This is a genomic window from Luteolibacter sp., assembly GCF_039920825.1.
GTDB lineage: Bacteria > Verrucomicrobiota > Verrucomicrobiia > Verrucomicrobiales > Akkermansiaceae > Luteolibacter.
In genome coordinates, this window is record NZ_JBDSCX010000046.1 from 1 (window position 1) to 57,671 (window position 57,671).

The 57,671-nt window shown below is 57.9% G+C and carries 48 protein-coding genes (1 of these 48 running past the window's edge); 19 read left to right on the forward strand and 29 right to left on the reverse strand.

The window, feature by feature from the left end:
• Positions 1–181 precede the first annotated feature (181 nt).
• The 3 genes from ABIQ96_RS14850 to ABIQ96_RS14860 form a co-directional block, all read right to left on the reverse strand.
• Positions 182–1,345, reverse strand: a complete 1,164-nt coding sequence (locus ABIQ96_RS14850) for an acetylxylan esterase (protein WP_348215393.1) — start codon at positions 1,343–1,345, stop codon at positions 182–184.
• A gap of 213 nt (positions 1,346–1,558) precedes the next feature.
• Positions 1,559–2,245, reverse strand: a complete 687-nt coding sequence (locus tag ABIQ96_RS14855) for a hypothetical protein (RefSeq protein ID WP_348215394.1) — start codon at positions 2,243–2,245, stop codon at positions 1,559–1,561.
• The gene (locus ABIQ96_RS14860) at positions 2,214–2,645 is read right to left on the reverse strand and encodes a hypothetical protein (protein WP_348215395.1); all 432 of its coding nucleotides are present in this window, start codon (positions 2,643–2,645) and stop codon (positions 2,214–2,216) included. Before ABIQ96_RS14860 ends, ABIQ96_RS14855 begins: the two co-directional genes overlap by 32 nt.
• A 219-nt stretch (positions 2,646–2,864) precedes the next feature.
• On the opposite strand from ABIQ96_RS14860, the gene ABIQ96_RS14865 reads away from it, so the two are divergent.
• From ABIQ96_RS14865 to ABIQ96_RS14885, 5 genes are all read left to right on the forward strand, one after another.
• A complete protein-coding gene (locus ABIQ96_RS14865) occupies positions 2,865–3,731 on the forward strand; it encodes a hypothetical protein (RefSeq protein ID WP_348215396.1) in 867 nt (288 codons plus the stop codon).
• Positions 3,728–6,496 (forward strand): hypothetical protein, encoded by a 2,769-nt coding sequence (locus tag ABIQ96_RS14870; protein ID WP_348215397.1) that lies wholly within the window; start codon positions 3,728–3,730, stop codon positions 6,494–6,496. The genes ABIQ96_RS14865 and ABIQ96_RS14870 overlap by 4 nt, the downstream gene beginning before the upstream one ends.
• The gene (locus tag ABIQ96_RS14875) at positions 6,486–7,187 is read left to right on the forward strand and encodes a hypothetical protein (protein ID WP_348215398.1); all 702 of its coding nucleotides are present in this window, start codon (positions 6,486–6,488) and stop codon (positions 7,185–7,187) included. The genes ABIQ96_RS14870 and ABIQ96_RS14875 overlap by 11 nt, the downstream gene beginning before the upstream one ends.
• Before the next feature lie 374 nt (positions 7,188–7,561).
• Positions 7,562–8,590, forward strand: coding sequence for a hypothetical protein (locus tag ABIQ96_RS14880; RefSeq protein WP_348215399.1), 1,029 nt, complete (start codon positions 7,562–7,564; stop codon positions 8,588–8,590).
• Positions 8,591–8,603: 13 nt separating this feature from the next.
• Positions 8,604–9,632, forward strand: a complete 1,029-nt coding sequence (locus ABIQ96_RS14885) for a hypothetical protein (RefSeq protein ID WP_348215400.1) — start codon at positions 8,604–8,606, stop codon at positions 9,630–9,632.
• A 62-nt stretch (positions 9,633–9,694) separates the two neighbouring features.
• Here the strand turns inward: ABIQ96_RS14885 and polX are convergent, their stop codons facing one another.
• From polX to ABIQ96_RS14900, 3 genes are read right to left on the reverse strand one after another with little or no spacing between them, the layout of a single operon-like run.
• Positions 9,695–11,422: a DNA polymerase/3'-5' exonuclease PolX gene (polX, locus tag ABIQ96_RS14890; protein ID WP_348215401.1), complete on the reverse strand. Its 1,728-nt coding sequence runs from the start codon at positions 11,420–11,422 to the stop codon at positions 9,695–9,697.
• 48 nt (positions 11,423–11,470) lie between these two features.
• Positions 11,471–12,538, reverse strand: a complete 1,068-nt coding sequence (locus ABIQ96_RS14895; RefSeq protein WP_348215402.1) for an efflux RND transporter periplasmic adaptor subunit — start codon at positions 12,536–12,538, stop codon at positions 11,471–11,473.
• Entirely contained in the window at positions 12,535–15,729 is a 3,195-nt protein-coding gene (locus tag ABIQ96_RS14900; RefSeq protein WP_348215403.1) for an efflux RND transporter permease subunit, read from the reverse strand. The genes ABIQ96_RS14895 and ABIQ96_RS14900 overlap by 4 nt, the downstream gene beginning before the upstream one ends.
• Before the next feature lie 149 nt (positions 15,730–15,878).
• On the opposite strand from ABIQ96_RS14900, the gene ABIQ96_RS14905 reads away from it, so the two are divergent.
• A complete protein-coding gene (locus tag ABIQ96_RS14905) occupies positions 15,879–16,985 on the forward strand; it encodes a hypothetical protein (protein ID WP_348215404.1) in 1,107 nt (368 codons plus the stop codon).
• 2 nt (positions 16,986–16,987) lie between these two features.
• Positions 16,988–17,830: a class I SAM-dependent methyltransferase gene (locus ABIQ96_RS14910; RefSeq protein ID WP_348215405.1), complete on the forward strand. Its 843-nt coding sequence runs from the start codon at positions 16,988–16,990 to the stop codon at positions 17,828–17,830.
• Here the strand turns inward: ABIQ96_RS14910 and ABIQ96_RS14915 are convergent.
• From ABIQ96_RS14915 to dnaX, 5 genes are read right to left on the reverse strand one after another with little or no spacing between them, the layout of a single operon-like run.
• On the reverse strand, positions 17,820–18,848 hold the full coding sequence (locus ABIQ96_RS14915; RefSeq protein ID WP_348215406.1) for an endonuclease/exonuclease/phosphatase family protein: 1,029 nt from the start codon (positions 18,846–18,848) through the stop codon (positions 17,820–17,822). The two genes, ABIQ96_RS14910 and ABIQ96_RS14915, sit on opposite strands and share 11 nt — an antisense overlap.
• A gap of 44 nt (positions 18,849–18,892) precedes the next feature.
• On the reverse strand, positions 18,893–19,198 hold the full coding sequence (locus ABIQ96_RS14920; protein ID WP_348215407.1) for a YbaB/EbfC family nucleoid-associated protein: 306 nt from the start codon (positions 19,196–19,198) through the stop codon (positions 18,893–18,895).
• Positions 19,199–19,224: 26 nt separating this feature from the next.
• Positions 19,225–19,881, reverse strand: a complete 657-nt coding sequence (locus tag ABIQ96_RS14925) for a phytanoyl-CoA dioxygenase family protein (RefSeq protein WP_348215408.1) — start codon at positions 19,879–19,881, stop codon at positions 19,225–19,227.
• Positions 19,878–20,156: a hypothetical protein gene (locus ABIQ96_RS14930; RefSeq protein WP_348215409.1), complete on the reverse strand. Its 279-nt coding sequence runs from the start codon at positions 20,154–20,156 to the stop codon at positions 19,878–19,880. The genes ABIQ96_RS14925 and ABIQ96_RS14930 overlap by 4 nt, the downstream gene beginning before the upstream one ends.
• A gap of 1 nt (position 20,157) precedes the next feature.
• Positions 20,158–21,741: a DNA polymerase III subunit gamma/tau gene (gene dnaX, locus ABIQ96_RS14935; RefSeq protein WP_348215410.1), complete on the reverse strand. Its 1,584-nt coding sequence runs from the start codon at positions 21,739–21,741 to the stop codon at positions 20,158–20,160.
• A 123-nt stretch (positions 21,742–21,864) separates the two neighbouring features.
• On the opposite strand from dnaX, the gene ABIQ96_RS14940 reads away from it, so the two are divergent.
• On the forward strand, positions 21,865–23,439 hold the full coding sequence (locus tag ABIQ96_RS14940) for a glycoside hydrolase family 75 protein (protein ID WP_348215411.1): 1,575 nt from the start codon (positions 21,865–21,867) through the stop codon (positions 23,437–23,439).
• Here the strand turns inward: ABIQ96_RS14940 and ABIQ96_RS14945 are convergent.
• A complete protein-coding gene (locus ABIQ96_RS14945) occupies positions 23,372–23,764 on the reverse strand; it encodes a hypothetical protein (protein ID WP_348215412.1) in 393 nt (130 codons plus the stop codon). The genes ABIQ96_RS14940 and ABIQ96_RS14945 overlap by 68 nt on opposite strands.
• A gap of 200 nt (positions 23,765–23,964) precedes the next feature.
• On the opposite strand from ABIQ96_RS14945, the gene ABIQ96_RS14950 reads away from it, so the two are divergent.
• From ABIQ96_RS14950 to ABIQ96_RS14960, 3 genes are all read left to right on the forward strand, one after another.
• Positions 23,965–24,789, forward strand: coding sequence for an aminotransferase class IV (locus ABIQ96_RS14950; RefSeq protein WP_348215413.1), 825 nt, complete (start codon positions 23,965–23,967; stop codon positions 24,787–24,789).
• Between the two features lie 137 nt (positions 24,790–24,926).
• A complete protein-coding gene (locus tag ABIQ96_RS14955) occupies positions 24,927–25,970 on the forward strand; it encodes a sugar phosphate isomerase/epimerase family protein (RefSeq protein WP_348215414.1) in 1,044 nt (347 codons plus the stop codon).
• Positions 25,971–26,043: 73 nt separating this feature from the next.
• Positions 26,044–26,658, forward strand: coding sequence for a transposase (locus ABIQ96_RS14960; RefSeq protein WP_348215415.1), 615 nt, complete (start codon positions 26,044–26,046; stop codon positions 26,656–26,658).
• 48 nt (positions 26,659–26,706) lie between these two features.
• Here the strand turns inward: ABIQ96_RS14960 and ABIQ96_RS14965 are convergent, their stop codons facing one another.
• The 3 genes from ABIQ96_RS14965 to ABIQ96_RS14975 form a co-directional block, all read right to left on the reverse strand.
• A complete protein-coding gene (locus tag ABIQ96_RS14965; protein WP_348215416.1) occupies positions 26,707–27,354 on the reverse strand; it encodes an HAD hydrolase-like protein in 648 nt (215 codons plus the stop codon).
• Positions 27,355–27,444: 90 nt separating this feature from the next.
• On the reverse strand, positions 27,445–29,541 hold the full coding sequence (gene ppk1, locus ABIQ96_RS14970; protein WP_348215417.1) for a polyphosphate kinase 1: 2,097 nt from the start codon (positions 29,539–29,541) through the stop codon (positions 27,445–27,447).
• A 34-nt stretch (positions 29,542–29,575) separates the two neighbouring features.
• Positions 29,576–31,135 carry an HD domain-containing protein gene (locus ABIQ96_RS14975; protein ID WP_348215418.1) on the reverse strand — a complete coding sequence of 520 codons (1,560 nt, stop codon included), beginning with the start codon at positions 31,133–31,135 and terminating at the stop codon, positions 29,576–29,578.
• Positions 31,136–31,245: 110 nt separating this feature from the next.
• Between ABIQ96_RS14975 and ABIQ96_RS14980 the strand changes: the two genes are divergently transcribed.
• Entirely contained in the window at positions 31,246–32,070 is an 825-nt protein-coding gene (locus tag ABIQ96_RS14980; RefSeq protein WP_348215419.1) for a PPK2 family polyphosphate kinase, read from the forward strand.
• Positions 32,071–32,080: 10 nt separating this feature from the next.
• Positions 32,081–32,494 carry a VanZ family protein gene (locus ABIQ96_RS14985; protein ID WP_348215420.1) on the forward strand — a complete coding sequence of 138 codons (414 nt, stop codon included), beginning with the start codon at positions 32,081–32,083 and terminating at the stop codon, positions 32,492–32,494.
• Here ABIQ96_RS14985 and ABIQ96_RS14990 read toward each other — a convergent pair.
• From ABIQ96_RS14990 to ABIQ96_RS15005, 4 genes are all read right to left on the reverse strand, one after another.
• A complete protein-coding gene (locus tag ABIQ96_RS14990; RefSeq protein WP_348215421.1) occupies positions 32,466–33,671 on the reverse strand; it encodes a class I SAM-dependent rRNA methyltransferase in 1,206 nt (401 codons plus the stop codon). The two genes, ABIQ96_RS14985 and ABIQ96_RS14990, sit on opposite strands and share 29 nt — an antisense overlap.
• 3 nt (positions 33,672–33,674) lie before the next feature.
• Entirely contained in the window at positions 33,675–34,601 is a 927-nt protein-coding gene (locus ABIQ96_RS14995; RefSeq protein ID WP_348215422.1) for a sugar phosphate isomerase/epimerase, read from the reverse strand.
• A 6-nt stretch (positions 34,602–34,607) separates the two neighbouring features.
• On the reverse strand, positions 34,608–35,327 hold the full coding sequence (locus ABIQ96_RS15000; RefSeq protein ID WP_348215423.1) for a DUF1080 domain-containing protein: 720 nt from the start codon (positions 35,325–35,327) through the stop codon (positions 34,608–34,610).
• 180 nt (positions 35,328–35,507) lie between these two features.
• Positions 35,508–35,891: a hypothetical protein gene (locus tag ABIQ96_RS15005; RefSeq protein ID WP_348215424.1), complete on the reverse strand. Its 384-nt coding sequence runs from the start codon at positions 35,889–35,891 to the stop codon at positions 35,508–35,510.
• Positions 35,892–36,321: 430 nt separating this feature from the next.
• On the opposite strand from ABIQ96_RS15005, the gene ABIQ96_RS15010 reads away from it, so the two are divergent.
• The gene (locus ABIQ96_RS15010; protein ID WP_348215425.1) at positions 36,322–38,049 is read left to right on the forward strand and encodes an SbmA/BacA-like family transporter; all 1,728 of its coding nucleotides are present in this window, start codon (positions 36,322–36,324) and stop codon (positions 38,047–38,049) included.
• A gap of 124 nt (positions 38,050–38,173) precedes the next feature.
• Positions 38,174–38,980 carry an alpha/beta hydrolase gene (locus ABIQ96_RS15015; RefSeq protein WP_348215426.1) on the forward strand — a complete coding sequence of 269 codons (807 nt, stop codon included), beginning with the start codon at positions 38,174–38,176 and terminating at the stop codon, positions 38,978–38,980.
• A gap of 88 nt (positions 38,981–39,068) precedes the next feature.
• Here the strand turns inward: ABIQ96_RS15015 and ABIQ96_RS15020 are convergent, their stop codons facing one another.
• The 9 genes from ABIQ96_RS15020 to ABIQ96_RS15060 form a co-directional block, all read right to left on the reverse strand.
• Positions 39,069–39,446: an Hsp20/alpha crystallin family protein gene (locus ABIQ96_RS15020; RefSeq protein WP_348215427.1), complete on the reverse strand. Its 378-nt coding sequence runs from the start codon at positions 39,444–39,446 to the stop codon at positions 39,069–39,071.
• 32 nt (positions 39,447–39,478) lie between these two features.
• A complete protein-coding gene (locus ABIQ96_RS15025; RefSeq protein WP_348215428.1) occupies positions 39,479–39,868 on the reverse strand; it encodes an Hsp20/alpha crystallin family protein in 390 nt (129 codons plus the stop codon).
• A 213-nt stretch (positions 39,869–40,081) separates the two neighbouring features.
• Complete coding sequence (locus ABIQ96_RS15030) at positions 40,082–41,620, reverse strand: PDZ domain-containing protein (protein ID WP_348215429.1); 1,539 nt, start codon at positions 41,618–41,620, stop codon at positions 40,082–40,084.
• 28 nt (positions 41,621–41,648) lie between these two features.
• Positions 41,649–42,383, reverse strand: a complete 735-nt coding sequence (gene dapB / locus ABIQ96_RS15035) for a 4-hydroxy-tetrahydrodipicolinate reductase (RefSeq protein ID WP_348215430.1) — start codon at positions 42,381–42,383, stop codon at positions 41,649–41,651.
• 31 nt (positions 42,384–42,414) lie between these two features.
• The gene (locus tag ABIQ96_RS15040) at positions 42,415–45,027 is read right to left on the reverse strand and encodes a tetratricopeptide repeat protein (protein WP_348215431.1); all 2,613 of its coding nucleotides are present in this window, start codon (positions 45,025–45,027) and stop codon (positions 42,415–42,417) included.
• Positions 45,028–45,591: 564 nt separating this feature from the next.
• Positions 45,592–46,815 (reverse strand): hypothetical protein, encoded by a 1,224-nt coding sequence (locus ABIQ96_RS15045; RefSeq protein WP_348215432.1) that lies wholly within the window; start codon positions 46,813–46,815, stop codon positions 45,592–45,594.
• Between the two features lie 328 nt (positions 46,816–47,143).
• Positions 47,144–47,767 (reverse strand): uracil phosphoribosyltransferase, encoded by a 624-nt coding sequence (gene upp / locus ABIQ96_RS15050; RefSeq protein ID WP_348215433.1) that lies wholly within the window; start codon positions 47,765–47,767, stop codon positions 47,144–47,146.
• 1 nt (position 47,768) lies between these two features.
• Positions 47,769–49,124 (reverse strand): sigma-54 dependent transcriptional regulator, encoded by a 1,356-nt coding sequence (locus ABIQ96_RS15055; RefSeq protein WP_348215434.1) that lies wholly within the window; start codon positions 49,122–49,124, stop codon positions 47,769–47,771.
• A 99-nt stretch (positions 49,125–49,223) separates the two neighbouring features.
• The gene (locus tag ABIQ96_RS15060; RefSeq protein WP_348215435.1) at positions 49,224–50,576 is read right to left on the reverse strand and encodes a hypothetical protein; all 1,353 of its coding nucleotides are present in this window, start codon (positions 50,574–50,576) and stop codon (positions 49,224–49,226) included.
• 113 nt (positions 50,577–50,689) lie between these two features.
• Here ABIQ96_RS15060 and ABIQ96_RS15065 point away from each other — a divergent pair, with 113 nt between their 5' ends.
• Entirely contained in the window at positions 50,690–51,133 is a 444-nt protein-coding gene (locus ABIQ96_RS15065) for a plastocyanin/azurin family copper-binding protein (protein WP_348215436.1), read from the forward strand.
• Between the two features lie 800 nt (positions 51,134–51,933).
• Positions 51,934–52,608 (forward strand): hypothetical protein, encoded by a 675-nt coding sequence (locus ABIQ96_RS15070; RefSeq protein WP_348215437.1) that lies wholly within the window; start codon positions 51,934–51,936, stop codon positions 52,606–52,608.
• Positions 52,609–52,713: 105 nt separating this feature from the next.
• Here ABIQ96_RS15070 and ABIQ96_RS15075 read toward each other — a convergent pair whose 3' ends face one another.
• Positions 52,714–52,977: a hypothetical protein gene (locus tag ABIQ96_RS15075; RefSeq protein WP_348215438.1), complete on the reverse strand. Its 264-nt coding sequence runs from the start codon at positions 52,975–52,977 to the stop codon at positions 52,714–52,716.
• Positions 52,978–53,119: 142 nt separating this feature from the next.
• Here ABIQ96_RS15075 and ABIQ96_RS15080 point away from each other — a divergent pair, with 142 nt between their 5' ends.
• Positions 53,120–57,352: a Calx-beta domain-containing protein gene (locus ABIQ96_RS15080; RefSeq protein WP_348215439.1), complete on the forward strand. Its 4,233-nt coding sequence runs from the start codon at positions 53,120–53,122 to the stop codon at positions 57,350–57,352.
• A 292-nt stretch (positions 57,353–57,644) separates the two neighbouring features.
• Positions 57,645–57,671, forward strand: partial view of a hypothetical protein gene (locus ABIQ96_RS15085; protein WP_348215440.1) — the start only. The gene runs 285 nt beyond the window's last position; the window shows 27 of its 312 coding nt (coding positions 1–27); it begins with the start codon at positions 57,645–57,647; its stop codon lies beyond the right edge, outside the window.

The window sequence follows — 57,671 nt, forward strand, 5'->3', positions numbered from 1 at the left end:
GCCACGAAGTTGCCCGCGAACGCTGAGACAACCAATCAAAGACTGGCCCAAGACAAAAATCGCCAGCTCAAGACCCCTCCTGAAAACCATCATCTTCACGAATCCTTAAAGGCATTGCCCTAAAGGGTGTCTTCATTGCGCTCCGAAGACACCCTAAAGGGTAAAACTACGTACAAGATTCCTATTTCCCCGGCTTGCCCCAGTTCTTATCCGCGAAGTCCATGTAGTGCTGCCAATCGCTCGGTGCCAGATCGTGTTTCCCGGTCCGCAGGTGATAGCCGATGGTTCCGCCCTGCATCGCCTGATCGGGTGGCGGCATGGTGTTCGATTCCAGCCCCTTCAGGTCGTAAAGCGCATACACCGGAGCAGCCAGCACGCAGGATTTGAACTCCGACTTCGGATCCGCCCATTGGTCCTCCGTCGCACTCGCCACGTATAACAGACGAGGTGCGATCAATCCTAACAATTGATGCTGGTCGATCGGCAGGTTGTCCTCGTTGTCGGCGTATTTCTTGTAGTTCTCACAAAACCAATAGGGAAATTTAGTCGTAATGTTCGCCACCCGTTCTCCTTCTTTTCCGCGTGCCAGCGCCGCACCGGAGCAACCCGAGTTGTTGGAGATGACCATGGCGAAGCGCTCGTCCTCCGCACCGCACCAGACGGCGGCCTTGCCCGCCCGCGAGTGGCCGAGCACCGCGACGCGCTTCGCATCGATCGCTTTATCCGTTTCCAGATAATCCAGCACCCGGCTCGCGCCCCAACCCCACGCCGAGAGCGCGCCCCAGGCATCCGCCGCCGGCGGTTGCTTGCCATAGATCGCGCGTACTCCGTCCTTGAAGCCATCGATGCGGTCGGGATCCACGTCGTTGAAATTGAAGGCCACCGTCGCATAACCACGCGCGATGATTTCCCGCACCGGCCACAGACCTTTCACGTTTCCAGGCAGCGCGGGATCGGCGGCGATGAAATTGAGTAACAGAAATGCAGGAACCGGCCCCTTGGCCGAGTTCGGCACGAACAACACTGCGGGAAATTTCCCTTTGCCGCCGGGACCCGAGTAACTGATCTCGATTTCCTTCATCGTCGCCACGCCATCCAGGGCTTTAGTATCCTCGCGCACGACCACTGCCTTGAAATCATCGGGTTTCGCCACCGGCCGCTCGCCGTAAACCTCCTGCCGGAAATTCAACAAGGTTCCGTGTCGGACATGCTCCGTCCATGAGTTAGGGCTCGATGCCAGAGTCCCGTCCGGAGCAGCCAGCGGATTCGGCGGATCGGAGGCAAACAGTGGATTCGCCATCAACAAGGTGGCGGCGGTGACAAGGAGACGTGGGTTTGGAAACATGGAGTAAGGATTAGCGATTTTGCCGGAGGCTTATCAACTCCATTCGGGAGAAATGTCCGGAGGAAAGGGACCGCATGAAACACCCAATCTATCGGCTCCCTGCTCCGAATGTCGTGATTCGGCTTTAGCCCCGTCCCGCGTGGGTGTGCTCTCCACGAAAAAACCGCCGGACTTTCATCCGGCGGTTTTTTATTTGGCAATGATCGTCTTATCTCACGCTTCCGCACTTGGCGGTGCGGCATCCCCATTCCCGCCGTTAGTCGGCCAGACGATGTGGTTGGCCGTTTCCCACTCCGCCAGCACGCCGACGTTGTTTTCAAACTTGTTCCGGACCAGCGTTAGAAGCTGCTTGCGGATTTTCATTCCCTCCACCGCTGCTGCTACCAGTTCCGCCGTGGCTCCCACCTGATCGGAGAGTCCGGCACGCTGATCGGTTCCCGCGTTTTCCAGCCGCTTGATGCTTTTATCGAGAGTATCGAGGAAATTCGCGGCGAGTTCGAATTCGACAAACAGGGCCGCGTGGGGAGTCGCCTCTTGCAGAACAGACCGGGCGCGGGTCAGTAGAACCTCGTAGGATGCCGAACGTGGCAGCACGAATTTGTCGTCGAACTCCGGCATGTCTTCTTCTTCCGCAATCGACACCGAGGTCTTGCGGATTTTCCGGAGATTTACCCGCAGCGCCTGTGCCGCCAGTTCCTTGCCGCCCGTTCCGCCGTGGAAGCCGCTCTTGCCGGTTAGTTTCTTCACCCCGTGCTCCACCATTTTGGCGACCACTGTGTCTATCTGGGTGAATTGCTTGCGCCCGCGTGATGTCGGGTCGAATTGTGCGCCATACTTCTCTCCGAAAGCGTTGATCCGTGTGTAGGCTTCATACTGATTGCGAATTTCCTCGTTTTCCATGATGATTGATAGGTGATTTTTCCGATACAGGCGCGAACCTAACCAGGTTTTCGTCCAAGGGAATCAAATTCCTCACAGAAACGGAAATAACTGTTACACACCACTCATCACCGGAGGCGCGCGGACCAAAACCAGAGCCGCACCAACGATAACCAGAGCGCACGGAGAGAAACCAGTGCCGCACGAACCATGACCAGAGCGCACGGAAGGAAATCAGGGCCGCATGGGCCAAAACCAGAATGTCACTTCTCAAAACCAGATCCCAACCTGCGGAAACCAGAGCGGCGAGAATCAAAATCAAGAGGTGGAGTCGGGCGCTTGGTCTCCGGTCCAAAGAGAACCCGGCAGTGATTTGAGACAAATTTGAAATTGGTCCTTGGCACCCCAGTGGGTCGTCCATCTACTGGAAACGTCCGCTCTCGCGGATGGGGCCTGATAAACCTCGCATAAGGCGGTCGGCATCGACCGCAACGATGCCGCCAAACCGACCCAAGGGCCGGGGAGGCGGCGGTGTATGTCCAGGCCGTCTCTTCGGGGATTGCTAAAGACCGCTGCGGTCGACCTTGTGCGGCTTTATCACTCCCCGTCCACCAGGAAGGACTCAACATTACCTTCCCTAATGAAACCAGTTACCTTTGTTCTCTTGGCCGCGGTGGCCAGCATTTGTCCTGTTTGGTCGCAGGGCGAAAAGCCTGCAAATCCTAGTGAACCCGCCGCCACTTCCGCCCGCACTTTCGTCCCTGATTCGCTGCAAGTCCCCTCATTCACCCCGCCCGCGCCCGTCGAGCGCAAGCGCCTGCCCGACATCCGGATCGACGCCGCCACTACTGTTCCCAGCTTATCCGGTAAAACCCTCACCATCCAGCGTGGTGCCGCCTCCACGCTGCCGGACCTTCCCCCGCCGCCGCAGCCGGAACCCGTATCGCCACCTCGAGAACTTACGCCGGAGGATCGTGCGCGGATCGCCTACCAGCACAGGCACTCCCTCGATCTCGGAGCGACCGTCTACGACCACAAGGTCAGCGAGGTTCATTGGACCGATCAGGAAACCGGCACGACCTATCAGGCCGTCTGCGGATTCGACATCGGTCTCCTCGCCGGAATCGGGGATTTCGTTCACAACGGAGAGGACTACTCGGTTTTCCTGATGCACTCCAATTTCGACACCACCGAAATCCGCCGCACCTTCCGCGAATACCTCCCTCGCATCCCGGAAATCGCCGCTGGCCAGTTCCTCATCACTCAAGGCAATCCCAAGGACCCCAACGCGATTGCCCGCCTGCAAATCATCAGGGACCTCATCACATCGGAAAACGAGCGCCTGGTGGCCTATCAATCCGCTAGAAAGCAGCAACAAAACGAAGCCGCCGCTTGGGCCGAGGCGCATCCGCCCGTCCCGCGCAATGAAACGTTCGTCCTCCGTCCCCATCGCGGCAGCCGTTACCTCGCCAACCCGCAGCCGGAGAAAAAGGAGGGCGCACGATGAAACGCCTCTTTTTCTTTCTGCTTCTCTGTCTCACCTCGCTGAACGGTCAGGACATCGGTATCGACCAACCCTTTAATTTCATTGCTCCATCCACTGGTGGTAAGTTTGTCGAGTGGTATGGCAAGACCGGACGCAGCTACTTTATCCAGGTGTCAGATCCCGCCGATCACCTCAAAAAATGGAATTGGGCTCCCGTTATCGAAGGCGGAAACGACGAGTCCATCAGCTACGAAGTCGATGGCACCGCGGACAAAGCCTTCTACCGCCTCCAATACACCGACCAGACCGCAGCCGATCTCGACACCGCCGACTTCGACGGGGATGGCCTCACCAACCTCGCGGAAATCACCCCCGATAGCACCAACGGCACACAGACCAACCCGCTGGATACCGACACCGATCACGACGGCCTTACCGACAAATTCGAACGCGACCACGGCCTCGACCCAACCGACAATGGCACCCTCGATCCCAACAACGGCCCCAACGGCGACGCAGATGGCGACGGCGTATCCAACCTCGATGAGCAGACCGACGGGAGCGACCCAACCAATCCTGACTCCGACGGGGACGGCCTTACCGATGGCCAGGAAAAGGAAATCGGCAGCAACCCCAACAGTTCTAGTTCGGACACCGACGGAGTACCAGATGGTGAAGACGCCGATCCCAGCGAACCGCTCGTCAACTGGCAGCGAGCACCTGAGTCATCGTATGTCTTGATCGATATCGAAGTCCCCTCCGACGCTGGTTTTCCCCGGGATCTCAATGACAAAGGTGAGGTTCTCTTCGACAACGGGATCTGGGCTGGTGGAGAGTGGATACCCAAGACGCCTCCAGCGGCCACCGGTATCATTCCGGAAACTGTTAGCGTGGCATTTCCCGACGGCATTCCCTATGAAGTGCTGTTTTCCGGATGGTCCTACTTCAATAATGATAGGAAATTGATGCAAGTTGCCGCCCTTCACCCCACGGACGGGCCGGGAGTGGACATCAACACCTTTTGTCCGATATTCTGGCCCGCCGGACAGTCCTCCGCCAACCTCATCCTCGAAACCGCAGACTGCTGGGATCCCCCCATGTCGCTTGCTTCCGCACTGGGTGTCAGCACCGCTGGTGACATGGCCGTCCGCGTCCTTCCTCAAGCTCCTTTTGGAAGCACACAAACTGAGCGCATCGAACGCTACGACACCGATGGAGCTTCAGCCGGTACCATGGATGGGACGGATGGGTATCACCCCAAGGGCGAATATGGTTATGGACAAATGACCTCATCCGGCTGGGTCGTATCCAATCTTACCCGGGAAGCCACCGAGACGCAGTCCGGAGGAGACAAACTCGGCCTGTGGAATGCATCCAATGCTTCCGTCCCGCTTCCTGCGGAAGCCGGAGGCTGGAGTTATCCGGTCACCGCCACCGATCTGCCCACAGGCAAAGTCGCCGTCATCGCCGGACAATCTTCTGTCGGCAGCGTATTCCTGCCCGACGCCGCCGATCACTATCAATACGTTTCAAGCCTATCCTCACAACACCTCCAACAATTCGCTGGCGATGGCACCGCCATGACCAACGACGGCAAGCTCTGGAGAAACGGCAAGCTCATCCCGATGCGGGAACTTTGCGAAAGCTTCGGAGATCTCCTCGACGGGGGCTGGACCTTAAATCCACTCAAAGCGAACAAACATGGGATGTATCTCATCCAAGCGACTAACGCCGATCAAACAGAAACCAAAACGGTGCTGTTACCTCGGTTGGAGATTGTAGATGCGAACATGAATGGAGCCAAGGAACTCAAAGTTGCGAAAATGTCGGAAAATGGAGTGCTATCTGGCACAGAGTCATCGACCAGCTTCGATATAGAAAAAGATTCTGATCGGTTTTATATACGTATTCCCGGGGGGGCTACATTTGGAAATGTTTCAGTAAAGGTTTCAACAACTGACAATCCCGATTCTTCTTACAACGATGATACAACGCAAGTCGATCTTCATGCCGACGGCGAAGATGCGATTTCAAAATCAATGCTTCTAGTTTCGGATAATGTTGACGATGACTATGCCGTCGACGGAATCACTGACGGATCAATCGGAGATCGGACATACAAAATTCAACTTGGAGGCAACTTCAAAATTGAATCCATCAAAATCGCCGATACTCCTTGGAAATTACTAGACATCAAAGCTCCAGTACCGGTCAAAAAGACCGTAACTCTCGGCGTAATTATTCTTCGTAACAAGGCCCAAAGTTTGGGCGGAACTCCATTAATTCTGGAAGATGCTGTTGAGAGCCAATTGAAGATCGCGCTGGAACGGTATGCTCAAACAGGGATTAAACTTGAATGGTCCATTTCAACCCAAGATCCTCCAGTTGGAGTTGACCTCTCGGATGGGCTATCAGAATTCATTGATATCGGGACCCCAACCTCCGAAGAAATCGCTTTGTGCAACGGGCCTTTCGTGACTGCCGCGCTAGACGATGTTCAGGTCATCTATTTGAACAAGCTCTCACCAGCAGGGTCGATAGGCGAGACGTTCATTAGTGCCGGTTTCGGTGCTCCTGTTTCCGACAATATCATCATAACCCAAGAAGCCGGCCCATTCACTCTGGCCCACGAGTTGACCCATCTCCTTGAAAATACTGGAGCACATACTGCGACAACCATTAATCTTCGCCGACTCGGGGTGAGTGTTGAAAACAAAATTGGCGCTTCCAAACGATTAACAATGGAGCAAGGAGAACAAATGAAAAAATCAAGTCATGCCAAATAAAACAATTCTACAAAAATCATGTATAGCTTTCCGAATTGTTGGTACATTCATTACGATGATCGGGCCTTTAATTCTTTGTGCCGAGGAGTCAAAATCCACCTTTGATACAGTAATTGGACTTGTTAATGCCGAAGAATTCAAATCGTCAGAGCGCGAGCAATTAAATGAACTCCCAATAGAATCAGTTCCAATATTAACTGAAATTCTCATGAATGTTCCACCCCAACGAAGCAACTCAAGGCAATTTTACTTGCTTGCAACCAAATTCACCCAATGCGAGTCAGACTTAAACAAGCCCGCCCTTGATAAGGCTGTCAACGTTCTCTTGAAACTCGTAAATCCGTCAAACTTAACCACGGATGCCCAAGCAACTGATTTACGGATAAAGTTGCAATCCCTGTCAGGAATTTCCGATCATCGTATTACTGAAGGTATTCGAATCGCTGTTGCCGCCTTAGATAAATATAAAAAAAAGACCAGTATTCATATCGAAGGCGTTCCGGGTTCTGCGCCCACGTCGGATGAAAAACAGAGGCCGACTAGTAAGGCAATAGTTCCAAACGAGGAATCAACAACGTTCGCAACAAAAGATGTGTCGGCAGAACATTCTTCAATAGTCCCTTGGATCCTGTTGACTATGACAATCGTTAGCTTGATAGGAGTCATGTGGTTTTTCAAAAGGCAGAAATGACTGCTTTTCGGATGGCGAAACATCTGAAAATCATCCAAGTCAAAAATCTCATTTCAAAAGAAGCGAATGCCAGGATACCATGGTAGGTGTTGCCGATTACGAAAATGATTGGGCAATTGCGGAGGCAAGTGTGTCTAGCATGGATCCATGTAATCACGAAACTGGGCATTCGTTTAATCTTGCATCAAAGCCCCCGGATATTCTTGGTGGGCAGAGGCCCGAGGCCGACTCTGTGAAAGCCCCGAATGGACGATTGCCCCTGATGCGTGCAGTCGGCCCATCTACGCGATGGATCGACAAGAAGATTGGAAGACTGCCAACACCGCAGCGAACAATAAGCGCTATGGTCATTGAATCGGTCTCCCTCAAAAGCCATGAAAACTATTCAAATTTGTTTCTTTATTTTTTCAACCGTAGTTTTGTCCGCCGGGGAAGAGCCAGAACCATTCATTTTTCCTCCTTTCGACAAGGCTGACATGACTGAATCAGTCGCGTCCTTTCCCGACCACGATCTTTCCTACGAGGAGTTGAATAGCGTTCCTGTGAAGGACTTGCGCGCCATCATGACTGCGGGTAATCCGACGGATCAGTTTGAAGCTATTAGATGGCTAATTCAAAAAAATGATCTCAAAACCATCCTGAGAATGGTCTATGCCCTGAAACAAGGGAATCCTTGGGCTGAAGAGGTGTTGAGGAATAACCAATCGATGTCCGTTGTTCCCTATCTCATTGAAGATGTGGCCCATGGCAGTCTTGAATCTTATGGTAGTAAATCTGCGAATCCTGTCGATGGATCAGTGCGTGTCGCCGCCACTGGATATGTAGCGGCCACTCTAGCCATTGCACCGGAATTCAGCGGCCCTACCAAAGATTTTTTAAAATCGTTAGACTCAGGACGAGGCATATTGACTCTCTCAGATGAGTCAAAATATTTGACCCTGTGGTGGCTGCTCAATCAGGACGCGATCAATGCCGGGAAGTGGAACGAAACAAAGCCACTGCCGGGAGAAATCCGTTTAAGGGAACCTGAGTTCCTCGACACAAAACCGTTGCCGGGCAACGTTCCTCCGGATCCCATTCTGCTTACTCCGAAATTCGGGCCGTCTTGGGAACTCTCAGAGTCATTCGAGGCATGGGCAAAACGGATCGTTGATCCCAAGCTGCGCAATCTCAACTTCGTGGAACTCACTTGGGACAGGGGTAGGTTAACTGAACATCCGGCGAAGTCACTCGATCCCAAGCTTCGCCAGGATCGCGAGTCCCGGAAAGACTCGGTTTCAAGAAGCAAAACCACCGATGGAATAGCAGAAAAAATCAAAGGAATTCCATGGCTGGCGTGGTGGGCAGCCTTGGTTGTTATAGTCGGGCTAATCAAATTACGAATGAGATCGAAAGCAAAATAGGATCTTTGATTGTATGAAAACCATTCTTGTTTGCCTGCTGTTGAGTTCATCCTCCGTAACATTCGCGGATGGAAAGGTTGGACGATTCACTTTCCCTCCCTTTGCTCAGGAGGATATAGCCCTTCCGGCCCAGCCCTTGCCAGACCACCCATCCTACGATGAACTAAAGGCGATACCTGTAGAGCAGTTGCGCGGAATCATGGCCTCGACCGATAGTCCAGACCAGTCTATTGCGGCGAAAGAGCTTGTGGCGCGAGGAGATCAAATTACGATTCTCCGGCTCGTTTACTCGCTAAAACAGGGAAATGTGCAGGCGGAAGATATATTAGACGTAGGTGCTCTGACTCCGATACCCTATCTGATGGAAGATGTAGCCCATGGCAGCCTCGATTACTACGGAAGCTATAGTTTTGGTGATGGTGTCCTTGTTGATGGAAGAATGAGGCAATTGATAGTGACGCACGTGGCCTCGATTCTTTTCCGGGCAACGGAATTCACCGGAGAAACAAGAGAATGTCTAAGAGCCATTGGCCGAGGAAATCCAGATCAGGTTCAGGGACTATCGGATGAGTCCCGGTATTTGGTCCAGTGGTGGTTGCTGAACAAAGATGTGTTTGAGGCGGGGAAATGGGACGAAACCCGTCCCTTGCCGCAGGAAATCACTTACCCAGATCCGAAGCGTGACAAGAGCCTTCCTCCAGATGAACAATGGGACCCTAAAAAGCAGCCCCCTTTCGGTAGCCCCTTGTGGGAGCTGCCCGAATCCTTCGAGGAATGGTCGAAGCGAATTGTTCATCCCGAGCTGCGCAACTTGAACTTCGTGGAACTCACATGGGATGGCAAAAAGGTGATCGAGCATCCGGCAAAGTCACTCGATCCGAAAGCCCGTCCGGATCGCGAGTCTCGAAAAGACTCGTTTTCAAGAAGCAAAGCCACTGAAGGAATAGCGGAAAAAATCAAAGGAATTCCATGGCTGGCGTGGTGCGCGGCGTTGGCAATTGTGGCAGGGCTAATTACGTTATTGGTGAAGCGGAAAACCTAATAGGAGAAAGAATCACCCCGAACGATCTTGATCGCGATCACACAGGTTTGAGGGGCGGCTTCTCACCGTTTCGCCTTCGAGGTCTTCAAAAACTTCTCCACTTCTCCGACGGGCCGGGTGTTGAAAACATCCTGTTTCCGCAGCCAGCCTTTTCTCGCAAGCCGGATACCGAGGCCGAGGTGATGGAGCTGGTCGGTGGAATGTGCGTCCGGGTTGATGGAGCAGAGGACGCCTTTGTCGCGGGCGCGTTTCCACCAGCGCCAGTCCATGTCGAGGCGTTGCGGGCTGCAGTTGAGCTCGATGATGGTGCGGGTCTCCGCGGCGCAATCGATGATCATCGCGTGATTGACGGCGTAGGGTTCGCGCTTGAGGAGCAGGCGGCCGGTGAGGTGGCCTAACATGGTGACGTGTTCGTTCTCCATGGCGCGGCAGATCCGGCGGGTCATTTCCTCTTCGGACAGGGTGAAAGAGGCGTGGACGGAGGCGACGCAGTAGTCGAGCTTGGCGAGCAGTTCGTCGTCGAAATCGAGGGTGCCGTCCTTGAGTATGTCTACCTCGGAACCGGCGAAGAGGCGGAAGTTTTCGTAGCCCGCGTTGAGTTTTGCGATGGCTTCGATCTGTTCCAGCAGACGTGTTTCATCAAGACCGTTGGCTTGGAAGGAGGATTTCGAATGGTCGGCGATGCCGAGGTATTGGAGTCCGAGATCCATGGCTTCATCGGCCATCGCTTCGAGCGTGTCGTGGCCGTCGGACGCGGTGGTGTGGTTGTGGAAGGTGCCGCGGAGCTGGGTGAGTTCGACGAGTTTCGGCAAGGTGTGATCGGCGGCGGCTTCGATCTCGCCGCGGTTCTCACGGATTTCCGGGGGGATGAGATCAAGACCGAGGGCGCGGTAGATGTCGGCTTCGTCATTGACCTCGAAGCCGGCGGCGGTTTCGCCAGTGAAGCCGTATTCGTTGAGGGAAAGACCTTGTTTGAGGGCAAGCGAGCGGATGGCGACGTTGTGTTCCTTGGAGCCGGTGAAGTATTGGAGGGCGAAGGGGAATTGTGCGTTAGAGACGGCGCGGAGGTCGCATTGGAGACCGTTTTTCAAACGAACGGACGCCTTGGTATCGCCGCAGACGATGATGGAGGCGACTTGGGGCAGAGTGGTGAAATCCTCGCAAACGAGCGCCGGTTCCTTGGTGGCGACGAGGAAATCGAGATCATGCACGGTTTCCTTCCCCCGACGGAACGACCCGGCGGCGGAGACCCGCGAGACTTCCGGGTGGAGCCGGAGCAGGCCGAGGATTTCCTCGACCAGCGGCGTGATGCCGCCTAGCAGAAACGTATCGGCGAAGGTTTCGCGCAGGGCGATGGCTTCGAGGATCTTGGTCTGAGTCTTCGCGCCGAAGCCGGGAAGTCCAGCGACTTTTCCTGCGTCGCAAGCAGCCTTAAGGTCGGCGACGGAGGTGATGGCGAGGGCTTCGTAGAGGGCCTTGACCTTTTTCGGACCGAGGCCTTGGAGGTCGAACAACTCGAACAGTCCGTTGGGGAACTCGGCACGGAGCTTTTCGTGGAATTCCAGTTTTCCGGTGCTGGCGAGTTCGTGGAGTTTGTCGCGGAGCGCCTCGCCGATGCCTTTGATCCCGTTGAGTTCGTTTTTCTCCGCGAGCTCCACGATGTCGCCGTCGAAATTTCTAACGGTCTCGGCGCCCTGGCGATAGGCGCGGATCTTGAAAGGATTCTCGGCCTTCAGCTCCAGCAGCAGGGCGATTTCTTCGAGGACTTCGGCCAGATTCTCACGCGTCATGGGGAAGCGTTGCTTGGCGGAAGGAGCTGGTCAAGTCGCTCCAGATCTCTATTTCGCGACGTCTACGGCATCGCCTTCGCGCAGGAGGGCGTTTGGATTGACGATGACGGGGGCTTCGGGTGTTAGCGCGGCGGAAATGATTTCGAGGGTGGGGCCGGAGTTCTTTCCCGCGAGGACTTCGACGTAGTGAACTTTGCCCTCTTTCAACGTGGCGACCATCGATTTCCCCTGACGGACGATGAGTGTGTTGGTGGGCAGCAGGAAGGTCCCGGCGACCGGAGGCAGGCTGAAAGTGGCCAAGCCGGTAAGTCCGGCGGGAAGAACGAAGTCCTTGTTTTCGATCAGGAATTCCGCGCGCATCGTGCCGGAGGCGGTGTCGAAGACGCGGCTGGTGCGCGACAATTTCGCGGTGAAGGCACGACCTGGCAACTCGGTGAAACGGACGGACGCTTCGGATTCATTGGAGAGCCGGAGCGCGAGATCGGGCGTGGCGCTGATGACAAAGCGCAGGGTTTCGAGCCGGGAAAGTCGATAGAGCCAGCCTTCCGCGGTCGATGAATCGCCACGCATGCGATCGCCGCGGTCGAAGTTTTTCGCGGAAATGGTGCCGTTGAAAGGGGCGGTGACGGTCGAGAACTTCTGCAGTTCCTCGACGCGGGCAAGGTCGGCCTTCGCCGAACGCAGCGCTGCTTCGGTTTCGGCGGCGGCCGAAACGCGTTGCTCGGATTCCTCCTGTGAGACGGCGTGGGTTTTCAGAAGGTTGCTGGCTCGATCTGCGGCAAGGCGGGCGTTTTCGGCGCGGGATGCCGCCTGCTCGACGGCGGCGCGGGCGGCATCGACTTCGCGGTCGATCTCGGGGGTGGCGATGACGGCGAGGACTTCTCCGGCTTTCACGCGGTCGCCAATGTCGTATTTACGTTCGCTGACGATGCCGGTGGCGCGGGTGAAAATGGTGGCCTGCTCGATCGGCTCGGTGCGGCCGGGAAGTTCGTAAGAACTTGTGGCGGTGCTGACAGTCGGAAGAACCGTGCGCACGGTCATTTTCTCCTGCGCAACGAGTGGCGAGGTGGCAGCTAACAGTGCGAGGAGGGTGCGGGAAATGACGGGAGAATTCATGGATTCGTGAGAGGGTTCAGTGCGGCCAACCGTTCCTCTTTTCGCAAGTCAAGCCGGTGGGTGAATCCCCGGACGGCGGCGAAGGCGACGGGGACAAGAAACAACGAGGCGAAAGTGCCGAACAATAATCCGCCGATCACGGCGCGGCCTAACGGAGCGTTCTGTTCGCCGCCTTCCGCGTGGCCGAGCGCCATCGGGATCACGCCGAGAATCATGGCGAGCGCTGTCATGATCACGGGGCGGAGGCGGGTCGTGGCGGCCTCGACAGCGGCGTCGTGCGCGGTTTCTCCCTGATCGAAGCGGTCACGGGCGAAGCTGCTGACGAGCACGCTGTTCGCCGTGGAAACGCCGACGACCATGATGATTCCCATCAGCGCGGGCACGCTGAGCGGTGTGCCTGTTAGCCACAACGCGAACAATGCGCCGGAAACGGAAACGGGCAAGCCGGCGATGGCGACGAATGGAAGGGTCCACGATTGGAAATTCACCACCATCACCAGAAACACCAGCATCGCGGCAAGTCCGAGGCCGCCGATGAGTTCGGAATAGGCGGTTTCCATCAGAGCCGCCTGACCGGCGAGTTCGATTTTGTTTCCGGGTTTCAGTTGGGAACGGAGGTCCTTGAGAATGACTTCGAGGTCTTTGGTGATGCTGCCGAGGTCGCGTCGCGAGGCATTTCCGACGACGGTGAAAGTCGGTTGCAGGGAAGTCCGGCTGACGCTGGCAGGCGAGCGTTTTTCCATCACGGTGGCGAACGATCTCAGGGGAACCGTCGCGCCGCTGATCGAGGAACGGATCGGCAGGTTCAGCAATTGTTCGATGGCCTTGAGGTTTCCGGGCGGGGCGATGACCTGGACGTCGTAAGCCGCGCCTGTCGCGGGATCGGACCAGTAGTTAGGAGAGACCGAACCACCGCTGCCGAGGGCTGCTAACAGGGTGTTCGCCGCATCCTGGGCAACGATACCGCAGGTGGCCGCTCGCGCCCGGTCGATGCGGATGGCGTAGCTTGGTTGGTCCAACACTTCGCGGAGTGTGACATCAACCGCTCCGGGGATTTTGGAAAAACGTTCGCGGAGATTTTTGGCGAGCGCGAGATTTCCCGGAACATCGCGGCCCATCAGGCGGACCTCGAAGGTCGTCGGCGCACCGGAAGCGAGTGTCTGGCTGGTGGCGTCGGCAGGGCGGAAGAACGATTGGATGTCGGGAAATTTCTCTGCGAGCATTGCGCGGATTTTTTCGACGTAGTTTTCGCTCGGGGCGTGTTTGGGATCGAGTTGGACGAGGATTTCGCCGTCGGACGAACTGATGGACGTGGTTTCCACCCACGCCTGGTTGACGGAGCTGGGAGTTCCGATGTTTTCAACAATGAATTGCAGCTCGTTTTTCGGGATGATGCCGCGGATTTCGCGTTGGATGTCGGCCATCTTCTGCGCGGTGTCATCGATTCTAACACCACTCGGGATGCGGACGAAAAGGCGGATGAGTCCGGCGTCGGTCTTCGGGAAAAACTCACGGCCTGATTTCACGGCAGCGAAGACTCCGAGCGCGGCGGCGAAGAGCACCGGGATGAGAATGATGATTTTACGACGCAGGATGAAACGGAGAATGCCACCCTGAATTTCCGCGATCTTGTCCACGCCGTGTTCGATGGCGTGATGGATGAGGAAGAGTCCGCCTTGTTTGCGGCCTTCGCGTTTTTTCTCAGCGCGTTGTTCGGACGGCAGGATGATGGAAGCGAGGGTGGGGACGAGCGTTCTCGCTAACAGATAGCTGGCGATCATCGCGAACACCACCGCCAGCGCAAGCGGGCGGAAAACGAAGGACGACGTGCCGCTGAGCAGGAAGATCGGCAGGAAAACGATGCAGATCGAGATGGTGGAAACAAACTCCGGGAAAGCGACTTCGCGCGCGCCATCGACGATGGCCTGGTGCACGTCCTTGCCGAGTGCGATCTGGCGTTTGATGTTCTCGATTTCCACCAGCGAATTGTCCACCAGGATGCCGATGGCGAGTGCCAGTCCGCCGAGAGTCATGAGGTTGAACGTCGCGCCGATGAGACTGAGACCGAGGATGGAGCACAACAGCGCGAGCGGGATGGATGTTAGGACGATGAGCGTCGAACGCCACGAGCCGAGGAAAAGCAGCACGACCGCAGCGACGAGACCACCGACGAGGAGGATCTCGTGTTGCACGCCGCTCACGGCGGCACGGACGAAGATGGATTGGTCGAAAATCGGCTCGATGCTCATGCCGGGAGGGGCTGAGGCGCGGATTTCCGCCAGACGAGCGCGGATGCCGTCGATGATGTCCACCGTGGACGCGCTGCCGAGCTTGAGGATGGAAATCATCACGGCATTCTGGCCGTTGAGGCGGGCGATGTTGGTGCTGACCGCCTCACCGTCGCGAACGTTTGCGACGTCGCGCAGCAGGATCATTTTTCCATCCACCGAGCGCAGCGGGATGTCGAGGAAGCCTTGGATGTTTTCCGGGCTGGCGTTGATTTCCACCGGCAGCTCGCGGGCTCCTTCGCGCAAGGTTCCGGATGGCAGCGTGAGGTTCTGACGGCTGATCGCGGCGCTGACTTCCGTGGCGGAAATGGAGAAGGCGTTCAGCGCCTCCGGATTCAAATCCACCATCACCTGCCGCGCCGCACCGCCGTAGGGCAGCGAAATCCGCATGCCGGGAATGCTCTGGAGTTGGGCGCGCAGGGCGAGCCGCGAATAGTCGAAAAGCTGGCCGCTGGTCATGGTGTCCGAGGCCATCACAAGCTGGATGATTGGCACGCTCGACGGACTGGTGCGGATGACCAGCGGCGGTGTTGTGCCAGTGGGCATCCGGCGGAGAATCGTCTGGGAAACACCGGTCACCTGCGACATCGCGGTATTGATGTCCACATAGGGCTGGAATTTCAGCTTCACCAAGGCGATCCCGTTTGATGTTTCCGAGCGGACTTCCTGTAAATCGTCCACGTTGTTGAGCGTGGCGATTTCGGAAAACGACGTGATTTTCGACGCCATTTCCGCCGCGTTCAGGCCGCCGTAGCTCCAGACCAACGTGATTTCAGGGCTTTCCACCCGCGGAAGGATGTCGGTGGACATCCGCCGTCCGGACATGATGCCGAAGAGCAGGATCAAAATCCCAAGCACCCCAATGGTGTATTTGTAACGAAGGGCGAAGAGGACGATCCACATGGCGACGAAAAATGGCAGCCATCCACGTGGCAACTCCCGGTTACTAGCATGGAAGATGCCCTGCGCAACGGTTAGATGTCGAGGCGGGCGGTGAAAATTGAAGGTTGCCCGGTGATTTCCGGAAATTTACAAGCACCGCCCGCCCAACGATGATTGACTGGATCCAACAAAAACTCCGCCGCCTGACAATATCCGGAGCCGCCGCGACCGAAGCGGCGGGCATCTCGCGGGTGGAGTGGAAAGTTGGCGGTTCGCCGCTGTGGTTCGAGTGCGCGGATGCCCGGTTGACCCATGCGCCGGATGCGATGGCATGTCTTTGCTTTGCCGCGTCCTCTCTGGCAGGTTGGCGCGTGAAATTCCCCGATCGGATTTGCCCTCAGCTCTTCATGGGATTGAAAAGAGTCGGTCGTATCTGGGACCGTTGGTGGGGAACTGGAGCTGTCAGATTCGAGACGAAACGCAGGGGACCCGCGCAGGTCTCAGCGGATGGGCGGGGGACCGCGATATTTCTATCACTCGGGGTGGATTCGTTTCACACCCTGCTGCGGACACCTGATGTAAGCACGATCGTTTATGTGGCGGGATATGATGTGCGGCTGGATGAAACGGAACGGTTGGCAAAAATTGAAAACAGCCTCCGCGACGTGGCGGCGCGGCATGGAGTTAGATTGATCCTGATGCGGACCAATCTAAGGGAGCATCCTGTGTCCGGAAAGTTGAGTTGGGATCGCTTTCACGGTGCCGCACTGGTGGCGGCCGGGCATTTGTTAGCGGGAGAAATCTCAAGAATCCTGATTTCGGCATCTTTCCCGAAAGAGTTTTTCAAACCGTGGGGAACCAGTTGGAAAACCGATTTCCTCTGGTCCTCCGCTAAACTGGAAGTGGTTCATTCCGGTGAGGAACTCTGGCGGCTGGAGAAGCTGGAACAAATCGCGGACGAGCCTCTTGTGCGGCAACACCTGCGGATTTGTTGGGAGCATCGCAACGGAAACCTCAACTGCGGCGAATGTGAGAAATGCCTGCGAACCATGCTGGGCCTGGCTTCCATCGGGAAGCTGGATGCCTATCCGACCTTTCCGGGCGAGCACGCGTTGAGTGCCGGATTGCGTGGTGCGAAGGCGTTGCCGGACTACTTGATGCCGACTTACACGTCGTTTCTGAAGCTTGATCTTCCGTCCGATGTGAATTTGGCTTTGCGCGGACTTCTCAGACGGAGCAAGGCGAGCATTGCGGCAGGCAAACAAAAGAACGATTAGGCATGGGCTGGACTTCGGAAATCTATCAATCCCGCATTGCGGATCCCGCGACCAGGTCCCGGCACCCCGCAGGCTCACCTTGTGCGGCGGAAATCGAATGCTACCTCTCTGCTTGCGATGGCGTGGATTTCAACGGCACCGCGTTGGTTCTGGGAATGACTCCGGAACTGAGGAACATGGCGCTCCGCAATTTCAAAAGGGTGATCTCGGTCGACAGTTCTCGGGTTGCGATCAATATGTTTTCCGATTGGGTGTCTGAGGAATTGCGCGGAAATGAAACCGTGGTTCACGGATCGTGGGCCGATCCGAAGGTATTTCAGGGGCGTGAGTGCTCCGTGGTTTTCGGCGATGGGATTTCGGCGAATCTAACTGACTATTCGTCAGCACTTGCGACGCTCGAAGTGATCGCGTCCGCCTTGGCCCCGGGTGGGCGTTTCGTCATGCGGAACGTGTTGGTTTGCTCAGGGATCGTTGTGGAAAGATTCCAGTTTGGGAGATTGCTGGAGGAATTCCGTGCAGGCGAAATCGATGAGGCGGAGTTCGGATTCAGTTCCCGAATGCTGGGATTCCATGATCGGGCCTACGACATCGAACGGGAAATCCTCGATTGTTCGTTGGTTTACGAGCACTTGGATCGGATGGCTGCAGAAGGGCTGCTGACAGAGGTCGAGGCAGCGGCCTTGTCGCGCTATCGCTTCATGGGAACGAACTATTTTCCGCGGGAAGAGAGCTGGATCAAGTTGCTTGCAGCCGCGGGATTCGGTGCGCCGGAAACACATCCGCCACGTGGAAAACTTTGGAATGAATACTATCCCATCCAGTCGTTTTCACCGATCAGGGACTGACGGCGGGAACAGTTAGGAAGTCGGCGACGACCATCCGGTGATCGCTGTTTTTCGACGCTACGACCCGGCAGCGGACGGGAACGAAATGGCGGGTCGCATAGATGAGATCGATGCGGAGAATGGGAAAACGCCGCTGGAACGTGTCTCCCCAACCGGTGCCGGCGGCGGCGAAAGCATCGACAAAATCGCGCCCGAGTTGGCGGTGAACGATGTCCGATGCGGGTGAGTTGAAATCCCCGCCGAAGATCGTGGGAGTTTCCGGGAAATTGGTGGTTTTTTTGAGAACCGCGCGGGTGACGGACAATTCCCTCATTCGGATCGCGCGGTTGGTGCGATGATCGGTCCACGCGGATTTGTGCCACAGCCGCAGATCGGTGGCGGCGGTGAGGAGGTGGACGTTGACCACTTCGATTTTTTCGCCGTTGGGACACAGGATGGTCACCTGTTCGTCACGCCGCGTCGGGTCGCGGACCTCCTGTTGGATTTTCCATCGGGTGACAATCCCGTTGGTTAGATGGGCGCGATAGTCGCCGCGGCCGCCGTAAAGCACGTCGGCGATCTGCCTAACTTGATTCGGGAGAATGTCCTGGAGCAACACGATGTCCGGCTGCCAGGCCGCGATATCGATGGAGGGGTCTCCGTAAGTAAACGAGTTTTTTTCGAAATTAGCGGCGCAGTTGAGAGTAAGAACCCGCAGAACCGGCTTGCCTTCGTAAAGCTCGGCCTGACCGGGCAGCGGAGGTGATTTTCCGAAATTCGCCAACACGCGCGCTTCATCCGCACCCACTAACAGAGTAATCGCCCACACTCCGGTCATGATCAGCGAGAGCGAGGCGCGGAGGAAATAGAACGCCACGCTGGACAGCAGCAAACCGAAGCCGCCCCACAGCCAGATCGGCATGACGGTGAACGCCGCGAATCGATCCGGTTGCCGCGAGTAGCAGTAAACCGTGAAAATGTGGAGCAGCAGGGAAATCACCACCAATGTCCATCCGAGTCGGCGGCTGAATGAGGACATTGGGGAGGCAAACGTTGAAATCCTGAAAGCGGAAATGCTGAAATTCACATTCCCGGGATGCCGAGGCCGCCGGTGAGTTTCTTCATCTCGGCGGCGGACTTTTCCTTGCCCTTGGAGATCGCTTCCTGGACGCCTTTGAGCACGAGGTCTTCGAGGAATTCCGCATCGGCAGGATCGATGACCGACGGGTCAATCTTGATGGAAAGCACGTCGCCGGCGCAGGTGGCGATGACATTGACCTTGCCGCCGCCGACGGATGCTTCGACGGTCTGGATGGAGAGCTCCTCCTGTTTCGCAGCGAGCCCGGCCTGCATCTGCTGGGCTTGTTTCATGAGTTTCTGGATGTTCATAGGGTGTGTTGGTTGGATGTGATGAGTCAAATGGCGCGATGCCAAGTTTCCGAAATGGTGTTGCCGGAATAGTAAACGAAATGGAGAACTCGTCGATGCTTAGGTTCGGTGGCTTGGGATGAAGTGTGGAGGGTGAGGGGACGCATCAGAAGAGCGTCGCCTTTTCTTGCGAGCGCGGTGATTTCGCCGTGATTTGTGACGATGTTTGAAATTTCAGCGGTTTTCAGAATTCCGGCGAGGTGTGTACCCGGCGAAATACGGAGCGGGCCATTGGTCGCGTCCCAGTCATCCAAATGAAGGCGGACGGCGAGGAGTTGTTCCAACACAGATTCGGGAGGCATGGCGTAGTGGATGCCTTGTTTGATTGAGGGCAGATCGAATCCTTGCGACGTCACTCGGTTTGCAAAAGGAAACATGAGATCCTGATGCCACGCGACTTTCCAGTTTTTCGACGCCGTTTTGTTGAAGGCAATTGCTTGGATGGCGATGGCTGCCGCATAGAGGTTACCGACGGCGGAAAGTTCCTGTTTGAGAATGAGTGCGGTTTCCCGAACCAGTGGCTCATCCAGCAGGCTTCGTTCGCCAGCGCAGTCTTCGTGAAACAGTGTGCGGCGGAGTTGGTTCAGGATGTCCTCGGAAACAGAGGTCTGCCGGATGGCGAAGCCATGGTTCGCAAGATTCATCGACCAACGGAGCGCTTCAGTTCTTCGAGTGTCAGGGATTCACCGGAATCGGTGTCGGAATCGGTATCTTCGTCGGCATCTTCGTCAAATTCCGGAGGGAGGGAATGAAGGAGATGGGTTGCAAGCACGGTGCGTTCGGAAACGGTGAGTTGCATCGCGAGTAATTCTATTTCTGCAAAACTGGCCATGGGTGGTGATTTTAGCGGGAATTCAAGCAGGTTCCAGCGTTCTCTCGCTTTGCGAATCGAACGGGCGAAATCAATTTCGCGCTCCAATTTAAGAGAGCACCTTGCCTTCGAATTTCACCAGCGCCGCTTGGATGAGCGGGTCGTTGTAGAAGGCGTCTTCGATGGCAGCGTTGATGACCGGTTGCTCGGGTGCTTTGACTTCGGCGACGGCGGGTTTGTCGCTTTTCCAAGGCGGTGGCTCGGGCGCTGGAGGGAGTTCGCTGACTTCCGGGGCGGCATCGATCATGGAATCGAAGGCAGAGAGTCCTCCGGCAGGACGGGGTTTGGCGGGAGCGGGTTCCGGTGTGGGTTCTGGGGGCGATTCCTTGGCGACAGGGAGTGGCTCGGGTTCCGGTTCGAGGATGGGCACCGGGGTGGGTGCCGGGGTGGGTGCCGGTTTTTGCTCGGTAACAGCCGGTGCCGGGACTGCGGCGGGTGTTGGAACTGATGCTGGAGAAGGAACCGCCGCAGGTGTTGAAATCGGTCCGGTAGGAATGAAATCCGCGCCTTTGGTGAGGATCTTGATGACGTCGGTGATGCGGACTTCGCCAAGTGACTGGATGGCCTTGATGACGCCGAGTTCGAAATGAAGACGTTTGTTCGTCGCCCATTTCATGCGGCCTTCCGTTTCGGCAAAGACGTCGATGGCTGCCAGAATCCGGTCGGGCGCGTAGTCGTTCGCCGCGGCTAACAGCTCTGTCCACAGGTGGGTCGGGATGCCTTCACCATCAGCGGAGGGATCGAGCTTGGCGACTAACAGCGCACGCAGGCAGCCGATGAGCTCGCCGAGGAGTTGGGAGAGTTCGCGGCCGCTTTCGGCTTCCTTTTGGATGAGCGAGAGGGCGGCCGGATTGTCGCGGGCGAGCAGGGTTTGCGTCAGCGATGCGACTTTTTCCCGGGAGGTGAAACCGAAGACGTCGAGGACGTTTGCTTCGTTGATGGAGTCGCCGCAAAAGGAGACGAGTTGATCGAGCATCGATTGGGCGTCGCGCATACCGCCGTCAGCACCTTTGGCAATGGCCCACGCGGCGGTTTCATCGAGGGCGATGCCTTCTTCTTTCGCGATGTGGAGGAGGTGTGCGGCGATGGTTTCCGTCGGAATCGGGCGGAGGTCGAAGCGCTGGCAGCGGGAGAGAATAGTGGGCAAAATCTTGTTCGCCTCGGTAGTGGCGAAAATGAATTTCACGTGTGGCGGCGGTTCTTCGAGCGTCTTGAGCAGCGCGTTGAACGCGGCGTTCGAGAGCATGTGGACCTCGTCGATGTAGAAGATCTTGAATTGCCCGCGGGCCGGGGCGAAGCGGACGGACTCGCGGAGGTCGCGGACCTGTTCGACGCCGTTGTTGGACGCACCGTCGATTTCGAGAACATCGAGCGAACGGCCTTCGGCGATTTCGATGCAGACATCCTCATCGGGATCGAAATCCGCCTTTGGCCCGCCGGTGCAGTTGAGCGCTTTCGCGAGGATCCGCGCGGTCGAAGTCTTGCCCGTGCCGCGCGGGCCGACAAAAAGATAGGCGTGGGCCAGGCGCTTTTGGGCGATGGCATTTCGAAGGGTCCTGACGACGTGATCCTGTCCGAGGACGTCGTCGAAGGTTTTGGGTCGGTATTTGCGGGCGAAGACCTGATAACTCACGGGCGCGAGTGTAGGGATGGCGGCGGGTTTGTCATCGCCGAGTTTTCGGGAAATCGAAAATGCTTGGGAAAACTTTGTCGGACGGGGATTGAAGGCCTCCTGGAAATCAGTAGTCTCCCGGTCATGGGTGATGATTATTCCTCTCGAAACAAGCGGAACGGCGGCGGTTTCTGGTTTGCGACCACGCTTTTTCTGCTCGTCGTCATCGCGGTCGGGCTGGGCGTGATGCTGAATTCGAAGCGGGTGAAAATCGCGTTGCAGGAGGTTTTTTCACCCAAACCGACGACCGTGAGCGTCGATGAAAAGGACATTTTCCGCCAAGCCGAGGCGAAGATTCGTGCCGAGAGCGAGGAACGGTATGACCGGGAAATCGCCGCGTTGAAAAAGAGCCTCGAAGACGCCGAAAAGAAAAACGCCGAACTGACTGAGGGCTCCGCATCGCCCCCCGATGTCGAGCTCGGCACCGTCACCGATGTCCGCAACCTTCGCTCCGGCATCCCGTTCAAATCCGAGGTGAAAATGGAGAAAGGCACCATCGCCTCCAAGGAGCGCGTCGATGAATCCAGCTACACCGCCACCTATCAGCTTTCGCTCCGTTTGCCCACCCCGGCGAAGTCGTTGGCCGAGTTGGAAACGTCCAATCCCGACCTTTCCAAAATGCTGCCGGGACTTCCCGCACTCGTCGAAAAAGGGCAGGTCTCTCCGTGGTTCAACAAGCTTTACGAAAATAAGGCCGGTCGTGTCCGCCGCGATGCCAACTCGCTCAACGAACTCCTCACCAAGCACAACGTTTACGATTGCGAGACGATCCTCAATTTCCAATCCGAAAGCGGTCGCAAGGTGTTTTTCCTCCAGTCCGAAATGGATGTCGTATCCGATGGCTCGGACGGTGACCGCCTGCCGACGATGCCGGACGACATCGTGAATTCCCCCAACTACCAACCCTTTACCAGCTACGGCTGGCCCAAGAAATCCCAGACGGTCAACCCGATGATCGCCGGTTGGGAAAGACGCGTCGCCGCCGCACAGAAGGAACTTGCCGCCACCACCACGACAGCCGCCCGCAAGACCTGGCTGAAGGATCGGATCCAGTATTTGAAACGCGGCATCGAGGATCTCAAGTCCCGCAGCTTCCTCATCGCCGACTACGATCCCTTCATCGTGATCCCCATCGACATTCTGGCAGCCAAGGATGGGTTCTCACCCGGCATCGGCGACTACGCGGTCGTCATTTTCGGAAAAAAACTCTATCCGGCCATCGTTGGTGACGGCGGCCCCACTTTCAAGGTCGGCGAGGCGTCTCTCAGATTTGCCCGCGAACTCAATCCCAAGGCCAACTCCTACAACCGTCCGGTATCCGATCTGAAAATCAGCTATCTGATATTTCCCGGCAGCCGCGAGTCCGAGCGTGCGGCTCCCGATTATGAAAAATGGCGTCAACGCTGCCACGATTTGTTAGGTGAGATCGGCGGTGTCGGCGACGGCTACGAACTCCATCAATGGCAGGACCTGCTGCCCAAGCCCGAGCCGCCGGTTCAGACTCCCGTTCCGGATCCTAACCAACCACTCCTTCCGCCCGCGAAACCACCGACGACGCTTCCCGGCACAGCACCGCCCGTGACTCCACCGGTCATTCCGACTCCTGCTCCTCCGACTCCAGCATCCGACGCAGCCGCTCCTGATAAAGCGCCCGAATAACCTTCATCAACAGCAGCAGGCACAGCAAAGTCGCCCCGGCTTCCAGCACCGGAGCTGTTCCATGCGATCGGTCGCCGGTCAGGAATTTCGCCAGACCGGGAACATTTCCCAGTCCACGCGCGGCACCCAGCAGCGCCAGAATTCCCGCACCAATGAGGCCGTGCCATTTCATTTGGATCGAAAAAAGCCCGCAAATCACGATGCCGCCGCCGAGTTTCAGCGCGCCTTCCAGAAATTCCACCGACTGCGGGCGCGGCAGCAGATACATCGCCGCTCCTCCCATCGCGATGATCGTCAGCCCGCTGCAAAAAATGTAAAACCGCATGCGCGGAAAGTGGCACGCCCAATGATCCGCGCAAAGTGCAACTTCATAAGGAGCGTGGGACTGTGGCCCACGAAGCCGATGCGAAGTGAAAGTGCCGCGCCAAGCTCTTCCGTTTCTCCAACCATCGTCACGCGGGCCGAAGTCCCGCCCTCCCTATTTCCAAGATTTACACCCTCGCCGCTCCCTCCAGAATCCCGCCCATGAATCAAATCTGGTGCAACGGCCAATGGCTGCCCGCCGACAATTACCCCGGAGCCGCCCAAGATCGCGGTGCCTTCCTCGGCCTCGGGCTCTTTGAAACAATGCTCGCCGTCGATGGCGCCGTTGTTTTCGCCGATCGCCACCTCGCACGTCTTCATAAGAGTTGCGAAAGACTCGGTTGGTCCGTCGATCTGGAGGATCTCAAGGAAATCGCCGCCGAGCTGCTTGCTAGAAATTCGCTCGCCACCGGTAGGGCGCGGCTCCGGCTGATCGTCACCGCCGGCAGTGGTTCCCACAACGATCTAACACCCGGTGCCGACCGCCTTGTCTGGCTTGCCTCATTTCCCGCTGTCGATTCGAGCGAATCCCTCGCCGTCTGCCTCTCGCGGTGGCCGCGCAACGAACACTCGCCCCTCGCCGGATTGAAAACCGCCTGCTATGCGGAAAATCTAATCGCCCTCGATCGCGCCCGTCGCCTCGGCTTTCAGGAAACCATTTTCCTCAACACCGCCGGGCAGCTTTGTGAATCCGCCACCGCCAATCTGTTCCTCGTTAAAAACGGCGTCCTCCTAACACCGTCGCTCGACTCCGGCTGCCTCCCCGGCATTGGTCGCGAGATTCTGTGCGAACTCGCAGCCGCCCACGGCATCCAGGTGGAAGACCGCCTGCTCCTTCCCGCCGACCTCCACGCCGCCGATGAAATTTTCCTGTCATCCTCCACCCGCGGGCCGATGGCGGTCTCACGTTTCGAGGACAAGCATCTGCCCGCCGGAACACTCACCGCCACCCTCTGCGATCTCTGGCACGCGGCGATCTCCCGCTAAGGGGCGGGGACGTCTCGTCCCCGCGCATGGACGGGACTTCCATGCCCCCTATCAGGGGTGAAACCGGCTTCACGTTTTTGCTTTATTCCCTCCGGAATTCTCCACCATCCTTCGAACACCAACCAACCCCGAAAACCATGTCACGCCCCGTCACTCTCTTCACCGGCCAATGGGCCGACCTTCCGCTCGAAAAACTCGCGCCGCTCGCCTATGAAATGGGCTACGACGGCCTCGAACTCGCTTGCTGGGGCGACCACTTCGATGTGGACGCCGCGCTTTCCAGCAAGTCCTACGTCAAAGACAAGTGGGAGCTGCTCTCCGACCACGGCCTCACCAGCTACGCCATTTCGAACCACCTTGTCGGCCAGGCGGTTTGCGATCTCATCGACGAGCGCCACAAATCGATTCTCTCGCCCGCCATCTGGGGCGATGGAAGTCCGGAAGGCGTCCGCAAGCGCGCCGCGAAACAGATGATCGCTACCGGCAAGGCCGCCCGCGCGTTTTTCAATGCCAAGCCCGGTCGTAAGGGCAAGGACGAGTTTCCCGCCGTGGTCAACGGCTTCACCGGTTCATCGATCTGGCACTCGATCTACGCGTTCCCGCCGACCTCGCAGGAGTATTATGAAAAGGGCTTCAAGGACTTTGCCAAACGCTGGCTGCCGATCCTCGACGCATTCGAAAAGGTGGACGTGAACTTCGCGCTCGAAGTCCACCCGACGGAAATCGCCTTCGACATCGCTTCCGCGCAACGGGCGCTGGCGGCGGTTGGAAACCACAAGCGTTTCGGCTTCAACTATGATCCGTCGCATCTCGGCTATCAGGGCGTGGACTACGTGAAGTTCATCCGCGATCTCGGCAAGCGGATCTATCACGTCCACATGAAGGACGTCTGGTGGAACCACGGCGATGGCACGGTTGGCGTTTTCGGCGGCCACACGAATTTTGGCGACGCGCGCCGTTTCTGGGATTTCCGCTCGCTGGGTCACGGCGACATCGATTTCGAAGACATCATTGTCGCGCTCAACGATGTGGGCTACAAAGGCCCGCTTTCCGTTGAGTGGGAAGACATCCGCATGGACCGCGTCCACGGTGGCGAGGAAGCCGCCGCTTTCGTCCGCAGCATGGATTTCCCGACCAGCAACATCGCCTTCGACGCGGCATTTGATAAGTCGAATCAATAGAGTTGATAGGGGGCATGGACGTCTCGTCCATGCGTGGGGACGAGACGTCCCCACCCCCTAACTTTTTCCAGTCATGTCCCGCGACTTCCTCAATCCGGATGCCCCGATTGAGAAACATCGCGATGGCGATTTGCCGCATTGGTCTCAGGATGAAGTGATGCAATTCGTCACCTTCCGGCTCGGCGATGCGTTGCCGAGCGAGAAGGTGATGCATTGGAAGGTTCAGAGTGAAACATTTCGAAATACTTGGCCACCTCCTTGGTCTCTCGAAGTGGCGGCCGAATATCACCGCGAATTCACCATGAAACTGGAGCGCTGGTTGGACCAGGGTTCCGGTGCGTGTTGGTTCAGGGATGATTCGTTCAGAAATATCCTGGAGGAAATCATCATGCGCTTCCAAGGGGAACGGGTGAAGCATCACGCTTGGGTGATCATGCCGAATCATGTGCATTTGTTGTTCAAACCGATCGCACCTATCGGAAAACTCATTCAGGCGTGGAAATCCGTGTCCGCGAAACGGATTGGCAAGGGGACAATCTGGCAGCCGAGCTATCGGGATACCTTGATCCGGGATGGAGGGCATTTTGCCAATGCGGTTCGCTATATTCGCAACAATCCGGTGAAGGCGAAACTTCGGAATGGAGAATTTACGCTTTGGCAAAGCGAGCGTGCGATGTTGGTGAAATAGGGGGCATGGACGTCTCGTCCATGCGTGGGGACGAGACGTCCCCACCCCTTAGCGGATGGCAGCCAGCGCATCGGCTAACAGCCTTGGTGTGCGGACGCAGGCGATCGCGCCGGACTCCATCAGTTCGGCACCGGTGCCGTAGCCCCAGAGGACACCGATGGCGGGGATGCCGTTCTTGCGTGCTCCGATGATGTCATGTTCGCGGTCGCCGATCATGACGACGTCCGTTTTTGCGATTTCCTCGCGCTCAAGGATGAAAGAGATGAGTTCCGCCTTGTTCGCGCGGGTGCCGTCCAGCTCGCTGCCGTTCACGGTGACGAGATATTTGTCCAACGCGAAGTGGTCGATGATCCGCTTCGCGTAAACCTCCGCCTTGGAGGTGGCGACGTGGAGAGTGTGACCGAGGTCGAGGAGTTCGATCAGGGCATTTTCGATTTCCGGATAGACCGCGTTTTCAAACAGCCCGACCGCGCCGTATCGTTCACGGTAGGTTCTGATGGTGGGTTCGAAAAGTTGCGGTGAGTCCGGGCCGACGAGCTTTTTGAAACTCTCCAGAATCGGCGGACCGATACACCACAGGAGATCATCGGAGGCAGGGACGGGGAGTCCGTTTTCAGCGAGCGCGTGTTGGATGGAAGTGATGATTCCCGGGCGTGAATCGGTGAGCGTGCCGTCGAGGTCTAGGAGAATGTGCATTTGGAAGAAGTTGATGGTTGGGGTTCGATGGTTGATAGAAAGAGGAAGAAAGCTTTTCCACTATCAACTATAAACTATCAACCTCTTCTCTCACTCCGCCGGGACGTGTGGCTCGAAGGTCATGGCTCGTTCGTGCTCGCGGGCCCTGGCTGTCTTACGGGCTTGCTGATGGAAGTGGTCCTGGACGCGGAACGCCTTTTGCCCTTTGGCGCGGACGATGCGTTGCGAAGTGCCGTCGGGCAGCAGGCGGGAGGCCTGGGTGTTGTCCTGGAAGAATGCTTCGAGGATTCTAACAAGTCGCCGTTTCAGGGCGGCTTGTTCGATAGGGATCATCAGTTCGATACGTTTTTCGAGGTTGCGCGTCATCCAGTCCGCCGAAGCGATGTAAACCTCTCCGTCGCCACCCTGGTGGAAATAGAAGAGGCGGGCGTGTTCGAGAAAGCGGTCGATCACGGAGATGACCTCGATATTTTTCGAATACTTCGGGTCGCCGGGCTTGAGGCAGCAGATGCCGCGGACGTTGAGTTTGATTTCAACTCCAGCCTGCGAGGCCTTGTAGAGCGCGCTGATGATTTCCGGATCCTGAAGCGAGTTGATCTTGCCGATGATGCGGGCGGGCAGTCCTTGCTTTGCCCGTTCCGCCTCGCTGGCGATCAGGTCCAGCAACGTCGGCTTCATCGCGGTGGGGGCGGGGATGAGACGTTGGAAACGGAGGAGTTTGGAACGGCCGGTGACGGCGTTGAAAAACAGCGACGCGTCGTTTCCATACTCCGCCTTGCAGGTGAGGTAGGAAAGGTCGGTGTAGAGTCTGGAGGTCGTTTCGTTGTAATTGCCGGTGCCGAGATGGACGTAGCGGCGGAGGTGGCCGGACTCGCGTCTAACGATCAGGCAGATTTTCGCGTGGGTCTTGAGTCCCTTGACTCCATAGACGATCTGGGCACCGGCGCGCTGGAGTTCGTCGGCGCGGTCAAGATTGCGGGCTTCGTCGAAGCGGGCCTTGAGTTCTACCAGGGCGGTGACGTGCTTGCCGTTTTCCGCGGCCTTGATCAGGGCGTCGATGATGCGGGATTTCCTGGCCGTCCGATAGAGAACCTGTTTGATGGCGATGACGTCCGGGTCTTCCGCGGCTTCCTCGATGAGGCGGAGAACCGGCTCGAAGGATTCGTAAGGGTGGTGGAGCAGCACGTCGTTCGCGGCGATGGTTTCAAACATCGAAACTCCCGGCGTGATGGACGGCGAGTTCTGTGCAGGCCAGTCGATATCGCGCAAGTGGTCGAAACCAGTTAGGAACGCGAGCTCCATGAACGACGCTAGCCCCGGCGGGCCATCGACCCGATAAACTTCCTGCGGAGTCGCAGCGGTGACTGCCTTGATGACTCGAACCAGGTCGCGCTGTGCATCCGAGCGGAGTTCCAGTCGGACGGTATCGGCGAAGCGGCGTGCTGTCAGGACGTCTTCCATTTCTCCCGCGAGATCGATGGCATCCTCCTCCTGCACCGCGATGTCGCCATTGCGGGTCACACGAAAGGCTGTGGTGGCGGTGACGGTTTCTCCCGGGAATAGTAACTCGGCGCGGTTGGCAACGAGATCTTCGATGAGGACGAACGCATGCCCTTCACCTTCAATCGTGACAGTCACGCGGCGACCCAGCGCTTCGGGGATTGGAATGAGGGCGTAGCGGGTGGTCTGCGATTCAGGATCGTACAACCGGCAGGCGACGGTGATTTGGAGCGCCGGCACAACGGGAGGCGCAACGTCCGGATCAACCGCAAGGGGTGTTAGGAGCGGGAAAATGGAGTCTTCGAACGTAGCGCCGACCTGTGCGGATTGTTCGACAGTAAGTTCCCGCGGGTGAAGCGGGTGGATGCCGGCTTTCTCCATTGCTGGAACGAGGATACCCGTGAGAAGACTGTATTGTTCCGCATGCATCTGGAGCATGCGCTGCCGCAGGACGGTGAGATTCCGTGAGGGTGTTAGTCCTGAGGCGTCCGGAGTTTTGCGTCCGCTGCGGCGCATGAGCATCAGCCCGCCGATGCGGACCTGGAAAAACTCGTCGAGGTTGGAAGCGGTGATGGCGAGGAATTTCACCCGCTCTAACAACGGCAGGTCATCGCGAAGAGCTTCGTTCAGGACTCGTTGATTGAATTCGACCCAGGAGAGCTCGCGGTTGAGATAGGGAATGGACATGGGGATCGGTAGGGGAGAAAATGGAGGAAGTCCGTCAGTTGTCTTCGTCAATGACGACGCTCAGGCCGAAAACTTGTTCGAAAAGATCGGCCTTTGAGGCCATGGCGAGACGTTCGACTGCGGAATCGGCGAGGCCGGGAAGACGGATGCGGAGGGCTCCGGACTCGACTCGGATTTCAAGATTCGCGACCCGCTGGGCGTGGGTGCGTTCGAGTGCATCAGCGACGCGGAGGAGCGCGGCGAGCTTGCAAACGCGGATGCGGTCGTCGGTGCTAAGCGCCGCATAACTCGGGTGATCGAGACGAGGACCGGAGTGCCGGTGATAGCGGGCGACGAGCGCGACGATGGTGACGTCCAGCCGGTCGAGTCCGAAGACCTCCGAGTTCAAAATCAAATATTCCGAATGCTTGTGGTGGGCCCGCGGGCTGACGTAGGTGCCGACTTCATGCAGGATTGCGGCGACCTGAAGCAGCAGCGCGTCATGTGCGGTGAGCTGATGGAGATGAGTCAGCGCGTCGAAAAACCGTTTGCAGAGATTTCCGACGTGCTCGCCGTGGCTCGGGTCCGACTGATAGCGTTCGCCGAGGATGCGTGCGGATCGGATGACTTCCTCCGCGAAAGCCCCGGTGAGTTCCTGCGAGACGAGGAGATCGTGCAGCAACCCCTGTTCGTATTCGCTGGTCGGAATGTGAACATCGTGGAGCTTCAGCGTTTCCGCGACGGCGAGGTTGATCTCCAGCGAGGGAATCAGCGCCTCGGCGGTCTGATAGTCGAGCTGGAAACGTTTCACCAATTCGACATCGCTGATGTTGGCTGCGTCCGCTGTGAACTGACGCATCGATTTAACCGTGCAAACCTGACTCGATCCGGTGAGAAACGACGCGACGGACTGCACCTCGTAGCCGATCAAAATAATTCCGTCCACGGTGACATCGGAGTAGTCGAAGCGGATCTGCGCGAGATTTCCATAAGCATGCTCGCGGATCACCCGCAGCATCGCGGACCCTTCCGCATGCGAGCCGTCCACCGCTTCACGGGTGCGGTGCGTGCCCATCCGATAGCTGGTGTAGCGGGTGATGCCGCCGTTTTGAAACAGCAGGGCCCGCGTGTTGCCAGGGCCTACATGGAGCACCAGCGTGTTGTCCTTCCGCATGGTTGGCATGTTCAAAAGCCGCCGCCGCGTTTTCAGATAGATCAGGCGGGTCATCTCGCCGTCGTCGATGGTGCCGATGCGCAGCCCGCACGCGATGCGGATGCGGTTCATGACGGTCTCGTGGTTGGTGGCCTCGCTCAGGATGTTGGTGGCGACGGCGCGGGTGACGCCGTGCGGGTCGAGTCCGAGTTCCGCGAGGGATTTCTGATAGCCCTTGATGATCGAAACCACGCGCTCGGTGGTGGACGAACTGACATTGCCGTTGCGGAAAATATCGCGCGCCACCGGTGCCGGTTGTTCGAGGAAATCGACTGGCGTAAGTGTTCCGTCATCCGCCTTTTCCGCGACCATCATGGAAACCGAACTCGCGCCGATGTGCAGGGCCGTGAAAAGGTTTTCGGCGACGATGGCTTTTTTCGCAGGCTTGGGGCGGCTCGACATCGCCCAAGAACAACGCGCAATCGGCTTTCGTTCAATCCTCAATTGGTGACAAGCCGCAGGTTGTCCGAGTCGGGGCTTGTCACGGGATGGGAATGCGCGGATAAAACGCCATGCCAGTCAGTGGAGCGTTGGAACGATATTGGGTGAAACCGGGGGCCAAGGTGGACTTCGGGAACTACGACAGTGGCGAGAAAGCGCTGTTTCTGGGTGACAAGGAAGAGTGCGATTCCCAGTTCGATGACTTGCAGGACCAGCTCCAGCAGCTCCAAAAAGTGCTCTACGCGCAGAACAAACACCGCATTCTGGTGGTGATGCAGGCGATGGACACCGGCGGCAAGGACGGCTGCATCAAACACGTTTTCTCACGCATCGATCCGCAGGGGATTCACGTCCGTTCATTCAAAAAACCGACCGAGGAGGAACTCGCGCACGACTTCCTCTGGCGCGTCCACGCCAAGGTGCCGAGCACCGGGCAGATGGTGATTTTCAACCGCAGCCACTATGAGGATATCATCGCCGTGCGGGTGAAGAAAATCTATCCGGATGAAGTTTGGAAACGCCGCCAGCGGCATGTGGTCGAGTTCGAACGGATGCTCGCGGAAGAGGGGACGACGATCGTGAAAATTTTCCTGCACATTTCCAAGGATGAGCAGAAGAAGCGCCTCGAGTCGCGGCTCCAGAATCCGGCGAAGCATTGGAAATTCAATCCGGACGATCTGGCGGATCGCGCCCGCTGGAGCGAGTTCATGGCCGCCTATGAAGACGTCATCGCGAAAACCTCCACCGAGCATTCTCCGTGGTATGTCGTGCCTGCCGACCGCAAGTGGTATCGCAACCTCTGCGTTGCGAGGATCATGCTCGATACGTTGAAGAAGCTCAATATGGAGATTCCCGCCATCGATTGGGACCCGAAGAAGGTCCGCATCGAAGACTGAGGTGAAGACGATGACTGAGTCTGTCAGATCCATCCGCCGCCCGCTGGCAGTCCTCGCTGCGACCGGTTTCATCGTCTTCTTTATCTGGATCGTCGCGATCGCTGACCGCGGAAACGGGACTCCGTGGTGGTCGGTGATCATTGACCGCCTTCCCTATGGCGACAAGGTCGGCCACCTTGGGCTGATAGGGACAATGTCGTTCCTGTGCAACCTGGCGTTTCCTTCGAGGAAACTCGCGGGATTCATCACGATTGCCACCCTTGTCCTTCTAATCGCCCTGTCTTTGGAAGAGCTTTCACAGGGATTCGTAAAAACCCGGCATCTGGATTTCTACGACTGGCTCGCCGATCTAGCAGGCCTGGCCATCGGGCAGTTCTGCGCAATGGGGTTTCTGCTCAAATCACCCGCGACCACAGCACCTTGAGGTAACGCGACTCCGGATAATTGGAGAGGGTGGGGTGGTCCGGACCGGCGCCGGTGCGATCGAAAATCTGCATCCGCTTGTCGCGGCGGTGAGCGGCACCGGTGACGATGCGCTCGAACTCACCGGCTCCTAACATGCCGGAGCACGAACAAGTCACATAGAGTCCTTCCGGAGCGACGAGTTGCAGCGCGAGCTTGTTGAGGTCGGCGTATTTCGCGGTGCCGATGTCGTCTTCGCGGCCGTGAATGAATTTCGGTGGATCGGCGATGACGAGGTCCCAGGTGCGGCCGTTTTCAATCATCGTCCGCGCCCAGGTGAATGCATCGGCGTGGGTGAATTTTACCTTCGCGTTGTTGAGATTGGAATTGCGCTTGGCCATCGCGACGGCGGTTTCGTCGAGGTCCACGCCGGTGACTTCGGTGGCTCCGGCGAGGGCTGCTGAAATTCCGAAGCCGCCGGTATAACAGCAAAGGTCGAGCACTGTCCGGCCATCGGCCAGCGCGCCGAATTTTTTCCGATTGTCCCGTTGGTCGCAGAAAAATCCTGTCTTGTGTCCATCGGAGAAATCGATTTCGTAGCGGATCCCGTGCTCGCGGATTTTCACCGAACGCACGTTGTCCGACTCCACACCGCCGAAACGCGGGATGCCTTCGATCCGCGCAAGATCGGCATCCACTCCGACGACAACACGCTTTGTGTCGAAGCATTCGTGCAGCAGCGGCAGCCATTTCGACAGACGCTGCCACGCGGCCAGATTGGTGATTTCCACCGACAGGACGTCCGCGAATTTGTCCGCGACGATGCCCGGCATGAAATCCGCATCGCCGTGGATTGCCCGATAGCTGTCGGTTTCGCCATCCAGTTTTAATATCTCGCGCCGCAGTTTCGCCGCGCGGCGGATGGAGTTTTCGAAAAACGACTCGTCCTCAAGTTCCTCCAGCGAGTGGCTCACGATCCGTAGTGGCATCCGCGACTTCGGGTTCCACAAGCCCCAGCCGAACGGCGTGCCTTCCTTGCCCAGAACGAGGACAAATGCGCCCGGCGTTGCATCGCGGGAAACCTCGCCAACCATCTTCGGCCAGATCGAGGGGTGGAACGTTTGATACTTGAGTTGGACAGTCGGCACGGCGGGAATACGAAGCAGCGGCGCGGAAATGTCGATTGATTTCCTTGCCACGAATCACGTCCGCTCGGGAAATTCACTCTTCCAGCGAACCAGCGCCGCCTTGATTTCCGCCGTCTCGCGGGTCGGACTCAGCTCCCAGATCAGCGGGCAGTCCGCCGGGAAAAATTTCAACAACGCGCCATAATCCAACGTCCCGCTGAACGGCGTGCGATGGTCTCGCGCCGGCCATTGGACGTCGTGGACATGCCCGCCGATCAGGTGCGGGGAAATTTTTTCCAACCACTCGACGTGGTCCAGCAGCCCGAGATTGTGCTTCAACTGGACGTGGCCGAAATCATGCCAGTAGCCGACCCACGGGTTGTCCGCAAAATGCGTTTGCAGGGTGACCATCTCGCGCTCGGTCGGCATGTCTTCGAAGCGCGAACGTGATTCCACCGCCAGTTTCACCCCGACCTCTGCCGCCCGTTCGGCAATCGTGGTCAGCGCCTCGATGGCCCGATTGAAATACAAAGGCGAGATTTTTTCCCGCTTCTTCACGAATGCCAACTTCTGCTTGATATAATCCGGCCTGCGCTGGCCGCCTTCCGAAACCGTGGTCGTCAGCGCCTTCGTCCAGACTTTCGGATTCATCGGCACTGAGCCCATGTGAAGAACAAGGTATTGCGCCTTGAATTCGGCCGCGATGTCCAAAGTCCGGAACGTCATGTCCATCGCCCGCTGCCGGTCGAACGGCCGGTGCGATGTGAACTCGTAGGCGTCCGGCGCGTCGATCATCACCTCGACCGGCGAGGGGAAATAGTTGTGAACCCCCGAGCAGGTGAAAAGCCCGCGCTGATAGGCCTTCTTGATCCCCGGCAGCTTCGCGATGGTCATCCCGTGCGACAGCTCGATGTTGGAAAATCCGAGATCGACGATTTCCTCAATCATCGGTTCGCCGTCCGTGTGGCGGCTGTTGTTCCAGCAGGATGAGAAGGCGAGCATGGTGACTCAGAGTGGGCGCACCTTGATATTGCGGAAGGAAATGGAACCGTGGTCGCCTTGCAGGGCGAGATATCCTTTGCCCGACTTGGCGAACAACGGCATAGAGCCGAATTTGCTAGCAGCCACGCGCTTTTTGAAATCCTCGCTGCCCATCACATATTCGAAGTATTTCACTCCGTTGATCTCATGCAGGCACTTCTCAGGACTCACCACGAGACGAACGTGGTTCCACTCGCCGGCGGATTTGGTGGCATCCAGAATCTTGCCGGTTTTGGCATCGACCTCTGGCTGATAGAGCGCGTAGAGCCAGCCGCAGCGTTGTGGATCGGCAGCCTTGGCATTGTCCTCCAACTGGAATTCGGGACCGGTCGCCCACACCGCGCCGCCCTCGTCGGTCACGTGGAAAATGATGCCGCTGTTTCCGCCTTCGGAAATATTATAGTCGAGATCCAGCTCGAAAGCCCCGAACTGCTCGGTAGTCACGATGTCGCCCGCGTCGTGCGGATCGGCGCAGACGAGCGTGCCGTCTTTTACGACCCAGCCGGGTCTAACATCGGTCTTCTTGAAATTGTGCCAGCCATCGAGACTCTTGCCGTCGAACAGCAATTTCCAACCGGCGGATTTTTCCTTGTCGGTGAGGGTGTTCGGCTTGGCCTCTTCCGGAGCTGCGAGACAGAAGCTTGGAACGAAGGCGCAGGTCAGCAAAAGCAGTAGGGTTGTTTTCATCGCCGGAGAAATTACGGGGCGCGCCTTCCGGTGGCCAGCACAACCACCGGCGGACGAAAAAAGGCCCCCTCGCAAGAGGGGGCCTTTGATTTAAGTCGGTCGCTTTCGGCAAGTCCGGCTGAAGGTCTTGAGACGCCCGCTCCTCCTGCCTGAGGAAGAGCGGGTGTCACAAGATGCCGTTCAGATTCGGAACTGCCAGAGAGCGTCCACGTCGCGGTCGCGCCAGGCGGGGCGGCGGGCCATCGGATCCTGCAACGTCCGGATCGCCTTGCGGCCGCCGGTGCTGAGGAAGGTCTCGCAATCGATGGTGACGACGTCGAGGCCCATGTAGTAGGTGCCGTGAAGGGTCACGACAGATTCTTCTCCGAATGTCTCCGCCAAATGTTCTTTCAGCAGGTCCGCTTCCTTCCTTCCCAAAAATAGGAAGGCGGGAGTTTCCCCGTGATCGCACTTGGAGCGAATCAGGTCCGACACTGCTTCGCCGTCCCAGACGTCCTCGAAGGACAACTCGGACGGCACGCTACTGATGTCGGGGTATGGTGTGTGGTGTTCGGTAATGTTCATATGCATTGTATGGGTGTCGTTTATCAGGGTAGCAGCCCCCGTGCCAGCACCCGGGATGAGCGGCGTTTCGGCTTGTCATCATAAGGCTTCGCGGGGATTGTTGTTAGTTTTCAGGAGTCCTTCCCCGTCTTCATAAACCAAGCATTTCCAACGGGTCGAACTACTTAAGGACGATGAATCATCAAGGGGTTTCGGGCAAATGGCCGATGGTGACTTTTTTGCGACAAACCGGGTGAAATATGAAGAATCCGCCGGATTTGGTCCCGCGGACGGTCGGGAATCCCGGATTACGGGAGCCGGGGAACCTGGTTTTTCCCGTAAAAAGGTCGATTGGCTTTGCTATTACCGGGGGATTTTGCCATCTCACCCGCAAGAGATTGTTAAGCTTTCCGTATTATCGGATTGCCCCGGACATAGCCTTTCCTCCCGAATGCCCAACGAGAAACTCCAAATCATCCGCCTGACCTGGAAGCGATTCCGGGGCGTATTGCGGATGCTCGCGAGGTCGAAGCAAGGCCCCAAAGCGCTGATGTTTGCGGTGACGCTGGTGCTTCTGATGTTCGCGATCAACGGCTTGAACGTGCTCAACAGTTACGTTGGCCGGGATTTCATGTCGGCGATCGAGAACAAGAGACTGGATATCTTCAAGCACCAGGCGCTGCTCTATGTCGGGGTTTTCCTCGCCTCCACGGTAGTGGTTGTATTCTACCGTTTCACCGAGGAGCGCCTCGGTATCCTGTGGCGCGAGCAACTGACGCGACGCCTGACGGATGCTTATCTGAAGGATCGAACCTACTACCGCCTGGATTCCTCCCATCTCGTGGCGAACCCGGACCAACGGATCGCGGACGACGTGCGGGCCTTCACGACGACGACACTTTCGTTCACCTTGTTGATCGTGAACGGTCTGATGACGGCGATTTCCTTCTCCGGAGTCTTGTGGAGCATCAGCCCGTTTCTGTTCGGTGTGGCGGTGACTTACGCGATTTGCGGATCGGTTCTAACAATCATTCTGGGGAAACCATTGATCCGCTTAAACTACAACCAGCTCGACATGGAGGCCAACTTCCGCGCGGATCTGATCCATGTGCGGGAAAATGCCGAGTCGATCGCGCTGGCCCACCGTGAAGGACGGTTCAAGGTGCGTTTGAACAAACGACTCGATGCTCTAACTGGAAATTTCCGGCGCTTGATCCGCATCAACCGCAACCTCGGTTTTTTCACCAACGGCTACAACTATTTCATCCAGATCATCCCGGCGCTGATCATCGCGCCGATGTTCATCTGGGGAGAAAAAGAGTTCGGGGTCATCACCCAGTCCACGATGGCGTTCGCCACTTTGTTAGGCGCGTTCTCGCTGATCGTGACGCAGTTCCAGTCGATCTCCGCATTCACCGCCGTGACCGCCCGGCTGCATACGCTGCAGGATGCGATTGAGAAAGCAAACCAGATCACCCCATGCACGATCAACGTGGAAGAGTCGCCCGATCGTGTGGCCTATCAGAATGTCACCCTTCACTCGGCGGACAAATCGCGTGAACTTGTCCTCAACCTGAATGTCGAGATTCCCCGCGGCACCCGCTGGCTGGTGAGCGGGACCGACGAGGCTGCGAAAGTGGCGCTTTTCCGGGCCACCGCCGGAATCTGGGAATGCGGCGGAGGACAAATCATCCGTCCGAGCCTCGACGAAATTCTTTTCCTGCCAGAGCGTCCTTATCTTCCGCCCGGAACGTTGCGAGAACTTCTCGTTAGGACCGGCATGGAAAAAGTGGTCCCCGATGCGGTGATCATGGGCATTCTGGTCAGCTTGGGTGTCAACGACGTGGTCGCCCGTGCGAATGGATTTGATGCCGATCAGAACTGGGACGACATGTTGTCGATCGGTGAGCAACATTTGCTCTCGATGGCCCGGATATTCATCGCGAAACCCGCTTTCGTTTTCATGGATCGTCCCGGCAGTTCCCTCGCGAAAAACCAGATCGCGGGCATCATGGACATGCTTTCCCAACAGGGAATCGGGGTGGTGATTCTGTCAAAAAACGGCGAATCGCGGCTCAAATACGATTCCGTGCTGGAAATCAAAAAAGACGCGACATGGGAAGTCCGCGACGAAGCGCCGGTCGATGCCAAGGGCGACCTGAACGACTTGAACTGCTAGTTGAAGCAGCTTGCGCGAGGGATTCGCGGATTGCGGAATCGGATCCGGTGTTTGCGTTTCACGATTCCGGGCTAGAGTGGTCGGAATGCGGCAATTTATCATTTCAACCTTTGTTGTTGTTCCCGTGCTTCTTGTCGTAGGTTGTGCGAATCCCATCGGCACCCTGAACCTCGGTCAAACCACTTCGGTGGAGAGAGGTTACACGGTTACCCGAAACATCATTTACACTCCTCGAAACTGGCCGGAGAAAATCCCGGGTGATCTCTATCGACCGCATGCCATGGGATTGTCCCCGGCGGTGCTACTCATTCATGGCGGCGGATGGACGGGAAAGGACGGACGCTGGCAGATGGAACCGATCGCGAAGCAATTGGCGAGGCGTGGCTATTTCGTTCTCAATGTCACCTATCGACTGGCTCCAAAATATATCTATCCCGCTCCGGTGGACGACATGCGGGAGGCGGTGAAATGGCTGCATGTCCACGCCGCGGAGCAGGGGATCGACCCGACCCGGATTTCGTCGTTCGGTTATTCCGCCGGAGGATATCTGGCGGCGATGACCGCATACACGGAGAACGACATCCGGGCGGTCGTGGCAGGTGGAACGCCGGGGAACCTCGCACTCTATCCGGGCGGCGATCTGGTACCGCAGTTTCTCGGTGGAACCAAACAGGAGGTTCCGCAACGGTTCGCCGAGGCGTCACCCGTGAACTACATCTCCAGCCAAAGTCCGCCGACATTCATCTATCATGCCGTCGAGGACAAATTGGTCCCTCGCGAGCAGGCGTGGGCGATGATCGAGGCATTGGAAAATCACGACGTGCCTCATGAAATCTACTGGATCTACGGCCGGGATCACGTCGCTACGTTTTTGTTCCCTGCCGATGCGGTGAACCAGGCAATCGATTTTCTGGATCGATATTCCCGTTGATCGTAAACGCAACAAAACCGGCCTGTGGGGCAATGCCATCGCACTGTTCCGCAAGCCGGTTGTGTTTCAATCAATCAACCAGGAAAATTCAGTTCACCTCGATCTGTCGTGGTTTGGCTTCCTCCCGGACCGGCACGCGCAGGGTGAGGACGCCCGAGTCGAGCGTGGCGGTGGCCTTGGTTCCGTCGAAACGCCGGGTTAGGCGAAGCTCCAAGCCGTAGCGGCGGGCGACACCATTGTCGCGATGGGTTTTCCAAGTTTCAGGAATCGCATCGGCGCGGCGGGCTTCGATTCTCAGGCCGGACTCGTGAAGTGTTAGCTTCAGATCCTCCTTCGAAACCGCTGGCAGGGCGATATGCAGGGTTACTCCGTTCTCGTCTTCCGTAGTGTTGAAACGAGGCCGGGTGACGATTTCATCAAGCTCTTTGGCGGGAGTGGCTTCGGTGGGGCAATCGCAAGTATTCATAAGTGGATGGTAGGTGTTGGTTTTTCGGAAGGTTATTTGATTTCGATGTTGATCGGTTTCACTTCGACTTTGGGACGTTTCGGAATGGTGAGTTCGAGCACGCCGTTTTCCAGTTTTGCCGAAATTGCGGACTCGTTCACATCGTCTCCGAGCTTCCATTGATGTTCGGTTTTTCCGCCGAACGGGCGGTCAGCGGGCGTCTCCGCTTTGAGCTGCAAGGTGCGGTCGGTGACTGTCAGGGTGACATCCGGCTTGGCATATCCGGGCAGATCGAGGCGCAATATCCAGGCGTCTTCGGACTCATGGAATGACTCGCGGGGAGCGGCGGACAGCGGGCCGGCGTTGAACACGTTGCGATCGAAGAATCGGTCGAGTTCTTTGGCCCAGGAGAGTGCGGGTTGGTATCGTTGGATGAAGTTCATTGTTGGTGGATGTATGGTTCATCCACCCTTTCGCAGGATGCGTGCAAAGATCCCGCATTGCCGCCCGGATGCTTGAAAATCAAAGGATTCCCGGGAAAAACGGCCCGCGATTCCTGTCCTCAGTTCTCCGGACAGCGCGAGAAATTGTCGCACCTGGGACGAGTTGGCCGGGTCACTCTGGCGCGGTGTCCCGGCACCAGGGTGAGGTCGATATCACTCCGCCCGCGAAAGCCGGTCGATGCCGCGCTTGAGCAGTTGTGAATCCACTTCGGTGGCCACCGCGTCGTCCAGATAGACCTTGAAATCCTCTTCGTCGAACTCGATGGAATGGAGTTCTCCCAGATTCCCGTTGAAGGCGTCGATGAGGCTCTTCATGTCCCGGATGTCCTTGCCGTTCACCTTGCGGACGATGAGATTGCGCAGGCTTTCATAGCCAACCGTCGCCGGTGTGGGGATGGAGCCGCTGAGGAAAATCACGCGTTCCATCCTGTCCTCGTATTTCTCGGGATTCTCCATGGCGTCCAGGAAATCAAGTGGAGCGCGGCTCTGCCAGTCCTTGCCATACGCCTCTAACAATGGTCGGGTGAGTTCCTGGAAAACCAAGCCGCCTTTGATCAGGAAGTTGGGGGCCTTGCCGAAGGTGTAACCGGGCACGAGCTTGGAGCTCTCTTCCTCGCGGGTCAGCGTTGCCTTGATTTCCAACGGCTGGCCGTCGCGCTGCACGGAAAGCGAGATGATGTCGCCTGCGGATTTTTCCCCGCGGACGAGGTGCCCCCAGAAAACGCTGCCGTAGTTCGAGTGCTGATAGTAACCGCGGCGGTCGATGGAATGGCCGTCGATTGTGAGGATGACATCGCCCTTTTTCACCCCGGCGAGTTCGGCGGCGCCACCCTTGCGAACGGCTTGAACGTAGAGGCCGCCCTGGTCATCCTTGAGCTTGAGCCACTGGCGGAACGACGTGTCCTCGGTGCGGGCGATGGAGATGCCGAGGCTCGGAAATCCCTTGTAATCTCCGGCGATGGCGGCTTTGAGAAATCGGGAGAGAATGTCGGTGGACGCTACGTCGCAGATCTGGTCCTTCGAGTCATAGCTGATGAGTACGCCGGTGAGCTTTCCATCCTTGAGCACCGGCAGCGAGTAGCTGCTCGCCGCGCTTTGCATCGAGGCCTTGACCCGGTAAGTTAGAAAACCGTGGCCGGGGAGGAAATTCGAGGTGATGTCGATGCTCCGGAGATTGCCCGGTGTCAGGAGCGCGAGTCCGTTGTCCTCGATCTGCAGGACGTCGAGTGTATCGCCGATCTTCGGCGGTTCCGTTAGCGCCAGCGGCACGGTTTTTTCAAACAATGTGTTTCCTTCCGCCTCGTCGGCCGGACCCAGCAAGGCGAGGTTCGCCTCGTAATCCACCGCGATGACCTTTGCTTGCGCGAAATGAGTGCCATCGGGGGATTCGAATTCCAAATAGGTCGCGTCCGCCACCATTTCAGAGGTCGTGATCACGCGCTTCGGACCTACAATCGCCGCCAGTGCCCGGCGCTGGCGGGGCTCGTCCTTTTCCCAAGGCTGCGCGGGATTCCAGGATTGCTGGGTCGAATTGATGCGCACCACCGAGTTCTTGATTTCCACCGGAGCGGGGACCTCGACTGTGGAGGGCGCCACCGGAGTTTCCACAGGAGGCGGAGTCACCGGTTTCGAGGACGACGGATCGCATGCTGTTAGGGCGAACAGCAGGGGCAGGGTGAAAATGATGCGCATGAATCAATTCTTTCTATCAATGATGATCTCACGTCAGACCGAGGACGTCCTGCATGTCGTAGAGCCCGACCGGCTGGCTTTCCAGCCAGCAGGCCGCGCGGACGGCACCGGCGGCGAAGGTCATGCGTGAGGATGCCTTGTGGGTGAGTTCGACGCGTTCGCCATCGGCTGCGAAAAGCACGGTGTGGTCGCCGACGACGTCGCCGCCGCGGAGTGTGTGCATGCCGATTTCCCGCGGCGTGCGCGGGCCGATATTGCCGAAGCGGCCATGGGCGACATCGTCCTTGTAGGAGGTCGCTGTTTCCTCGTTGAGGATTTCCAACAACCTTCTGGCGGTGCCGGAAGGAGCATCGATCTTGTGCTTGTGGTGCATCTCAGTGACCTCGATGTCGAAGCGGTCCTGCGTGAGGATGCGCGCTGCGTGGCGGGTCAGCCAGAACAGCGTGTTGACGCCGACGGAATAGTTGGCGGCGTAAACAATGCGGATGGATTTCGCCGCATCGTAGATGACGGCGCGCTCCTCGTCGGTGTGGCCGGTGGTGCCGATGACCAGGCTGGTGCCGTGTTTCAGAGCGGCTTCGACAAGCGTGGTGGTGAACGAATGGATCGTAAAATCAATCGCGCAGCTCGCCTTTGAAATGGCGGCGTCGAGATTTTCGCCGGCATCGTGCGTGGCAGTGACGGCAACGTCTGCCTGGCGGGCGGCTTCGATGACGGACTGGCCCATGCGGCCGGATTTTCCAGTAACGAGAAGGTTTGGCATTTCGGTATTCGGTGTTGGGAAAATATTTCTGCTAGTCCTCCCAGAGCATTTGCTTGAGCTGGATTTCTCGGGCGCGGGCGGCGGCATCTTCGGCGCCCGGTCCTTTGAAAGATGCGATTTGTTTGGCGACGTTGATAGCTGCCTGCCAGCGTTCCGCCTTGATGAGAAGTTCCAGAGCCCGAAATCCGCAGAGTTCGAAGTATTCCCATTCCGCCGGCGGAGTAGTGGTTTCCAGAACCGAGTGATAGGCTTGGAATGCCTGTTTTTCCCGCTTCTTGGTAGGATCCTTTTCGTCGGGCATCAGTTCCAGCGTTCTGCCACGCAGGTATTGCAGTCGGTTCAGCAACGCGGGATGGGATTCCGCCTGGGCGAGCAGCTTGTCGTAAACGGCAAGAGCCTCGGCAAGCGACGCGGGATCCGAGTTTCCCCGGTCCGAAAGCGCCTCGCCTAACAAAAGTCCGGCGGGAAGTCGCAACGGATCATCCGCTGCAAGTTTGACGGTCCATTCACCGAGGAACCGCGCCGCCTCGTCGGGCCGGGACATGTCGATGAGCAGGCGGGATTTTTCCAAGTTGGCAATGGACGTGAGGGGGCCGGCGGATTTGATCGCATTGTCAAAGAGGATCAATGCTTCTTTCTTCGAGGCTTCGGTACCACCGAGCGCGGCGGAACGGGCGGCCAGCAGCAATGCGGCCTGGGCGCGATTGGGGTCGGTGCCCTTCGCTGCCAGATCCTCAAGCAGCAGGCGCGCGGGATTGTAGTTACCGGCTTGGAACAGTTTCCTGCCGAGGGTGAACTTGGCCTCGGCCGCCTCCGGTTGGGTGGGATAGCTGTCGATGATCGATTGGGCGACGGCGGTGGTTGCAGCCGAGTCATTCGACAAATCCGCGATGCGCAGGCGGGCTAGGGCAATCCGGGCTGGGGGAAGTTTATCCGCCTTTTCCGGCGCGGCAGCCAGCGTGTCGAGTTGGGCTGTGGCAAACGAGAGATCAGGCGTCGTGCTGGCCAAGGCTGCTTCCGCCGCCGCAAGCCGGGCTTCCGCAGCACGCGGGTGATCGGGAAACCGGGTGAGAAATCCATCAAGCGCCGTTCGGGCTGCATCCGGCGGTGTGGTGGCGAGCGCGCGTTCCAGTTCCAAATCGGCTTCGAGTTCCTTGTCCGGAGGATTGCCCTGGAGCTGGATAAGGGTGGTTCCGTTCGCCACGCCACTCCGGATCCGGGAAATGGCCTCATGCAGTCTGGCGTTACGGGCATCCGAACCGGTTAGGGATTTCGCGGCCTCCTCGAAAAGCCGTGCGGCCTTCGCGGGATCGCCATTCTGATAGGAGACACGGGCTTCAAGAAATGCCGACTGTCCTTTCAACGCTGGTGATTTAGCGGTATCACGGAGGGTATCGAGAATCGGAAACGCGAGATCCACCTTGCCTTCGTCAAGATTCCAACGTGCGAGTTGATAGAGAGCCCGGTTGGTCAGGAAATGATCGGGAGCTTCCACCCGCAGGCGATTGAGCAAGCTCCGGGAATCCGCCTGTGCCTTGGGGGTGGCGATGCGGTGGAGTCCGACGGCACTGGTATAGAGCGAGTAGGCCAGCAGGTCCTTCTGTTCGACGGACTCGGTACTGAAAGGCCACGCGGACACGGCGGTGGTGTCTGAGGCTCCCGGAGTGAGCGAGACCGAGGTGGGACGCAGAATGGGTGGGAAGCGCAGATTCGGGTCAGTGATCCATTGGTCGATGCGTTCCAAAATTGGATCTGTAGCAGTGGGCTTCTCAGGCAGCCATTGCAAGATGCGGGAAAACATGGCGTCCAGCAAAGGTGAGTCCGGATTGTCTTGGATGAAATCCAGCAAGGATTTCGCCGCCACTTCCGGATCGCCCTGCGCCTGGATCGCATCCGCCAGTCCGATCGCGGCGGCGTGATAACGGAGGAGGGGAAGTCCCTGATGGCCGGTCAACGACTTGTTGATGAGCAATTGAAAACCGGCCTCGGCGACATCGGGGTGACCCTCCTTGAGCTGGAGCTGGGCTTCGAGAAATTCCGCGACAGGACGATCCGCTGCTGCGATTGACGCTTTGGCCGGCATCGCCTGGCGTGCGTCCTCCGTGCGGCCGAGATCGATGAAAATCTCCACCTGATAGAGGTGGATTTTCACCACCGTCGCCGCATCGGCCTCCGGGATCAGATTTGCCAGAGTCGCCAAGGCCGCATCCTGCTGCCCGAGTGCCAACTGCAAGCTGGCCTGCGTGAGTCCCGCCTCGATCAGGTGGGGTGAGTCCGATTTTGCGAGAATTTGTGAAAAAATCGCAATGGCTTCGTTGAAATTGAGTTGCCCGGCCAGTGCCTGCGCTTTCCAAAACGATGCTTCGGGATGGACCGCCGCGACCGATTGTCCGAGCAGATCCAGCGCTTCCGACAGATTTCCCTCGTGAATCAACGCTTCGGCCAGCCGGACCATGACCTGCGATTTCAATTCGGCTGTCAGCGTGTGATCCGCCAGAGAATCCCTGAAATGCAGCTCGGCGACCTCCCAAAGTCCGTCATTCAGTGCCGAATCGCCCTTTTTCAATGACTCGGCCGCTCCCTGACCAAGCACCACCGACTGCTGGGTAAGCAGGAGAATGGGGAAAATCGGCCACAACTTCATCGGACTGGCGAACTCTAAAAGGTGAAATGCCCCATTGCCAGCCCGGATGATCGGAAATCCGAGGGCAACTCATTGCTGGATTCGAGACCACGTCGTTTTTTCTTGGGAAAAGTGTGCCAATATTTCATCCCAGCACCTCCATCCTTCGATCAGAATACGAACTACAAGTGCTCGCCTCGGAGCGCTTAATTCAGGCCTGCAGCACCGGGTTTCACCCCGTCGGATCATGTCGCGTTCGCTTCTGTCCAAACTGCCCGCAAGCCTTCAGCGGTTCCGCTCAGCCAAGGTAAATCCACGCGTTTGCCACGGTGGGCTTCCGATAGAAACTCGGTAAGGAATGCGACTCGTCATGGATTTCCACTTATCCTCTCTCAAAAGGTAGTCTGTCTATCAGCAGTGGCCCCTCAGCTTTCTGCGACCCTCTGCCGGGGTCGAATCCTGATGGACATTTGAACCCGGGTAAATCGCCGAGATCCCGCCCGGGATCAAGAGTGAAGCGTCCCTATTCTATCCTTAAAGGCTATTGAACTAATGCCAGCGCTCCGTGCCTGGCCGGGCCTGCGGTCATTTGTTCTGTAACTGATCGAGCATGCGGTTTCGCATAGCTTGGTTAGGAAGGCTTTCCGCCCAGGTTTTAGCCGCCGCAGGGTCGTGGTGCTGCAGATAGCTCAACACCATATCGGCAGATTGGGCATAAACGGGATTCTGGGAATTTTCGCTCAACCACGCGCTGGCGGCTGGGAGATCTTGCTGGACCCAAGTCCCCATCGCCGTGGTGGCGGCGCTTTCAAGCCCGGCTTTTTCAGCCCATTTCATCGCACCTTCTGGATCACGTGATGCGAAAGCACGGGCTGTGCTCTGAACGATTCCGCTATCTTCCAACCAAGCTTCACCCGAATGTTGCTCCACCCACGCGGCGGCCTTTTCCGGCTCGTATTCCTGCTTCACATGAGCGATTTCCTGAGCGAAGCCGTTTTTATCCCGTGCCGAAATCTCATTCTGGTCGAGTGTTGAAAACCACGATTCGAGTGATTCCGTGCCGCCCTTCCGGCTGATCGCTTCCACCACCGCCTTGTAGTCCTCTGCCATTCCCAAACCGGATTTGGATAGCCATTTCGCTGCCTCGTAGGGATCGGTATCCGACCAACCGCGCATCAACCCGTAAACTGTCGGGCGCTCGGCATTGCCTCCCTCTACGAAGCGCCGGGCCTGTTCCAGATCGCCCTGTGACCAAGTGGTGAGCGCCCTGCTTTTTGCTTCCTCAAGGGCTATCGGGTCCCAGCCGCTCCAATCCTGATTCTTGATGAATTCGAACGCGGCGGCAGGATCGCGCCTTCCCCAGCTGGACCAAAGCTTGGACCACTCGTAGCCCGTGTCGCTCCCCCGCAGATCATTTTCCCGGACCAGCGCCACCACATCGGCGTATTGCTCCACGCTCAACTTATCCAACATTTTTTCGAACATCGCCAGCCGCCGCTCTTCGCTTGTCTCGCGGAAGATGGCGCGCACGGACTCTGCAAATCCCCTCGACTCGGCCTTGGAAATGGATCGCGATCCATTAGGTGATTTGTCTCCCTGCGAGTCTGAAATCCGGCGGCCTCGCGAGTTCTCCCCGGCATCGCTGGCGACCGCCCCTCTCGGGTGGGAAGTGCCTCCATCACGGTCTATGGCATGAGGTGCCAGATAGTAGCCGGATAGAAAACCGATCAGAATACCTGTGGCCAATAGCGTGAACGGGGCCAGACGTCGCGAAGTCAATCGTTCTGCTGTTTCATGGATTTGATTCATTGTATGAGCTGTTCTAACCCGCTTCTTCTGACTGACCTATTCCTCGCCTCATGGCCAGAGGAATCCATTCAACGGGTTAAAAATGAACGCGCGATGAGCGGCTATCGCACCCCGCCAGGCGGGAAAGGTGCTGATAATTCTGTCCCCTCCATTTGGGCCAAGCCTTGCGGACTAACATCCTGTTGGATAGGTTGGGCCACTTTGTTTATCCGGAGACATGGAAAGGTGGCCCCTCGGCCCGGGAGGAAGGTCAATCGGTTGCCAGGATGACCATGAGGATCATCAAATTAACCATCCAAACGGAGATGCATCGTCGGAAATCAACGTTTCAGCCGCAGGTGCCGAACAAACGGTCGCCCGCATCGCCCAAGCCCGGCAGGATGTAACCGCGGTCATTCAAACAGCGGTCAAGGCAGGCGGTGTAGATCGCGAGGTCGGGAAACGCGTTTTCCAACGCGTTCACTCCTTCCGGCGAGGCGACGAGGCAGGCAAACCGGACATGGCGCGCTCCGGCTTCCTTCAGGCTGCGCACGGCTTCGATCGCCGAGCCGCCCGTTGCGAGCATCGGGTCGAGAATGATGATTTCATGCTCTCCGAGAACCGGCGGGTGTTTGAGATAATAGGGCTCGGGAACCAAGGTCTTCTCATTCCTCGCCACGCCAATATGTGCGATGGATGCTTGCGGGATGAGATCGAGAAAGCCATCGAGAAACCCAAGCCCGGCCCGCAAAACGGGGACGAGAATAATTCCGCGGGTCACTTTGACACCGGACGTGATTTCCAACGGCGTCGTGCACGAAACAACCGTGGTTTCCAGATTGGCGGTGACGGCGGGAACCATCATCGAGGCGATCCGGCGAACCCGTTGGCGGAATTCCGGCGAAGGACATTCCGGATTGCGAAGCTTAGTCAACTCCTCGGCGATCAACGGATGTTCGACGGTGTGGAGCATGTCACTCGGACTTGGAGAGGAGTTTCCGGAGATCGGCCAGGGTCAGGTTCAGCGCGTTGGAGGCGATTTTAAGGTCGCCATCCGAGCGTTCGAGAATGCGTCCGGCGACCTCGCTGTTCAGCCAGCCGAGCAGGTCGGTACCGGATGGCGCGGCGTTGATCAGCTGGTCGATCGCCGCGGCGAAGGCTGCCGGTGATTTGTGAGGAGCCGAGGCCAGAGGAATGTCGGCGGGCAACAGGATGTGGGACGATGCGAGCGCACAGGCCCGGGCGATCGTGTTTTCCAGCTCGCGGACATTTCCCGGCCAGTGGTGCATTTGCAGGGTATTGATCGCTTCCGCGGAAATCCGGATGCGCGCCATACCGTTCTTGCGGGTGATGCGTTGCAGGAAATACTCGGCCAGCAGAGGGATGTCCTCCAACCGGTCGCGCAAGGCGGGAATCTTGATTTCCACCACGTTGAGACGGTAATAAAGGTCTTCGCGGAAACGTCCTGCCGCCACTTCGTCCGACAGCTTCTTGTGAGTCGCCGCCACGATCCGGACGTCCGTCGTCAGCGTTTCGTTGGCTCCAACCCGGGAAAACGATCCATCCTGTAGCACCCGCAGCAGTTTCACTTGGATCGACAGCGGCATGTCGCCGATTTCATCCAGGAAAAGCGTGCCGCCGTCCGCTTGTTCGAAGCGCCCGGCACGGCGGGCGATGGCACCGGTGAACGATCCCTTTTCGTGGCCGAAAAGTTCGCTCTCCAATAGATTTTCAGGAATGGCACCACAGTTGATGGTGATCATTTCCTTCTGCCGCCGCGGGCTGTATTCGTGAACCGCCTTGGCGACGAGCTCCTTGCCGGTGCCGCTTTCGCCGGCGATCAAAACCGGTGCGTCCGATCGCGCCACGCGGCCGACGAGTTTGAAAACTTCCTGCAGCGCGCGCGAAATACCGATCATTTTCACCCGGCTGTCGTGCTTCGGCATTTCCGAATCCTGCTGGCCGGCACTGCGACGATCGTCCTGCGTCTGCAACGCCGACTCCACCACCGGGCGCAATTCGAAGGCCAGCGACTCTTTCCTCAGCACATCATGTGCGCCGCGCTGGGTGGCCTCGATGATCTGACCGGTCGTCGGGAAACCCGCGGTGAGAACCACAAGCGTGTGCGGGCTTTGCTGCAAAATCCGCCCGAGCAGCTCCATGCCGTCGAACGGTTCCAGCTCCATCGCCGCCACCACCACGCTGACGGCGGTTTTTTCGATGACCTTCACCGCATTCGCCGCGTTGTCGCAGCGCAAGACCCGCAGGTTCTTCGCGGATAGGTGTTTGGTGGCCCAGTCCAGGAAATCCAGATCGGGGTCTACAAGCAAAAGGGTATCTTCAGGTAAATCTTCCGGCATCTCGCGAACGAGAAGGAGTGAAGCAGGGCGACGGAAGATGGCACACAAAAAAATCAATCAAAGCGCCGCCTACTCGAAAAAGCGCTTCAACGTCTGCTGCTCGGCGGGGTCCAGCGCGTCCCGCCAGACGCGGTCGCCGCCCTTGCCGGTGGCGTCCGTGCCGCCTCCTTGGGAAATACGCGATGCGGATTTATCCACATCGTGCTCGCCATCCTGAAGTTCCAGTAGATCTCCCGGAGTCGCTTTCGAAAGGTCCTTGGCTTCGATCCCGGTAAGCTTTCCGGTTTCAATCGCATCCTTTTCCTTGCCCAGAACGCCATTCGCATGACCGGGGCCGCGGTCCACTCCGCCATTGCCGTTGCCATCTCCATCACCCTTGTCCTCACCGTCGCCTTTTCCTTCGCCATCACCGTCTCCGGCCAGCAATTCGTCGGACCAATCCTCGCCTTCACCTTTCCCGGCGGCCTTCTTCATGGCTTCACCGTTTTTTTTCAAATTCTCCCGCATCTGTTCCATCTGTTCGGGAGTGAGATTCGCCATGTCTTTCAAACCGAGTTGCTTCATCTGCTCCAGCAGCCCGGGGTTTGGTTTCATCGCGCCGTTTTGAAGCCCTTTCAGCGCTTGGTCGAATTCCTCGATCTGGCGGTTCTTCTCGGCTTCGTTCATTGCCCCTGCATTTTTTTCAAGCGCGCCTAACGCCTTGTCGGCGCGTCCGAGTTCCTTGGACACCCGCTCGGTTTCGGCACGATGGGATTTCTTGAGCGAATCCGTGGCCTCTAACGAAGAATGGCTGAACCATTGCTCCTCCTCCTGGGCTTTGAGTTCGTCGATCCGCTTGCGAGTATCCTCCAGGTATTTTTCATCGACGACATCCTCCTTGGTCAGGCGGTCGAGTTCGGTGGTGAGTTGCTTCCACGCCTGTGGTTCTTCAGGAGTCGTCGGCCCACGCGTTCCGAGGGCGGAAACGGGAATGAACAATCCGGCGGCTAACAAAACCAACGCCCCCAGCGGCGGAACTAACAACCGCGGCCATTGCCACGACAAGCCCGCATCGATCTTCTCCACCGGTGCCGGCCAGGGAGCGACTCCCGCACTCGCCGCCGAAAGGGAATTCCTCATCCGCATCGCTGCTTCCATCCGCACCATCGATTCCGCGGGGCGTTCGAATTTCCGTTTCGCCCAAGCCCAGCAACCAAGGCCGAGCAGCAACACCCCGCCGCCAATGGAGCCGTACAGAATCCACGGATTCACGTGCGAAACCTCGCGTCTGACGACGATCAACGCCACCGCGCCGAGGATCGCCGCCGTCAGCAGCGGTGCCGAAAACGTTTCCAGCCACCAGGCAAAATTGACCGTGCGCGCCACTTGCTTCGCCTTCGCCTGCCAATGGTCGCGATTCCGATTCACCGGGCCTTCCGTCATGACGGCGAATCTAGCGGGGAACTCGCGGAATGCGATGGGAAAAATCCGGAGGTATCCGAGGGTTGCGTCCGGTCGATCGATTTTCCATCGTTCCAGAAACCTGACTCACGGAAATGAAAAAACTTCTCCTCCTCGCGTTCCTTCTCACCGCACCCGTCGTCCTTGCCCAGGCACCGGTGAAAGTCGAGATCACCTGCAACGACCAGATGACCTACAACACCAAGGCCTTCGAGGTGACCGTCGGTGATAAAGTCGCCCTGACCCTGAAAAATGTCGGGAAAATCCCGCTCAAGACGATGGGGCACAATCTGGTGATTTTGAAACCGGATACCCAGATTCCTATGTTCGCCGCGAAATGTGGCGACGCGAAAAACGACTATCTGCCGGCCGATGCGGAAATGAAAAAGCTCATCGTTAAAAATACCAAGCGCCTCGGCGGAGGGGAGAGTGACACGATTTATTTCATCCCGAAGGAACCCGGCAAATATCCCTTCATCTGCACCACACCCGGCCATTTCTCCGTCATGCAGGGCGTGATGACGGTGAAGGAGAAATAACCCTGCTAGATCCCGCGAGCCGTGGCTGGAGCGTCTCGCTCCAGACCGTCGTCGGGGTATCTTCCCCCGAGGCCCATTCTTCCAAAGCAGCCCTAGCCAGTTGCGCGGGGACGAACATTGCTTCCTCATCGGGCAATCTGGCACTTGGAGAAATAGCCCCAGCACGAATGGCACGTGGTTAAGATGGATTTCGTTGATGGTGCAGGAGTATGTCGCCTTTGTATTCCGGCAGGAATGGCAGCAGAAACAAGGAGCGGCGATCTCCGAATCGCCTGCCCATGAGAGGATCATGAAAAGCGATTCTCTCGATCCATTGACTCCGCATGGGCTCTGGCGGATCGGAGTCCGCCACTCCTTGGGGCGGGGATCGCAGCAAAGCGCGCTTAACGACGTGCCATTCGCCCCAGCACCCTATTCATTCAACTCCAGCATGCGGAGAAAGTCCCCAAGCGCGCGGAGAATCACTTCCCACCCGCGGAGGATCGCCTCCAGCCATTCAAGGATCGCCCCCCATCCTGCGGAGAATGGGTTCCCGGCCGCAGAGAATCACCCCCGGAGGCGAAACCACCCGCCGCCGCCAGCAGAGAAGGGGATACCACCCGCCGAGAATCACCCCCGGAGGGACAGAGATCGCATTCCGGGAAAATCAGATAGTGCAATGCACTGGCAATCCAAGTGTTATGGATTTTCGGTGAATCAGCATCCAATTGCAACTTGCAATCCGCACTCTTCTTGATAGGCACCGGATAGGTCGTGAAGAGCCACGTCCCTAACCTACTAACCCCTTATCCAGCACTCCCATGACCGATCCCGAAGTCAACGTCTATCAAGCCCTCCAGCGCGTCGAAACTTTTGTCATTCCCCACACCGCCGCCTTTCCCGCAGGCAGTGAGGGAGCCAAGGACGTCGCCCGCGTCACCCCGCTCATCCAGGAAATCGGCCCGCCGAAACAAATCTCGGGCCGCCCCGCCAGCCCCGCCACCGGAGCCAAGGCCAGCCTCTTCGACGAAGTCCGTGACGACCTCGAAGCCATCGCCGCCACCGCCCGCACCATCGCGAAAAAGGATCCCGGCTTCGACACTCCCTATCGCCTCGGCGATGACACCCAGCGCCAGATCCTCGCCGATGCCGAACGCATCCTCGGCGAACTCGCCACCCCGGCCACCGTCGCCCGCTTCATCGCCTACGCCATGGAACCCAACTTCGTCACCGACCTCCAGGCAGACCTCGCCCTCATCGACGGCAAAGGCGAGGAACAGGAGGAAGACCAGATCGACTCCGTCGGCGACACCGCCCGCGTCGCCGTCCTCATCAAGGAAGCCCGCGCCCTCATCACCTCCATCGGCACCTCCGTGAAAAACAAATTCCGCCGCGACCCCGAGATCCTCGCCGAGTGGGCCACCGCCTCCCACATCCAGCGCACCCCGCGCAAGAAGCCGGGTGACGCCACCCCCGAGCCACTACCCGCGGTCTAATCGCCATAAGGAGGGGGGACATTCCTGTCCCCCCAATTCTTCCTCACCACCTGCAGCCTCGGCTACCCCGCCGCATGCCCCTTCTTCCATTACCCTTGAACTCGTTTACGATACACTGCTACAGAACCCAATGCGTGTTAGTCGGGACTGGTACCATCGACTGACCCCATCGATGGCGCGTTGTTTGTCCGTGAGTTGTTCGCGGATGGCGATGCGCAGTGCGTGGAGGATGCGCGCCTGTGCTTCGTCCGCTTCAGCCACATTTTCGTTTTCGGTGGCGGGTTCGCCGAGTTGGCGGCCGTCGTGGATCAAGGCGTCGAGAGAGACATCCTGATAGCGCTTCCGATCTTCTTCCCTTTCTGAGCACAAACGCCACGGGATAAGGCTTGTCTTTCATCGGTCTCCAGCTCTCATACAGACTGTTTGTTTTTGTAAGCCTCGATCCGCGGGTGATCCCTCATCATCCCTATCTCCCGATCGATTGCGCGCCTCCCCGTAGAATCCAAATCGAATGCATCCCAACCACCGCCTCCGGCTCACCGCAGCCGTTATCACCGTTGCCGCAACAGCCGCAATCACCTGGTCCTATTTGACTCCATCAAGTCCGCCCGCCTCGCAGGCGAGCACCGGACCCAAACCGCTTCCGGCATCCCATACCCCGGGAGCGACGGCGGCGACACCGCCACTCTCGCTGCCTGTTCCGGAGAAAATTTCGGGAAATCCAGCCACCACGCCGGGGGCCGCCACGCCTGCCGCGAACATCATCGGTTCGCTGTGGAAGTCGCAGAGCCAGGCTGAGTGCCTCGCCTTTGCGAACTGGGCGAATCGCTATCTCGCGACACCCGCTGAAGGGCGTAAGGCGATGCTGGCAGATGGCATCGCCACCGCCACCAGCCGTCGCGAGGTATTGGCGAAAATGATCTGGGAAAATCCCGAACAGGCGCTCGCCGCCGCAGTGCCGGTGATGGTGCGCAAGGATCTGCCCGCGCAGGTCATCGCTCTGCTTGAAGACCGAGTTTCCGGAAAAGGATCGATCAACATGCTCTCAGGAACTCCGGTTCCGGGGTCGAATGCTGTCGTTCCGAAAACTCGTCATGCCCTCGTGGATCGCTCGGAATACGTCGCTTTCCCGTATGGGCGCCGCGCTGAACTCAATTATCTGCCGGACGTTTCCGTTATCGGCATCGCTTTGGACGGCGCACTCGCGGTCAGCGATTCTCCCATCCGCGTTTTGGAAGCTGGCGAGACTGCGGACGGAAAACAGGTATCCGAGGTTTGTCTGATCTCCGGTGAAACCACTCCCGTCAAAACCAACGGCTCGCTCAATACCCATGAAATCACGGCGGTGGAAACCGATGGGAAGATCCAGATGGTTTGCAAACCGGAGCACATCAGCAAGTTGGAAGCCCGCCTCATCGGCGGCGAAGGCTTGCAAGCCAATGGCGCTCCGGGCTCCAGCACGGTCACCGGCCGCCCCGCCTACGCATGGACACACGGCACGAAAAAAGTGCTCGTCATCCGTGTGGATTTCTCGGATGTCCCGGGAACCCCTATCAATGATGCGGGAGCAGGAAATACCGACACTGTCACTCCGGATTACGCGGTGAATGCTTACACCAATCCGAATGGCATCAAGGACTACTTTAACCAGTGCAGCTACGGCCAAACCGCGTTGAGTATCGCTCCGGTGGTTTCGGGAATTTCCCCTGATGTCACCGCAGTCCTCCGCATGCCCAGCCCTGCCTCCCTCTATGTGGCAACTGGTGAGCCCGGGATCGGCAATGCAACGCTGTTGCACACGGACGCGGAAGCTCTGGCAACCGCTACCGGACTCAACATGGCGAACTACGACCGGATTGTCGTGGCGTACAGCTATTTGGGAAATCTCCCCCTCAGCAAGATGACCTTCGCCGGCCTCGGCTCCACTCCTGGCAAAAACATCTGGATCACCGGCTACTACAACCTGCCCGTCATTGCCCATGAAACAGGTCACACCTATGGCATGAACCATTCCAGTTCATGGCTTGTCACTGACGGCAATCCTGTTTCACCCACTGGCAGCCTGGTGGAATATGGCGACACCTCCGATATCATGGGAGACGGCAAGGTCTTCGCCAACCAGTTCGACCACTGGAACAAAAGCATTGTCCAGTGGCTGCCCGATGCGGCCGTGACGACGATCACCAGCGGCGGCACCTACCGTGTCCATCGTTTTGACTCACCGGCTGCGAATCTTGCGAGCCCGCTTTCCTTGAAAGTGGTCCGCAACCGGACGCAGGATTACTGGATCGGTTACCGCCGCGCTACCGCGAATGAGAATTTCAACAACGGTGCCTACGTTGTCTGGGGAGCCAATAAAAACACCAACGGACTGCTTCTTGATTTAAACACACCGGGCACCAGCGTGGATGACGCCCCGCTCGCCGTGGGACAATCCTTCAATGACACCGCTGCCGGCATCACTCTGAACACTGTAGCCCGCGGTGGCAGCGGCGCGGACGAATATCTGGACGTGCAAGTCACCTTCGTGCCGCGAATCGCTTGGACCAGCTCCACATTCTTAGCAGATGAGCAAAGCGGCACAGCAGCACTTACGATCAGCCGTAGCAATAATTCTACTGGAGCCGTCAGCGTGCATTGGGCGACTTCTCCCGGAACGGCCACCTCTCCCGCAGACTTCACCGCGAGCAGCGGGGACGTGACTTGGGCGAATAGCGATAGCGCGGACAAAACAATCAATATCCCCGTCAGCGCGGATGGCTTGCCCGAAGGGCCGGAAAATTTCACCGTCACCTTGAGCGCCGTCACCGGTGGGGCTGTTCTTGTTGACGCACCTGCGGCGACGGTTTCCATCGTGGATCCGGGTGGAAGCGATCCTCAATTTGCAGTGGGATTCCTCAACAACGCGGTGAACAAAGTGCTGGCCCAGCCCGACGGTAGCGTCCTCATTGGCGGATATTTTTCGCAAGAGCAGGATGCGGATTTCACGGTGTACAACCGCGTGGGAATCGCCCGGATGACTTCCACCGGCGCGTTTGACAGCACCTTCGCGACGGCCAATGGTGCCGGCACGGGCACCAGTGTGAGAGATCTGGCACGCCAACCGGATGGTAAAATCCTTGTCTGCGGCACCTTTATCACGATGAACGGTGTTACCCGAAATGGCATTGCCAGACTCAACGCGGACGGTTCACTGGATACCACTTTCAATCCGGCAGGAGGTGCGGATGACATTGTCAATGCGGTGCTAGTACAACCGGATGGTAAGATCCTCATCGGAGGACGTTTCCTAAATTACAATGGCACCCCTCGCGAGTACATCGCCCGGCTGAATGCGGATGGAAGTCTCGACACCAGCTTCACTGGCCCGGATTTCGCGGACGTGGGCGGCTGGAACGTGTCAGCACTTGCCCTGCAGGCGAATGGCAAGCTGCTGGTCGGCGGGGCCTTCTATTTCGCGGATAATACTGCCAGCCTCTGCCGGCTCACCACCACAGGCGCACGGGACGCGACTTTCAACGGCCCGGCTGAGGGCACGACCCCACAAGGTGACACCGGCATTTTGATTCCCATCGATAATATCGCGGTGCAACTCGATGGGAAAATCCTGATCACGGGAGGATTCGGTGCGTATAACAACACCACCCGCGGCGGACTTGCCCGGCTCACCAGCACCGGCGCGCTCGATACGGGATTCCCCGCCACTTCCGATGGTGCGTGCAGCGGACTCTTGATCCAGCCTGACGGAAAAATCCTGGTAGGTGGCGACTTCACGACCTTCAACGGAGTCAGCGCCCCGCATCTCGTCCGGCTCAGCAGTGCCGGGGTGGTTGATACCAGTTACGGCGGTTCCGGAGGTCCGAGCACCAAGGTCAACTCGCTGGCCATGCAGGCGGACGGCAAAGTACTGCTCGGCACGGATGGTGGCACCTTCCAAGGGAAAAGCGGTCCGCTGCATCGCATGTTCGGTGGTCTATCCGCCCTGCCCGGTACCCTCCAGCTTGCCTCCGCCACAGCATCTGTCGTCGAGGGCGGCAGCTCCGTTCTGACCGTCACCCGTTCCGGTGGTTCCGCAGGAGCAATGAGCGTGAACTACTCCACCGTCGCCGGCACGGCGGGTGCGGCGGATTTCACCACCACCAGCGGCACCCTCTCGTGGGCCGACGGCGATGCGGTGGTGAAAACCATCACCGTTCCCATCACTACTGACGCTCTCACGGAAGGCGCCGAGACCTTCACCGTGAACCTCGGCCAACCGCTGCTGGGCGGTGCTCTGCTAGGCAGCACGCAGGCAACCGTGGTCAGCATCACCGATCCCGGATCGCTCACTGCCTATCAGACTTGGCGCGAGGCGAAATTCACTGCCGGTGAATTGGAGAGCGCGGGCATCAGTGGAGACTTCGCTGATCCTGATAATGACGGCATCGTCAACCTGCTGGAATTTGCCATGGGCCTTGCTCCGAAAACCGCGAGTCTCGCAGGGATCCCGACCGTGGGACTGCAATCCATCAGTGGCAGCAATTACCTCACGCTTACTTTCCGCCGCCAGTTGGTTGCGCCGGAGCTGACATATTCACCTCAAACCAATAGCTCGCTGCCCGGGACCTGGGCCGGTGACGCGGTGCCCGTCGGCAGCCCCGTCAGCAATGGCGACGGCACGGAGACCGTGACCTATCGGGATACCATCGCACAAACCGCAGCCTCGCACCGTTTCATGAGGCTCCAGGTGACGATCGCTCCGTGACGGGAAACATTCCGGGAATCTAACATTAAGCACCGTGCGGCACTCCGCACGGTGTTTTTTATATGGAGATAGAAAATGCGTAGGCGGGGTCACCAGTCCCGACTAACAAGCATTGAACCGATCAAAGCCTGAAAGACGGGCGCCAGGAATCCAAGGAATGCGGCTTTCCGTTTTGGATTTCTGAGTTTTCACTTCATTCTCCCTGGGAGAACTCCTGAGCATCACTCTTCCAACCGCGGTCGATTTTTTTCACTTTCGAAACTCGAATAGGAATTCAATGCTCCGCTCCCCGATGAAATCCTCCCTTGCCGTTCTGTTT

Coding starts and splice junctions, on each gene's coding strand:
- ABIQ96_RS14850 (WP_348215393.1), bottom strand. CDS start 1,345: ATGTTTCCAAACCCACGTCTCCTTGTCACCGCCGCCACCTTGTTGATG.
- ABIQ96_RS14855 (WP_348215394.1), bottom strand. CDS start 2,245: ATGGAAAACGAGGAAATTCGCAATCAGTATGAAGCCTACACACGGATC.
- ABIQ96_RS14860 (WP_348215395.1), bottom strand. CDS start 2,645: ATGGACGACCCACTGGGGTGCCAAGGACCAATTTCAAATTTGTCTCAA.
- ABIQ96_RS14865 (WP_348215396.1), top strand. CDS start 2,865: ATGAAACCAGTTACCTTTGTTCTCTTGGCCGCGGTGGCCAGCATTTGT.
- ABIQ96_RS14870 (WP_348215397.1), top strand. CDS start 3,728: ATGAAACGCCTCTTTTTCTTTCTGCTTCTCTGTCTCACCTCGCTGAAC.
- ABIQ96_RS14875 (WP_348215398.1), top strand. CDS start 6,486: ATGCCAAATAAAACAATTCTACAAAAATCATGTATAGCTTTCCGAATT.
- ABIQ96_RS14880 (WP_348215399.1), top strand. CDS start 7,562: ATGAAAACTATTCAAATTTGTTTCTTTATTTTTTCAACCGTAGTTTTG.
- ABIQ96_RS14885 (WP_348215400.1), top strand. CDS start 8,604: ATGAAAACCATTCTTGTTTGCCTGCTGTTGAGTTCATCCTCCGTAACA.
- polX (WP_348215401.1), bottom strand. CDS start 11,422: ATGACGCGTGAGAATCTGGCCGAAGTCCTCGAAGAAATCGCCCTGCTG.
- ABIQ96_RS14895 (WP_348215402.1), bottom strand. CDS start 12,538: ATGAATTCTCCCGTCATTTCCCGCACCCTCCTCGCACTGTTAGCTGCC.
- ABIQ96_RS14900 (WP_348215403.1), bottom strand. CDS start 15,729: ATGTGGATCGTCCTCTTCGCCCTTCGTTACAAATACACCATTGGGGTG.
- ABIQ96_RS14905 (WP_348215404.1), top strand. CDS start 15,879: ATGATTGACTGGATCCAACAAAAACTCCGCCGCCTGACAATATCCGGA.
- ABIQ96_RS14910 (WP_348215405.1), top strand. CDS start 16,988: ATGGGCTGGACTTCGGAAATCTATCAATCCCGCATTGCGGATCCCGCG.
- ABIQ96_RS14915 (WP_348215406.1), bottom strand. CDS start 18,848: ATGTCCTCATTCAGCCGCCGACTCGGATGGACATTGGTGGTGATTTCC.
- ABIQ96_RS14920 (WP_348215407.1), bottom strand. CDS start 19,198: ATGAACATCCAGAAACTCATGAAACAAGCCCAGCAGATGCAGGCCGGG.
- ABIQ96_RS14925 (WP_348215408.1), bottom strand. CDS start 19,881: ATGAATCTTGCGAACCATGGCTTCGCCATCCGGCAGACCTCTGTTTCC.
- ABIQ96_RS14940 (WP_348215411.1), top strand. CDS start 21,865: ATGGGTGATGATTATTCCTCTCGAAACAAGCGGAACGGCGGCGGTTTC.
- ABIQ96_RS14945 (WP_348215412.1), bottom strand. CDS start 23,764: ATGCGGTTTTACATTTTTTGCAGCGGGCTGACGATCATCGCGATGGGA.
- ABIQ96_RS14950 (WP_348215413.1), top strand. CDS start 23,965: ATGAATCAAATCTGGTGCAACGGCCAATGGCTGCCCGCCGACAATTAC.
- ABIQ96_RS14955 (WP_348215414.1), top strand. CDS start 24,927: ATGTCACGCCCCGTCACTCTCTTCACCGGCCAATGGGCCGACCTTCCG.
- ABIQ96_RS14960 (WP_348215415.1), top strand. CDS start 26,044: ATGTCCCGCGACTTCCTCAATCCGGATGCCCCGATTGAGAAACATCGC.
- ABIQ96_RS14965 (WP_348215416.1), bottom strand. CDS start 27,354: ATGCACATTCTCCTAGACCTCGACGGCACGCTCACCGATTCACGCCCG.
- ppk1 (WP_348215417.1), bottom strand. CDS start 29,541: ATGTCCATTCCCTATCTCAACCGCGAGCTCTCCTGGGTCGAATTCAAT.
- ABIQ96_RS14975 (WP_348215418.1), bottom strand. CDS start 31,135: ATGTCGAGCCGCCCCAAGCCTGCGAAAAAAGCCATCGTCGCCGAAAAC.
- ABIQ96_RS14980 (WP_348215419.1), top strand. CDS start 31,246: ATGCCAGTCAGTGGAGCGTTGGAACGATATTGGGTGAAACCGGGGGCC.
- ABIQ96_RS14985 (WP_348215420.1), top strand. CDS start 32,081: ATGACTGAGTCTGTCAGATCCATCCGCCGCCCGCTGGCAGTCCTCGCT.
- ABIQ96_RS14995 (WP_348215422.1), bottom strand. CDS start 34,601: ATGCTCGCCTTCTCATCCTGCTGGAACAACAGCCGCCACACGGACGGC.
- ABIQ96_RS15000 (WP_348215423.1), bottom strand. CDS start 35,327: ATGAAAACAACCCTACTGCTTTTGCTGACCTGCGCCTTCGTTCCAAGC.
- ABIQ96_RS15005 (WP_348215424.1), bottom strand. CDS start 35,891: ATGAACATTACCGAACACCACACACCATACCCCGACATCAGTAGCGTG.
- ABIQ96_RS15010 (WP_348215425.1), top strand. CDS start 36,322: ATGCCCAACGAGAAACTCCAAATCATCCGCCTGACCTGGAAGCGATTC.
- ABIQ96_RS15020 (WP_348215427.1), bottom strand. CDS start 39,446: ATGAATACTTGCGATTGCCCCACCGAAGCCACTCCCGCCAAAGAGCTT.
- ABIQ96_RS15025 (WP_348215428.1), bottom strand. CDS start 39,868: ATGAACTTCATCCAACGATACCAACCCGCACTCTCCTGGGCCAAAGAA.
- ABIQ96_RS15030 (WP_348215429.1), bottom strand. CDS start 41,620: ATGCGCATCATTTTCACCCTGCCCCTGCTGTTCGCCCTAACAGCATGC.
- dapB (WP_348215430.1), bottom strand. CDS start 42,383: ATGCCAAACCTTCTCGTTACTGGAAAATCCGGCCGCATGGGCCAGTCC.
- ABIQ96_RS15040 (WP_348215431.1), bottom strand. CDS start 45,027: ATGAAGTTGTGGCCGATTTTCCCCATTCTCCTGCTTACCCAGCAGTCG.
- ABIQ96_RS15045 (WP_348215432.1), bottom strand. CDS start 46,815: ATGAATCAAATCCATGAAACAGCAGAACGATTGACTTCGCGACGTCTG.
- upp (WP_348215433.1), bottom strand. CDS start 47,767: ATGCTCCACACCGTCGAACATCCGTTGATCGCCGAGGAGTTGACTAAG.
- ABIQ96_RS15060 (WP_348215435.1), bottom strand. CDS start 50,576: ATGACGGAAGGCCCGGTGAATCGGAATCGCGACCATTGGCAGGCGAAG.
- ABIQ96_RS15065 (WP_348215436.1), top strand. CDS start 50,690: ATGAAAAAACTTCTCCTCCTCGCGTTCCTTCTCACCGCACCCGTCGTC.
- ABIQ96_RS15070 (WP_348215437.1), top strand. CDS start 51,934: ATGACCGATCCCGAAGTCAACGTCTATCAAGCCCTCCAGCGCGTCGAA.
- ABIQ96_RS15080 (WP_348215439.1), top strand. CDS start 53,120: ATGCATCCCAACCACCGCCTCCGGCTCACCGCAGCCGTTATCACCGTT.